The following is a 50,729-nucleotide window of genomic DNA, read 5'->3' on the forward strand; positions in this document are numbered from 1 at the left end:
GTGCGGGCGCGTCGCCCACCGGCCAATACACGACAAAAAGTCCGATGCCGATGCCGACCGCGAGGCCGAGCACCAGCATGCGGATCGTCGCGCCCCGCGCGCCCGTTTCGCCGGTCATCGGATCAGGTGAGCCTGGAAAGCGCCGCCGCGATGCGGGCGAGACCCTTTTCGATCTGCGCTTCGCTCGTCGCGTAGGACAGGCGGATGTTGTCGTCCGATCCGAACGCGCCGCCGGGCACCACCGCGACCTCGGCCTCCTCGAGCAGGTATTCCGAGAGATGGAACGAGTTGGCGATCTCGCGGTCGCCGGCGCGCTTGCCGAAATACGCGGAAATGTTCGGGAACACGTAAAACGCGCCCTGCGGGCGGAAGCAGGTCAGCCCCGGGATGTCGTCGATGAGATTCAGGATCATCTCGCGACGCCGCGCGAACGCGTCGATCATCGGTTGGATCGTCTCGTCCGGCAGCGCCAGCGCGGTGACCGCCGCTTTCTGCGCGAAGGTCGGCATGTTCGACGTGGACTGGCTCTGCAGATTGCCCATCGCGCCGATGACGTTTCGCGGGCCGAGCGCCCAGCCGAGGCGCCAGCCGGTCATGGCGTAGGTTTTCGAGAAGCCGTTGACGAGGATCGTGCGTTCGCGGATGTCCGGATGCACGGTGGCGAAACAACGGAACGCAAAGCCGTCGTAGACGAGCTTGTCGTAGATCTCGTCGGCGATCACGATGAGGTCGTGCTTGATCGCAAGCTCGGCGATCGCCGTCAGGCTCGCCGCGTCGTAGGCCGCGCCGGTTGGGTTTGACGGCGAGCACAACACGATCGCGCGCGTGTTCGGCGTCAGATGCGCCTCGATGGCCGAAGGCGTCGCAAGAAATCCCGTCGCCTCGGTCGTGGGGATGGTGACGGGCCGCCCGCCGGCAAGCTCGACCATCGGCGGATAGCTCACCCAATACGGCGCGGGGATGATGACCTCGTCGCCCGGATCCAGAAGCGTCAGAAAAATCTCGTACAGCGCATGCTTGCCGCCGCACGTCACGATGACATCGGCCGCGTCGTAATCCAGGCCGTATTCGCGCTTGTATCGCGCGGCGATCGCGCGCCGCAGCTCCGGCAGGCCGGGCGTGGGGGAATATTTCGTCAGGCCGGCGTCGAGCGCGTCCTTCGCGGCCTGTTTGACGGGCGCGGGTGTGTCGAAATCCGGCTCGCCCGGGCCGAAGCTGACGATGTCGCGTCCCTCGGCGACAAGCGCCTTGGCGCGCGCGTCGATCGCCATCGTCTGGCTGGCGGGCAGGTTGGTGAGAAGTTTCGAGATCTTCATGGTCGGGGTCTTTCTCAACCGGTGAGGTGGATTTTTCTTAGATGGCCGGCCTTTTTCTTGAGCGCCTTCAAGACCGGCGCGGGCACCATCTCGCGCACGTTGCCGCCGAGCATCGCCACTTCCTTCACCATGCTCGAGGAGAGGAAGATGTATTTCTCGCTCGCCATGAGAAAGAACGTGTCGACGCCCGCGAGCAACATGCGGTTGGTGAGCGCCATCTGGAATTCGTATTCGAAATCGCCCACCGCGCGCAGGCCGCGGATGACGACGGACGCTTTGCGCTCGCGCAGGAAATCGACGAGCAGGCCCTCGAACGCCTCCACGCGCACGGGCAGATCGGCGAGCGTTTCGCGGATCATCTCCACGCGCTCGTCGGGCGTGAACAGCGTGCTTTTGCGCGGATTGACCGCGACGCCGACGATCAGGTTGTCGAAGCTCTCGGCCGCGCGGCGGATGAGGTCCTCGTGCCCCTTGGTGAACGGATCGAAACTTCCCGGATAGACGGCGACCTTCGTCACGCGGACTCCCAACCGTAGAAGGAAAAACGGGTGTCGCCGTAACGGCGCGAATCGCGACGCACAAGCGGCCCGGCGGCGACCGGCGCATCGAAGCGCCGATCGTGCTCAAATACAAGGAGTCCGTCCGGCGACAGGCGCCCCTCGGCCGCGGATCGCGTCACGAGAACGAACGCGAGCGCCGCGTCTTTCCAGGGCGGGTCGGCGAAGATGATGCGGAACACGGCTTTCTCGTCGTCCAGAATTTCGAGGGCGCGCGCGGCCTCCATCGGCATGACGCGCGCCGCGGCCCCTGTGATATCGAGGTTTTTTCGAAGTGTGGCAAGGGCCGCGCGGCTGCTTTCGATCAAGGTCAGCGCCCCGGCGCCGCGGCTGGCCGCCTCGATGCCCACGGCGCCGCTGCCCGCGTACACGTCCAGAAAACTTGCGCCCCCGATCTCGCCCGCGAGAATCGAAAACAGGGCCTCGCGCGCGCGATCCGCCGTCGGCCGTGTGGTCTCGCCGCGCGGCGAGAAAAGCCGCCGCCCGCGCCATTTTCCACCGATCACACGCATAGCCGTAAGACCCCGGGACCGGCAAGGCATTCGCGGCACGCCGGGATGTCGATTTAGCACGCGGCTTCGCGCGGTTACAAGGGAGGCTTTTTTATGCGGTACACGATGAACACGGAGAAGACACGGAGGACACGGGGGAATTGTGAACGGGGATCGTGGAGGGCAATTTCAAAAATGCTCTTGCGTCTTGTCATCCGGCTTTTGTGTCTTGTGGCTTTTGTGTCTTGTCATCCTGAGCAAAGCGAAGGATCTACGTTCGTCCTGGTGCGGGGCGAGACCCTTCGCTTCGCTCAGGGTGACAGTTGCGCGAACATGTTTTGAGATCGGCTCCGCGGCGGTCATTTCGCGAGTCGCGATTGCGGTGACCTTCCAGCCTTCCAGCCTTCCAGCCTTCCAGCCTTTCAGCCTTTCAGCCTTCTCAGGGAACCGCCCATTCCATCTTCGCCTCGCCCTGCATCCCCGCGGCGAAAAGCGTGAACGTGCCGCCTTTCAGGTCGAGCGTCTCGCCTGAGATCGCGTCCTCGCGCGGGAAGACGACCTCGTAAGCCTTCGACCAGGTCGAGACGTAGGGATACTGCATCAGTTCGGCGCGAAGCCGGATCTTGCGTTCGCGGATGCTCGTCGGCGCAATTTTGCGGCCGTTGACGTCGACGAGCCAGAGGCGAAACGACGGGTTCGCCTTGTCCAGGTTGTTCCACTTCGCCACCGGCGTGTAGGTGGAAACGAGAAAGCGCGCGGATCGTTCGAGTTCTTCCCTGTCGCTGCCCGCCAGGCGCGCCAATTCGTCGGGGATGATCTTTTCCGCGCGCGCGCGCTCCAGGCGCAACGCCTCTCGGAATTCCGCCGAATAATACGTGGCATGCACGATCAGTTCGGTCTCGAAGTTCCGGTAGATCGTGTCCATGCGCGTCCAGTTTTCGAGCACGTCGAGATAGCTCTTGTACGAGCCCTCGTAGTCGATCTCGGGACGCACGTCCTTGCCCGCGCAGGCGGCCGCAAAAAGCGCGAGCGCGCACGCGACCGCCACGCCGCGAATGACGCGGGCGAATGTTCGGTTCGAAAAACGGGAATTCAACATGCGCGCGATCCTAGCGAAAAAACGCGCGGCGGAAAATCGGCCCGCTCAGCACCCACACCCGTCGCAGCTGCCGCCGTCATCGTCGTCATCGCCGCGGTCGGTTTCAGCGTCCGATTGAGCGTCGTCGTCGCTGGGGGCGGTGTCGTCGTCCGCCGCGTCATCGTCGGAAACATCGTCATCCGCCGCATCGTCATCCGACACGTCGTCGTCCGCTGTGTCGTCATCCGCGTCGTCGTCGCCCGCCGCCTTCGCGATCGTCACCCAAAGGGCGATGTCGCGCTCAAAATCCGGCAGCGCGATCGCGGCGCCGCCGTCGCCGGGCGTCAGGGCGATCTCGCCGAGCCATGCGCCCGCCCAGGTGTCGAACAGCTCCGCGCTTGCCGTGTCGCCGGGCTCGATCGCGACGCCGGGAAGCTCGGCGACGCCGCCTTTCACGGGCGCGATTTCCTCCATCGGGCCAAGCCAGCCGCTTGCGCGATCGTGAATCCATGCGATCCACTCCGTCGTTTCGCCATCGGGCGCGACAAGCGCCCAGGCCTCGAGCGCGCGCGAGCCCGCGACCGCGCGGATGTCGGCGGATTGCGTGAACGCGGCGATATCCACGCCGGACAGAAACGTCTTCATCGGCGCGTTGACCGCCCAAAGATCGTTCGGATCGACGTAGCTGTCCCACCACCAGTACATCCCGCCGCCCGCGTAGCCGTTCATCACCGCGGACCAGACGCCGTTGTGCATGTTCACGCCGAGCGTGTCGCGAAGGTGCGCGGTTCCCTGCCAATCCACGCCAAGCTCCGACAGAAGAAGCGGAGAGCCGGCGTCGAAATACGGCTCGGTGAATAACGGAATCAGCCAGGAGCCGTATGCATACATGTGCCGGTTGTTGAAGTCCCAGGTATCGAGGTCGAAACCCGGAAACGCGATGGGTGAGCCGAAGCTCGTTGTCACCAGGTGCGCGGCGGGATCCATCGAGCGGATATCCGCCGCCGCATCCTGCGCCCACGGGGTCATGACGGACGGAGGAACGCCCACGATGAGATCCGCCTCATTCCACAACTCCCACGCGAACAGCGAGGGATAAGCGTGCCAGCGCGCGACGGCGTAGCGGTGCAGGTTGGCCGCCAGACGCTGCGCCTCAGGATCGGTAAAGTAATCGGCGCTCGTCGCGCACGGCCCGCCGTTCGCCGCGTTGTAGGGATTGTCGGCCCAGCTCGTCCACGCGAGCGTTTCGAACTGGCTGTGATGGTGCAGCACGAGCTGAACGAAGATTCCACGTTCGCGGGCGTAATCGAGCAGGTGATCCAGGCGCGCCGCGGCGGCCTGGTTGTATGACTCCAGCCCCGCGTATTCGCCGGACGGATGATTCCCGTTCCATTCGAGCGACCAGCCGACGCCGTAGTGCGTCATCCAGAGACGCGTCCAGTTGCCGCCGCCCGCCGCGAGATCGTCAAGGTAGGCGTCGTAGGCCCACGTGCCCGATGGTTCTGTCGCCCAGTCGATATTGACGCCAAGCGCAACGAGCGTCCCTTGCCCGTCGACGGCGATATAACGCGGATTGTCCGGATGGCGCCGCGCGAAACCGGCCCGCGCGGGGGGAAGCGCGTCGACGACGACATCGTTAAAAACGTCCTCGCCGTCGATATCCCGCGCCGTTACGCGGAAAATATGCTCGCCCGGCTCCATCGGTGCGTAGCGCGCTCGCCAGCCGGGATCGCCGGCAGGAGTCCAGACTTCCGAGCCTTCGTCGAGCGAACGAACAAGCGGGGCGTGCCAGAACGCCGGAAAATCGGCGGCGTCGCCGGACGGCGTTTCCACACGCACCGTTACATCGATTTCGTCGGGGTCGTAGGGATTATTGAAATCGGCCTCGATGTCGATGCCGAAGTCAACGATCTCGTATGCCGGGATCTCGGCGGCGCTCGAATCGACGGAGAGCACTTCCGCGCCCCAGGCGGTCGACGCCGCGCCGGACGCCAAAAGGATCAGCGCGGCAAACGATTGTCGGTGGCGCCGGTCAGCACCCACACCCACCGCCGCAGCCGCCGCCGTCATCGTCATCGTCGCCGCGGTCGCTTTCAGCATCCGATTGCGCGTCGTCGTCGCCGCCGGGGGCGGGGGCGGTGTCGTCATCGGAGGCGTCGTCATTCGTCGCGTCGTCGTCGGATGCATCGTCATCCGCCGCGTCGTCATCGGTCGCGTCATCATCCGCCGCGTCATCGTCACCGGGGATCGTCGTGGTGGTCGTGGTCGGTGCGGTTGTTGTAGTGGTAGGGATCGTCACCGTCGTCGTGGTCGTGGTCGGGGGTGCGGTCGTGGTCGTTGTCGGCGTCGTGGTCGTCGTCGTCGAGAAGCCCCAGCCGATCTGTGCGCGGCTGTGCGGGCAGGTCGTGAGCGTCAGGTCGTCCATGAGGCACGGATCCGACGTGTCGCAGCCTTTTTCGCAGTTGCCGTTCGAGATGTGCCACGGATTCGACACGCACGTGCACCCGCAGGTGAAGTAGCCCGGTGCGTAGTACTCATCGCACGCCCAGAACGAATGCCCCATCTCATGGCTCGCGACGCCGCTGAAGTTGTCGATGCCCCAGCCGCCGTTGTCGTAGGTCATCACCCAATACGGGCCACCGTAATACGAATACGCCGAGTAGTCGTTCGAGAACGCGCCGTCATCGTCGTTGACGCTGTTCACGACGAAAACCGACAACGCGTTCGTCAGCCCGAACTGATTCGTGACGAACTCGTTGAACGCGTGCACCGTCGTCGCGCATGCGGGGTTTGAATAACCCAGATTGCGCATGACATCGTTGATCCACAGGCACTCGGAGAACGACGAGCGGCTGATGGGCTCGTACTTGGTCTCGTAATACGGGCTGCCGAGGCCGTAGTGGTACACGGTGAACGTGACGGACTGGCCGTGCGCGGCGGCGTGCGTCGCCCACCAGGCCATCCCCTCGACGAGCTCGTTGTACACGTTGTCGTAGGTCTGCTGCGTCCAGTCTTCCTTGTTCGGATCGAGCGTGCCGTCGCTTTCCACGGCGAGCATCACGATGCCGATCGAACCGGTCATCGGCCCCATGTCCGCAAGCGCCGCGACGGGATTCGGAAAGGCGTCGCCGGCCAGCGGCGGGCCCTCGGTCGTCGGGTCGATGCTGCTGAAATCCAGATCGTCGAGGAGCTGCCAGGAAAGCTCGTTCCAGCGTTTGTACGCCGCGGTGCGTCTTTCGCGGCACGCGTCGGGCGCGGATGAAGCCGCATCGACGGCGTTCACCGGGCCGCGATACACGCCAAACCCGCGCGACGCGATCTCAACGAGCGCCTTTTCCCGCGCACGCACGACCATCGCGGGCGCATCCGGCAGGATCAAAAGCGGAAACTCGCCCGCGTCCGAAAGCTCGTCGCGAAGCGTGTGGATCGCGCCTTCGTCGCAGTCGCGCGCGACGACAAGAAAGTCGATCCACGCGTCGTCGGCGCGCAAAAGCGCGGGCGCAAGCGCCGTCAACAGAATCGCCGCAAAGGCGAGGGCGGCGGCGAATCGGGTCGGAATCATGGCTGGCTCCCGGCCGCGCGGGCGCGCGGTTTATCGGAACGTGACGTCGAGGATTTCGAAGCTGCGAACACGGCCGGGCGTTTCGATATCGACGATCTCGCCGGCGGTTTTGCCGATGAGCCCCCGCGCGATGGGCGACTTGATCGAGATGCGGCCGTTATCGACCTCGGCCTCGACCTCGCCGACGATCTGATATTCGAGTTCCTCGTCGGATTCCAGATCCTGCACACGCACCGTCGCGCCGAACAGCACGCGCTCGCTGCGGATCGAAGAAGGGTCAACGACGTGTGCGCTGGCGATCGCCGCTTGCAGGCGGCCGATGCGCGCCTCGATCATTCCCTGCTGTTCCTTGGCCGCGTGGTACTCGGCGTTTTCGGAGAGATCGCCTTCCTCGCGCGCGGTGCCGATGGCCTTGGAGATGCGCGGGCGCTCCACCTTCACGAGGTGATCGAGCGCGGCCTTGATCTTCCGCAAACCGCCGACCGTGATCGGTGTCGTTTCACTCATGCGTTTATCCGTCCCTAACGAAAATCGCGGCGCATGGGTGGCGCCGCAATGTTGCAATATACCTGAAAACGGGCCGGTAACGCTACATGCGCCTTGCCCGCGCCGGGTGCCTGATGTCAGGGCCGCAAACGAAGTCGCCCCGATCCAATCGGGGCGGCTTCGTTTGCGGTCGATACCGCCCCGGCATCAATGCCTTCGCCATCGATTGTGCTGGTGCGCGGCCGACCGCGCACTGTGTCGCTCCGCCATAGCGGAGCGACTTTGTTTGCGGCCCTGACACAGCCGGCGCCGAAGATGCGCGCGACGGCGCGCCATTGCGGAGCGACTTTGTTTGCGGCCCTGACATAGCGAAGCTCCGCGCGAAACAAAACGGCCGGCCCCGCGAGGGACCGGCCGCCACTCAATCCTCAATCCTCGATCCTCAATCCTTTCTCAGATCAACTCGCTCGGGAACGGGCAAAGCTCTTCGTCGCCCTCGGGGAATCCGGCGCCGGGATAGAACTCGCCGTCGGATACCAGCACGACGCCTTCGCTGTAATAAGTCCGCAGGAACGTCTCGCCCCAGCACTCGGTCGCCAGAAACGCGGAGACGTCAAAGCCGCCGGCCTGCATGTCATCTACGTCGCCGCCGGTCACCGAAAAGTCGGAGCGGCCGACGCCGTTTCCCTGCCATTTGGTCGCAAACCACACGTCCTCGGCTTTGGCGAACTCGTCGCCGTGGTACTCTTCCCAATGCGCGTCGCCGTGCCAGCTCGCCGTAAACTCGCCCGTATTGTCCGCGTGGTTGTGATAGGCGTAGTCCGCGGTGATCGGTCCGGGCAGGTCTTCGTATTCGCTGTCGTAGTCCTGCCAGTGGACGTTGATCTCGCGCCCGTCGGAGACGGTGTCGTAGTCGCAGGAGATCGAGCCTTCCTGATCCACTGTCGGGTCGAGCGACGCCGCAACGTCGAGGTCCAGATAGAACTCGCCCACGCCGCGGCGCGACGTGTCGGTGGAAACGGTCGTCGAGCCGGACCAGACCGTCGTGAACTCGTCCTCGGTGTTCTTGGCGCGCCAGCCGAGCGTGTATTCGTAGTCCTCGCCGCCGGTGTTCACCATCGTGAAGAGCATCTCCACGGGCGAAAGGCCGTCGTCGATCCACGGCCCCCACACGGCGGTGTCCTCGGACTCGCTCGTCGGCGGGTAGCTCGTGATCTCGTCGATGATCGAGATGAACGAGAGGATCGCGTAGTTCACCTCGCGCGTCGAATCGACCGTTTCCTCGTAGAGCGTCGCCAGCTCGCCGACGGATTTGTAGTAGTCGTCCTCGTCCTGCCCGGGGATCGTCATGGCGAGGCTCGCCGCATCGGGCAGGGCGTCGCGCCAGTCGCTGTCGTCGTCATCGTCGCCCCCGCCGCCGCCGCCGCCGTCATCGTCGTCATCGTCGTCGTCATCGCCGCCGCCGCACGCGACAAGCGCGCCGGACAGGGCAAAGATCAAAACGGTGAGCAGCCAGGTTTTCTTGTCCCAAATGATACGCATGTTTTTTCCCTCCATGGTCCTTCGCGCATTGCGCGATCGGGACGCAAGGATTGCCAGATTCGCGCGTTAGACTACGCCAACGCGGGCGAAGGTTCAAAGATTTCTTCACGAAATCACGCGTCAAATCTTTGATGGTGTTTCAGAAATCCGATATACCCCGCGCCCGTGCCCGTGCCCGAATCGCATCCGGCGGAACACAGAGAGCACCGAGGCGACACAGAGGACACGGAGATTTCCTGGGAACGCCGAGCTCTAGCTCGGCTTGGGACCGCGGGCGGCCCGCCCGCTTAGGAAAGGCGATTCGCCGGGAGCGCAGGCGTCCCGCCTGCTTTGAAAAACGCGATTCCCCGGGACCGCGGGCGTCCCGCCTGCTTATAAGAATCGCGCTCGCCTTTCCCGCCTTGTGCTATCATTCCACCGTCTTCGAGGGTAGCGACGCATGAAGGCGTCAACGTATCGCATCATCATCGTGTTCCTTGCGGCGTTCCTTCTCGCCGCTTGCGCGCCGAGCAGCGATGACGACACCGCCGACGCGGACGACGACACCGATAACGGTGTGCTCCCGGGCAACAACGATCGTACTTCGTCGGAAGACGATGATCCCAATGTCGATGACCCTGCCGATGACGGGGACGACGACGCATCTGTGGCGGACGACGACGCGTCGCTAGACGACGATGCCTTGGACGACGATGTGACCGATGACGACATAGCGGACGATGATGTCTTCGACGACGACACGGACAATCCCGCGCCGGACTGGCCGGCTGTCTGCGAACTTCCCCGCCCGCCCGTCGACGCCTGCTCCGACGCGATGCTGAAGCTCTATTGCGTCAACGGCTACCCGGTTGTCAAAGACGACATCCTCTACACGCAGATGCAGGCCATCGCCGCGTGCCGCGATGGAAGCGACCCGGTTTGGAGCGATATCGTTGATTGCTCTCGTAGCCTGCTGCCGGTGCCATGTTCGCTGTTTACCTTCGACTTCTTGGGGTATGCCATGAGCGGTTTTGTCGGGTGCCTTTCCGAAAAGGGCTGGCCGGCCGAGAGAACGGAGCTTTTCGACCCCAACGAGTGGCAGCTCGAAAACGATTTTCAGGTTCATCAGATCCTTCAGGCTCTGAATTACTGGGTTTATCTCCCGTTGCTCTATCCCGGCTGGCTGATCGAATTTGGCGGCGCGACCATCGGCCCCGGCGCTCAGGACATCCGTGCGCAATATGCCGGTGGGGGCGCTGACCCGCATTACGGAAACGGCGAGATGATCTTTTACATTGGCGACGCCGTGTCGGCGCAACCGGACGCGATCGAATTTTCGATGGATGGGTGCTGGCTTCAGATACCGGGCATGTTCGGCGGAGAATATTCGGAGACCTACGGTTCGATCGACGTCAAGCTCGTGGCGGTGACGCCATGATCGCGGCCATCTTGCGCCTTCTGCCCGTCATATTCGCGGCGGTCCTGTTTCTTGCCGCCGTAATCGGATGCGTGCCGCCGGGTGGCGGCGATGTTTCGTCGGCGGCGGACGACGACACCGCGGATGACGACGACGCATCGCTCGACGACGATTCGGCGGACGACGACAGCGTATTGGACAACGACGCGACGGATGATGACTCCATGCCGGACGACGATGCGTTGCCTGACGACGACTTCGGCGACGACGATACCGTCGCGGATGACGATACAACGATGGACGACGACACCCTCGACGACGACACGCTCGACGACGACACATTCGACGACGACACGGCCGATGACGACACCGGCGACGACGACACGACCTGGCCCGAGGTCTGCGATGACCCGTCTCCGCCGGCGGACGAATGCGCGGACGCGCTGTTCAAGCTGTACTGCGATGTTGGATTTCCGGTCATCAAGGACGACATCCATTACACGCAGTCCGGCGCGATCGCCGCATGCCGGCTCGGGACCGATCCGGTGTGGGCGGATATCGTCGATTGCTCCGCGGCGATTTTCCAGGTGGGTCTTTTCATTCACATGGGCTACCCCATCATGCCTTTTGTCGCCTGCATGCAGGAATCGTGGCCCGCGCAGCAGACGGGCGTTTTCGACGCCACGCTATGGAGGGCCGAAGAGCCCGCGTACCCTCCGCTTCATTTCTTTCAAAGTCTGAATTTCTGGGCATTCGACCTGTCGGTAATCAGTGAACCGCTTTACATCGAGTTTGCTGGTGCAGTTACTGATCCGGGTATACCCATGTTGCGCGGCCAATTCGTCGCCGCCGGCGGGGACGAACACACGGGCACATTCGTGGTAATGAGCGAATCGGGAAACCTGACGTCGATGACGGACGATACCGTGACGTTCTGGCTCGCCGGCTGGTACGAGTGGGCGACGAGGTTTGGTTACGAAATCGGCGAGACCGGACACGAATTTCGGCTCGTACCTTTGGCCACGCCCTGACGCCGCCGCGTGCACACCCCCCAGACAAAACCCCCGTTTGGTGCTATATTTCCGGTAGATCTCGCGGTCGCATTCCGGCCGTTTTGAGCAACCTCGCGTGGCCGCGCTGCCGGCCCGCGCCATCGACCAAGGGAATGGGAAAATGATCAACGCGGCGACCCTCGCCGAGACCAGAGAGCAGATGAAGCGCAAGCTTTCGCGAGTCGTGCCGGAGGCCGAAATCGCGCTGAAGGCCGAGCTCGTTTTCGAGATCAATCGCTTAAAGGCTGAGCGCAACGCGGTCATCCTCGGGCACAACTACATGGAGCCGGCGCTGTTCCACACCGTGCCGGACTTTGTGGGCGATTCGCTCGAGCTTTCGCGCATCGCCGCGACGACGGACAAGGATCCCATCGTTTTTTGCGGCGTGCGTTTCATGGCCGAGACGGCGAAGATCCTCTCGCCCGAAAAGCTCGTGCTGCTCCCCGCGAAGGAGGCCGGCTGCTCGCTCGCGGCCAGCATCACCGCCGACGACGTGCGCGCCCTCAAAAAGCGCTTCCCCGGCGTGCCGGTCGTGACATACGTGAACACTTACGCCGACGTGAAAGCGGAGACGGACGTTTGCTGCACGTCGAGCAACGCGGCGGCCGTCGTCGAGTCGCTCGGCGCGGAGCGCGTCATCTTTTTGCCCGACGAATATCTGGCACGAAACGTCGCGCACGAGATGGGCCTGTCGATCGCGTTCCCGCAAGACGGCGACGTCGGCGACGCGCAAATCCTTGGCTGGCGCGGGCGCTGCGAGGTGCACGAAAAATTCACCGTCGAGGACATCACGAACGTGCGCAAGCAGTTCCCGGACGTCATCGTGCTCTCGCACCCGGAGTGCAGCCCCGAGGTCGTCGCGGCCTCCGACTTTTCCGGCAGCACCAACGCGATGATCCGCAACGTCGAACAGTCGTCCGCGCCGCGCTACCTGCTCATGACCGAGTGCGCGATGGGCGACAACATCGCCGCCGCGAATCCGGACAAGGAGATGGTGCGCCTTTGCAGCGTGCGTTGCCCGCACATGAACGAGATCAAGCTCGAACACGTGCTGCACGCGTTGCGTCATGATGAGCAGGCGATCGAGGTGCCCGAAGAGATTCGCGTCCGCGCGAAAAAATCGCTCGACCGCATGCTTGAGATCGGCCCGCGAAAAGAGATGCGCGCGGCGAACTCGTAATCGCAGGTTTTACCGCGAAGACGCAAAGGAAACGCGAAGAGCGCGAAGAAAAACTTGTTTGCCTTTGCGTTCTTCGCGAATCTTTGCGTCTTTGCGGTGCTCTTCGCTACGCCGCTCTTATCGAAAGCCTCAAAGTTACGCGCCGCCACAGATGCCGCGCGCCGAACCACACGAACGCCAGCGCGTCGCGCACGTCCATCATCGGGCTCGGCAAGCGGAACATCAGCGGCAGCGTGAACAAAAGGCGCGCGGTGCCGATCGGGCAGCCGGGGATGTGACGCACCTTGCGCGCGCGGATCGTACCGGTCACGCGTGTACACGTGCCGACGAGCGCCACGACGCCGTCGCCCACATCCACGTCGCCGCGATAGACGCCCGTCACGATCGCGCCGGCTTTTGCCCGCGCCACCGAGCCGGGCCGGCGCTTTTCGATCGTGCCCAGGCAGCCCTTCACCGCGGCCTCGCATCCGCCGAAGCAATACCGGCCGCGCACCGGGTCCGTGCCGGCGAAAAAGCGGATCGGCGTCTTCGTCTTTTGCAGGTCCTGATATTCGCTGTCGATGCCGCGCGTTTTCGCCGCAAGCTCGTCGATTGAAACATCGCCCTCGATACGTACGTCGCCGGGCGCGGGTCCGTAGCCGCGCTCCATCGCCAGGTGCAGGTGCTGAACGTCGCTCGGTTCGTAGCCCATGATGCGCGCGGCGACGATGTCCATGGCGACGGGATCATCGGCGATAAGGATCGCACCGACATGCGCGGGCCGCGCGGCGGATTCGTAGCCGTGGCCGATCGTGATCGCGTCGGTGACGATCGCGTCCGGGTAGCCGATCTCGAGGAGGTCCACGATCTTCTCGTCCAGGCGGTCGTCGTGAAACAGCATGCGTTCGGCGTGCGTCAGGATGCCGACGTTCAGCTTGATCGCGCAGGTGATCTGGCAGGTGACGTGATATTTGAGCTTCGGCGCCCAAATCAGCGTGTCCGCGTCGGCGAGGCTCTCGGCCACGAGCATCGACGTGTGATGCATCCCGCGCGCGAGCGGCACGCGCACCGCGGGTTCGTGGTTGAAATCGCGCAGCGCGACGCCATCGCGCGCCAGGCGCGGATAGCCCGCCTCGCTCAAAAACAGACCCGGCGGAATGCCAAACCCACTGGATTCGCCGATGGTCACCGCATCCGCGCCGCCGGCTTTCGCCCAGCGCGCGATTTGGCCGATGACGCGCGGGTGCGTGTAGGAGTCGTGGATGTATTTTTTGTTGGCCGTGACGACGTTCGGTTTGATCAGTACGCGCCCCGCGGCGCGGACGCCGAGGTCGGCCAAGCTCCCGCGCACGATCGCGCCGATCGCGTCGGGGTCGTACGCATCGCACCGGCGCACGATGACGCGGTTTGACCGCGGGCGCGAAAGGCGCGCGACGATGATCTCCTGAAGCTCCTTTGCGGTCCTCACGCGGCGTCCTTCCAAGATATATCGATACCGATATCGATAATACGGATCTCGGGCGCGAAATGCCAGATCGGAACCCCATCCGGCCGAACACGGAGAACACAGAGGAGACACAGAGAACACGGAGCGTTAGCCTGTCGTTGCCGTCTCTTTGTGTTTCGCTTCGCGCCCGTGCGGCAATTTTTGCGATTCTCACTCGCAACTCGCCACTCGACACTTGCCGCACCGATTGCCTATCATCCGCGCGTGGGAGTCACGCCCGCGCGGCCGGGCCTTTTGCCGCGCGAGCCATGCCCGAAGACCGACCTTATGCCGCGTAAACCCGATACCCCGCCCGAGGAAACCGGCGAAAAGCCGCGCAAAAAGCGCCGAGCGCCGAAAAAGGCGGACGAGCGCGACAACGGCGCCGCAAAGGTGCGCAAGACGCGCGCCAGGGCGGCAAGGCCCGACGCGCGTGTTGCCGACGACGCGGAGCCGGTCGATGCCCAGATCGTGGAAGAGGACGAGATCGAGCGGCCGGTGCGCCTGCTCGACGGCGAGGACGAGGACGAGGACGCCGCCCTAGGCGCGGGCGATGTGGAGCCCGGCTCGCTGGTTTCCGTCGGGCCGCTTCAGGCGTACATGCGCGAAGTCGGGCGCTATCCGCTCCTGACGCGCGAGGAAGAACACGAGCTTGCGGTCTATTACTCCAAGACGCAGGACCCGGAGGCGGCGGCCAAACTGGTCACGAGCAATCTTCGTCTGGTCGTGAAGATCGCGATGGACTTTCAACGCGCGTTCATCAACCTGATGGACCTCATCCAGGAAGGCAACATCGGGTTGATGCAGGCGGTGTCGAAATTCGATCCGTTCCGCGGCGTGAAGTTGTCGAGCTACGCGGCGTGGTGGATCCGCGCGTACATCCTGCGCTATATCCTGAACAACTGGCGGATGGTGAAAATCGGCACGACGCAGGCCCAACGCAAGCTGTTTTTCAACCTGCAAAAGGAAAAAGAACGGCTGGAGGCGCAGGGGTTCACGCCGACGCCGAAACTTTTGGCCGCGCGTCTGGATGTCCGCGAAAAGGACATCATCGAGATGGACCAGCGCCTGTCGCGCCCGGATCTGTCGATGGACATGCCGCTTTCCGCGGAGGAAGGCGGAACGACGATCGGCGATCTCCAGCCCTCGCCGCGCGCGCTGCCGGACGAGGCGCTCGTCGCCGCCGAGGCTGAGGACATTTATCGCGCCGCGCTCAACGACTTCGAACAGACGCTCGATGGCAAGGAGCTGGAAATCTTTCAGGAGCGCATGCTCGGCGATCCGCCCGCGACGCTGCAGGAACTCGGCGACCGCTACGGCATCACGCGCGAGCGCGTCCGGCAGATCGAGGCTCGCATCATGAAGCGTCTGCGCGCGTTTTTCGACGAGCGCGGCATCGAGGCGCCGACGAGCGAGAATTGAGGATCGAGGATTGAGGATTGAGGATTGAGGATCGAGTAGAAACGGAATTACGAATGACGAATTTCGAGTTGGGAAAGCTGTGTAAAAGCTGGTCCGCGATTTGCGATGGACATTCCCAATTCCGAATTTCCCATTCCCAATTTTTCCGTGTCCTCCATGGATTCTCCGAGCCCTCTTTGTACCGCCGATAGGAGCGTTCAAGCGTGAAAATTCTCGTCATCGGGCAAGGAGGGCGCGAGCACGCGCTGTGCTGGAAAATCGCGGCGTCGCCGCTTGTGACGCAGGTGTTCTGCGCGCCGGGGAACGCCGGCACGGCGCGAGTCGCGAAAAATCTGCCCGTGCGCGCGGACGACGTGCGCGGACTTGTCGACGCGGCGATGACGCACGAGATCGACCTTGTCGTCGTCGGGCCGGAGGCGCCGCTTGTCGCGGGGATCGCCGACAGCTTTCGCGCGGCGGATATCCGCGTCGTCGGCCCCACGGGCGATGCGGCAAGAATCGAAGGCAGCAAGGCGTTCGCAAAGGAGCTGATGCAAAAGGCCGGCATCCCGACCGCGCGCGCCGGGTCGTTTCTGGACTACGACGCGGCGGTTGCCTACGTGGACGAAATCGGCGCCCCGCTCGTGGTGAAGGCCGACGGTCTCGCGGCGGGCAAGGGCGTTTTGATATGCACCACGCGCGAGGAGGCGCTTGACGCGCTTGTCCTCGTGCTGCGCGATCGCGCGTTCGGCGCGGCGGGCGACCGCGTGCTCATCGAGGAATTTCTCGAGGGCGAGGAGGCGAGCTTCATCGCGCTCACCGACGGCGAGACGGTGCTGCCGTTCGCGTCGAGCCAGGATCACAAGCGCATCGGCGACGGCGACACGGGACCGAACACGGGCGGCATGGGCGCGTATTCCCCCGCTCCGGTCGTCACGCCCCCGGTGCACGAGGCGATCATGGAGCGCGTCATGCGCCCGGCGGTCGCCGCGATGCGCGCCGAGGGCTCGCCGTTTTCCGGTTTCCTGTACGCGGGTCTCATGATCAAGGATGGTGCGCCGAAGGTGCTCGAATTCAACGCGCGGCTTGGCGATCCGGAGGCGCAGGCGCTGCTCGCGCGCATCGACGGCGACATCGTACCCGCGCTTGTCGCGTGCGCCGAAGGCCGGTTGTCCGAAGCCTCCGTGGCCTGGAAGCCCGGCGCGGCGGTATGCGTCGTGATGGCGTCGCGCGGGTATCCGGCGTCATCCGAAAAGGGCGTAACCATCGACGGGCTCGACGCGGATTTCGGCGAGGACGTCACGGTCTTTCATGCGGGCACGCGCGCGGAAAACGGCCGCGTCGTCACGGACGGCGGGCGCGTCCTCGGCGTCACGGCCAGCGGGCCGGACATTCGCGCGGCGATCGATCGTGCTTACGCGGCGGTTGAACGGATTTCGTTCGACGGAGCACGGTTCCGCCGCGACATCGGCGCGAAGGCGGTGGAGCGAGCATGACGTCGATTCCGTTCATCTTGTCCATTTTGTCCATGTCCACCTGGCCGGTTCGGAGGAACACGTGAAAAAAGTCGCGGTCATCATGGGATCGGATTCGGACTGGCCCATCATGAGCCAGTGCGTCAACGAGCTGAAAAAATACGGGATTCCCGTCGATGTGCGGGTGCTCTCCGCGCATCGCACGCCGGAAGACGCGGCCGCGTTCGTTTCGGGCGCGCAGGCCAACGGATTCGGCGTCATCATCGCGGCGGCCGGCGGCGCGGCGCATCTGGCGGGCGTCGCCGCGGCGCACACGTCGCTGCCGGTCATCGGCGTGCCGATGGCCGCGACGCCGCTCGCGGGTTTCGACGCGTTGCTGTCCACGGTGCAGATGCCGCCGGGCGTTCCGGTCGGGACCGTGGGCGTCGGCGAGTTCGGTGCGGTGAACGCGGCGGTGCTGGCCGCGCGCATCCTCGCGCTGTCCGACGACGCGCTCGCAAGGATGGTTACCGACGCGCGGACCAACATGGCGGAAAAGGTCAGGCAGAAGGATCGCGCCTTGCAAGAGAAGATCGCCAAATCCTAGGCGCCGCCGTCGGCGCGTCATGGCCGGTGCGATGTGAGAGTCATTCGAATCGACCCCCGCGTTTCCGATCCCGGCGTATGGACCGAGGCGATCGGCATCCTGCGCAGCGGCGGCGTCATTCTCTACCCGACGGAAACGCTCTACGGCCTGCTCGCGGTCGCGCGGAATCCCGACGCCGTGCGTCGCGTGGTCGCGCTCAAGGGCCGCGGCGCGGACAAACCGATGCCATGCCTTGCCGCCGACGCGGATGCCGCCCGCGCCGCGTTCGATCCGCCCCCGGCCGATCTCGAAACGCTCGCCGCGCGGTTTTGGCCGGGGCCGCTTTCGATCGTCGGGCATGCGGCGCGGGAGCTTGTCGGCCCCGTCACCGCCGGCGGCGCCACGATCGGCGTGCGCGTGCCGGGATCGAAGGCGTGTAGAGAGCTGGCGCGGGCGTGCGGCCTGTTGGTCGCCACGAGCGCGAATCCCGCGGGCGACGCGCCGGCCCGTGACGCGCTTGCCGCCGCAAAGGCGCTCGGCGAGCCGGACGATCTCACCGTGTTCGACGCGGGCGAAATCGCGCCGTCTCGTGGCAGCACGATCGTCGATTTGACGAGCCCACCCGGGCGCCTCGTGCGCGAAGGCGATGTGCCGCTTGCCGAAATCGAAGCCGCGCTGTCGAGGCTCGTGCCGCGCGTTTTCGTGGAGGCCGACGAGGAATTGCAGGAGATTTCGCCCGGCGGCATGCGCATTCTGCAAAAAGTGGGCGGCTTTCGATTTTCCATCGACGCCTTGCTGCTGGCCGCGTTCGCGCGCGTCGCGGCGGGCGAGCGCGTGGTGGAGATCGGCGCGGGCACGGCGATCATCTCGCTTCTGCTCGCGCGGCGCGTGGCGTGCGAGGTGACGGGCATCGAATTTCTGCCCGCCCTCGCCGACATGGCCGCGCGCTCCGTCGAGGAAAACCGCCTGACAGACCGCGTGCGAATTTTGCAAGGCGACGCGCGCAAGATCGGCGAGCTCCTACCCGCGGGGTGCGCGGACCTCGTGGTGTGCAACCCCCCGTATTTTGCGGTCGGAACGGGCCACCTTCCGCCAGACGATGTGCGCGCGGTGAGCCGTCACGAGGTGACGCTGAACGTCCGCGATCTCGCGGTGGCCGCGCGCCATCTGCTGAAGGAAGGCGGGCGCCTGGATGTGATCCATCGCGCCACGCGCGAAGGCGAATTGATCGCGGCGCTATCCGGCGCGGGGCTATCGCCGCGCGCGCGAAGGTCGGTCATTCCGCACGAGGGCGAGGAGCCGAAGTTCGTGCTGCTGCACGCGGTCCGCGGCGATGCCTCGTTCACGGACCTGCCGCCGCTTGTCGTCCACGACGCGGCCGGGCGTTATACCGCGGACGTGCAGGCGATACTCGAAGGTCGCGTTCTGTCCGATTGAGTCCGGTCCAAATCCCTTCGCGCTTACGAATTCGGCAGCATCCTCGCCGGGACGCGTCCTGACGTTGTAGGATGCAAACAAGCGAGACCGGAAAAGTGAATCGGGGAATTTGCGGAGCAGCGCATGTTGGTCGTGGAAACCTTCGATGGCGTGAAACCCGAGGTGACGCATCTTGTCTCGCGCTACGTCCGGCTCAACGGTTATCGACTGCACTATCTCGACGAAGGGCAGGGCGCGCCGATCCTGTTTCTGCACGGCGTCCCGACCTCGTCCTACCTCTATCGTCATCTCGTCCTCGATCTCGCGCGCAACTACCGGTGCATCGCTCCGGATCTGCCGGGATTCGGGCTATCCGAGGCTCCGGACGGATGCCGTTTCACGTTCGCGGATTTTGAGCGCTCCATCACGGACTTCGTGAAGGCACTCGACCTGCGCGGGATCACGCTTGTAGTGCACGACTTCGGCGGACCGATCGGCCTGTCGGTCGCGACGCGAATGCCGGAGCGCTTTTCGCGCATCGTCATCATGAACACGTTCGCCTGGCCGCTGAACGGCGATCCGCATTTCGAGACGCTCTCGCGCCTTGTCGGCGGCGCGTTCGCCACGCGGCTTTTGCCGCGTTCGAAATATCTCGTCGGCTGGTTCGTGCAATCCGGCGTGAAGACGCGGCGGCTTTCCAGGGAAACGCTCGCGGCGTATGGCGGCGTATTCCGGAACGGGCACTACCGCCCCATCCGGCGGCTCGTCACGAGCGAAATCCTCGCGAGCCGTGGCTGGCTGTCCGGGCTGCGTGACCGGCTCGAAACGATCGCCGGCCGGCCGGCGCTCATCTGTTGGGGCGATCGCGACCCGGCGTTCCGTCGCAAGGAGTGCGAACGCTTCGAGCGGATCTTCCCCGATCACCGCACGGTGCATCTGAAAAACGCCGGCCACTTCGTTCCGGAGGACGCGCACGCCCGCGTGAGCGAGGAAATCCACGACTGGCTTTCCGCCACGCCGCATACGCGGCGGCGCCGCGCGGCGTCGGTCGCCTGATCCGCGCCGATTTCGTGGCAGGTTACCGGCTGAATTTCACAGGAAATTCGCGAGGAGCCCGCAGGACGCGGACATAAGAAAACAGGGCCTACTTTGGCTTTTTCAAGCTTTTTCGGTCCTGTGGTTTCAACGTACTCCCGCTCGCCGGGACGGCCAAGCCGAATCGACCAGGACGTTTCAGCTATTACAATATGTGCCGCGCACCAATCGCGTTGTACGAGCGATTCCAATGCAAAAACGGTGACTTGAAGGTGTTTTCGTTCGCGATACGGGAAGGGGCGGCCCGAAACGAAGACAAAAGAAATGCAGGGCCTACTGCCGTTGTTTCCGGGGTCGGTCCTGCAGCTTCAGAGTACGCCTCGCCGTGCCGGTTTGCAAGAAAAAAATACGGCCCTCAAGCCTGCCACTTGACCTGGCTCAACTTCCCGCCGGCGCCCCTGTGGGGTTAGGGTGATCGTGGACTCACATCCGCGGAAGGAACGCCCGATGCTCGATCCCGCGCCGACGGTTGCCGAGCGTGTCGTCATCGAACGCCCGGAACACATGAGCCTCCTTGGCCTTCTGATGCGCGACCTGCTCGCCGCCAATATGGCCAACGCCCGAAAATTCAAGCGCGCCCGCAAACTTGCCGGCGACGTCCTGGTGAAGGCCGGGGAGATGGTCGTCACCCTGCGTTTCGCGGATGGGCGCATCACCATTTTCGACGGCGACCGCGGCGAATCCGTCGCGCGCGTCGCCGGCAACATGCCGGGGCTGCTCGCGGTGGTGACCGGAAACGGCCTTGTGCGCCGCGCGCTGCCGGGTGTACGGCCCGGCGGCAATCTTTTGTTCCTGCTCCGGATGCTTCCGCTCATCCGCGCGCCGCGCACGGCATAACCCGTCACGATTCCGCCGGAGGACGCATGAAGGATTTTCTTGTCGATCTCGTGGGGAGCGCCAACGTCCTTGATCGCCCCGAGGATCTTGCCCCTTATCGCGAGGACATGACCGAGATCGCGCCGGTCGATCCCGCCTTCGTCGCGATCGTGACGATGCCGGAACAGATCGTGGAGATCGTCAAGCGCTGCGCCGCCGAACGCATGCCGATCACCGCGCGCGTCGCCGGCACGAACATCGGCGGCCTGACGATCCCCGCGCCCGGCGGGCTCGTGCTCGACATGTCGCGCATGAACCGCGTGCTTGACGTGAACGTCTCGGACATGGTCGCGGTGATCGAACCCGGCGTGACGCAGCAAAACCTGAAAGATTACCTCATCGAGCGCGACATCCCGCTGACGCTCGGCTATTCGCTCGCGCCGCCGTACACGTCGATCCTCGCGAACGCGCTTCTCGGCGGGCTGACGAACCGCTCGCTCAAGTACGGCGACATGTCCGACTGGATCGCGGGCCTGGAGGTCGTGCTCGCGGACGGCTCCCTTGTGAAGACCGGCGCGTGGGCGCTCTCCGACATCCCGTTCGGGCTCGTGCCGTTTCCCGACGTAACGGGGCTATTCGTTGCGTGGCAGGGGACGACGGGCATCGCCACGCGCATGGCGTTTCAGCTCTGGCCGCTGCACAAACTCAACAAGCGCCTTTTCATCATGAGCTACGGTGTGCCCGGCACCTACGACGCCATGCGCCGCCTGTGCCGCGCGGAGATCTGCGACGACATCGGCGGGCTGTCCTGGCCATCGGGCAAGATGCTGCTTGGCGTGCGTAAGCCCGCGCCCGCGCCCGCGCCGGGCGATCCGTTGTTTTTTCTCTACGTCGATCTCACCGCGGAGACAAACGACGAGATGCGCGCGAAGGAGGCGATCCTTGGCGGCGTGCTGAAGGACGTGGCGAAAACGGGCGCGAAGTTCGACGCGCCGCTCGCGATCGAGGACCTGGTGCAGGTCAACCCGAACCTCGTCGCCTTCGCGAATTTCCCCACGGAGTTGACGTTCCTGACGCAGCACCCCGGCGGCGGGCTGTCGTGGATCGGCACGTACGGCCCGCTCTCGCGCATGGAAGACGGCGTCGAGACGGGCATGGCGATCATGGCGCGGCACGGCTTCGCGCCGCTTGTCGTCTCGCGCCCGATGCGCGGCGGGCATTTCGTCGTGCTGCGTTTCATCACCACGTTCGACAAGAAAGACCCGGAGGATGTCGCCCGCGTGCGCGCGGTGAACGAGGAACTGCTCGACATGACGGTGAGCAAGGGATTCATTATGTACAAAACGCCCGCCTGGGCGTGGGAGCGCCTGCGCCCGAAGATGGACCCCGGCATGCTCACGCTCATCGCGCGCGTCAAGAAGATGATGGACCCCGAGGGCCTGCTGAACCCGGGCAAGTTGGGGTTGTAACCGTTTCGGCACCCGAAAAATTGCAACGCAAAACAAAAGTGTTGACAGAGCAACGAAAATTGCGATAAAAGGCAGGCAAGACATTCGGAAATTGCAACTGCGGGCGCATTCGTCTCCGATCAGTACGAGATTCGAACGCCAGAAAAAGAGGAAGGATGAATATTATGCATTTGGCGGTAGATATAGCGATGAATTTCGCGCTGCCAATTCTTATCCTCATCCTTGCTGTCCGTGTCGAAGAGTCGGCATGCGATACTAGCTACTGCGAAAAGGCTCGCAGTTATCTTGATAATAAACGCCAAAAATTGCCCGAACGCCGCAACCTGCGTCGACGACGGCAACGAATTCGACGTGAATCCGACGCGGTAGATTTTCCGGCTTATTCGCGAAGGTCGAGTAGTTTTTATCTTGGGAGTATCGCGCTTACCCTATCCTTTTTTCTTACCAATTCGGTTTGGTCGTTTTACGGGCGGCAATATTATTATAATATTCCTCTGTCGTTTGTTAAATTTGACGCATTTTTTGGAAAAACTTGGTTTTCTGATTCTGATGATGATCCGGTCTTACTAGATTTTCGTTCATTTTTATTGTTTACGCTTTTATTTTTAGCTCTGTTATTGGCGTGTATCTATATACGCGCTAGAAAAACGCGGGCTCGATATAACATTCAAGATATATCCGTTTACAGCGAGCGAATGTGGGATTACATTATAGACGGAAATTTCGTAAAATATTGCAAGGAGTCGCTGATCCTAAAAACGCCATTCGAGGCTACGTTTGCATGGTTTGGACTCATTTTGCAGCTGTTCCTTATATCTAATGTTAGCTCAAATCCTGGACAAGGTTTATCATAATGCTTGTGTTGCTACGTTATCTACTCGTACAACTTTTTGTGGCCGGATCGGTCTTATTGGCGATTTGGATAATTCGCTTAATGTTGAACCAAATATCGAATTACTTGACGAAATATCGTTCGATGAGCGGCAGCGGGGTTTATCTCGTCTGGCAATATATCAAGTCAGAGCGAATGATTTTTTTGGGCGTGGTTCTTTTTTATACGATATTTAACTCAATTTTGCTAACTTATCCTCCTGCGTCTTTTGACACTCTCAACAGCGCGAAACATTTTCATGTTTCGCGCCTTAAGCTAGGAGTTTTGAACGTATTTGGGCTTACATACTTCTATTTAATCGGGTGCGTAATATTTTATGTATCTCGAATAATTACCGGCGTTATCGTATTTCTGCGCGGCGTCGACTTGACAAAACTAATAAAATGGGCGCCACGCGACAAATTAGTTGTTGAAATATCGCTTTATTTGCTTGCGATTGTATTAGCGTTAGTTTCTCCTTTTTTAAACGTAGTTGCACTTTATTTAATGATGGTTCCTTCCGAATTCGCTGTTTTAATGATGGCGATCGGCTTCGTTCGTACAATTACCGCGTTGAGAGGTCGCCAAACTGACCTATTTTTCCAAGAGATCTCGACCAATGTTTTCCCGATTATCGACGTTGAGGAACTTTCGGCGCAGTACAATCAAATCAAACACAATGATGAGAGTACGATATTAAAAGAAAAACCATCGAATGCACTTTCCTTTCTTGAAAGATATCTATCGCGCTTGTTAAATCAAAAGAAATGGTTTTTAGCCTCTTTGGTCAATATCGCTTGTCTACTATTATGTATCGCTGTCGAAAAGCGTCCGTACAAAGCGGCCGCGTTGCGGAGAATTATTGTCCGTTGGGCGATATATACAAAGGATTACGAGACGGCGCGTTCAATAGCACTGCGTTCACGTAATCCGCAAGGCCGACTTCTTTCGATGAAATGCGAGGCGTTATGGAGGACGGGTAAGAAAACACAAGCGTTAAAAACAGTTTCCGAGAGGATAGAAGTAATACGGAGTAAGGGTGAGCATAAGTCGCCGACTAGCGGTGAATTTCGCGAACTCGGTTTCTTGTTGCTTCAACAGGCGACCTATTATATGAATATAAGTGATGAGGAACTACAGCGGCATGAGGTGATTGGAATCGACAAATATGAGTTGGCGAAAAATATCGCATTTAAAGTGATTTCTGATTTTGATTTTGATTGCGCCAAGGCGAGAAATATTATTGCTGAGTGCCAGTTGCGAAGCGCACTAAGGAATTTGACATCGAATGTAGCTGACCACAAAAAGCTTCCGGAGGATTATCAACTAAGGTTTGTGGAACCTTGTCAATTGGCGGCGTCGGCATGTGTTAATATGGAGAAAGAATATAGGTATATTCATCCGGACTTCATGTATACATTTGGCCGGGCCGCAATCCTTTCCGGAGTCAACATTCAACTGGGAGTTCGTTGTTTGTTGAACAATGTATACTTTCACGGCCACGGTCCATCGAGGTATTTTGCCGCTATTTTATTTTCCGTTGGTTCGGAAAGCTTGAAAGTATCGGAATTTTTTCTCAGTCCTATTTTTAGCAATGCCTCCCAAATATTCTCCAATTTATTGACAAGAGCACTAACTCATAGAATGCGTATTAACGCATGGGCGTTGTATTCTAGTGATGGAAATATGTCAGAGCGTTGTTTGTCGGATCCGTCTTGTTACGAGCGTATTGATATCGAGCGCTGGCGGGCTGGCGGCGTCGTTTTTAATGCGACGAATCCGATAGATGTATCTATGAGTATCCATAATCATGTGCGTCGGGCGTTGATATGGTATCATTTCTGGGATTTTTCCGTTGGCCGTGTATGGATCAAAATAGCCAACGGTTGTGAAAAAATTATGCGTAAATATGGCGCGGCTCGCGCGCGAGTACCTGCCAGTCCGAACGATCAATTCGTTTCTGTGGAGCGGGGTATAAGGCAGATATGGGCACTCGCGTGTGCATCGGGTACAAATCCGGGTTTAACGTCGACCATCATTTAATTTACTGGACTATGCGCCCGATGCGCAGTGGGCATTTTGTCGTGCTGCGCTTCATCACCACGTTCGACAAGAAAGACCCCCAGGATGTCGCCCGCGTGCGCGCGGTCAACGAGGAACTGCTCGACATGACGGTGAGCAAGGGATTCATCATGTACAAAACGCCGCTCTGGGCGTGGGAGCGCCTGCGCCCGAAGATGGACCCCGGCATGCTCGCGCTCATCGCGCGCGTCAAGAAGATGATGGACCCCGAGCGCCTTCTGAACCCGGGCAAGCTGGGCTTGTAACCCTTGGGACCGCGGGCGGCTCGCCCGCTTATGTTGCGGTTACGCCGGGAGCGCAGGCGTCCCGCCTGCATCGATCTTGGGACCGCCGAGCGCCTGGGAGCGCAGGCGTCCCGCCCGCTTCGACCCAGGGACCGCCGACCTCATGCTCAGCAAGTCCGGGGAACGCCGAGTTCCAGCTCTGCCATTACGTTCGCCCCCGGGACCGCGGGCGGCTCGCCCGCTTCGAACGTAACAGACCGCTCGCCGGCGCTTGCGGCGCCGATGATTGCGGGCGGCGATTTCGCGCTCCTACAACAGATTCGCCGCCAATTCCGCGAGGTCGGAGCGTTCGCCCTTCACGAGCGTCATGTGGCCGGCGAGCGGCTGGTCCTTCATGCGTTCCACGACGTAGGTCAGGCCGTTGGATGAGGCGTCGAGGTACGGGTTGTCGATCTGGTAAGGATCGCCGGTGATGACGATCTTCGTGCCCTCGCCGCTACGCGTGACGATCGTCTTGATCTCGTGCGGCGTGAGGTTTTGCGCCTCGTCCACGATCAGGAACTGGTGCGGGATCGATCGGCCGCGGATGTACGTGAGCGCCTCCATTTCGAGAAGGCCCTGGTCCTGCAACTCGGTCAGGCGCGAATACTGCGCGGCCTTGTCCTCGCGCGAGGCGAGCAGGAACTCCAGGTTGTCGAAGATCGGCTGCATCCACGGGCGCAGCTTCGCCTCGATGTCGCCCGGCAGAAAGCCAAGCTCGCGGCCCATCGGATAAATCGGGCGCGAGACGAGAAGGCGCTGATAGGTCTCCTCCACCGTCACCTTTTGCAGCGCGGCGGCAAGGGCCAGCAGCGTCTTGCCGGTCCCCGCCTTGCCGACGAGCGTCACCAGACGCACGCGGTCGTCGAGTAGGATGTCGAGCGCGAAACGCTGCTCGCGGTTTCGCGGCATGATGCCGAAGATCGCCCCGTGCAGCTTCTTGATCGGCTCGACGCGGCCCGCGTCGACCACGCGGGCCAGGGCGGTGTGGCTCGGGTTGCCCTCGTCCACGAGCGTGACGAACTCGTTGAGATGCAGCGGCGGATCGGCCGCCGGCGGGGCCAGGAAGCCTTTGGCGTAAAGATCGTCGATCGCCTCGCGCGGCGCGGTGACCTCGCGCGAGCCGGTGTAAAGCTCCTCGATGTTGACCTTCGCGTTTTCGAAGTCCTGCGCCTCGATATCCATCGCGTCGGCCTTGATGCGAAGGTTGGTGTCCTTCGTGACCAGGACGGTGAGCGCCTCGGGGTGCTCGGCCCGGATGCGCGCGGCGACGGCGAGGATGCGGTTGTCCTTGGTCGGCTCGAAGAGCTTGCGGTCCAGGTGGTCGTCGAGCTGGTTACGCACCTCGATGCGCAAGGTGCCGCCGTTTGGCAGCGTCACGCCCTGGTTCAGCTTGCCCTGCGCGCGAAGTTCGTCGAGCTCGCGCGATGCGGCGCGCGCGTTGCGCCCGATCTCGTTCAGCTCTTTTTTGAACCGGTCGATTTCCTCGATGACGGTGATCGGGACGATGACGTGGTTGTCATCAAAAAGGAAAATCGCATTGGGGTTGTGGAGCAGGACATTGGTATCGAGGATGAAATATTTGGGTTGTCCCATCGAACGGCGAGGTTCCTCCGCATCGGCAAGCCCGGACCGCGCCCCGGCGGGAGGGCGGCGCGACCCGGAACGAATAGGGGCCGTTTATAAACGGCTGATCCTTGATGGCGAACGCTATCACGCCGCGCGCTTGCGCGGCAAGGAAAAAGGCATGCCGCGACACCGTTTTCGACGCCGGCGCGCCGCACCGAATTTTATTTCGCGCGCGCCCTCCCACGGACTGATTTATGCGCGGAATTTTCGAATTCCGTGGCGGCCGTTGCGCCCCTGGCGGCACACCGCGAAAGTCGCCTTCTCTTTTTTCACTTCGCTTTCCCGCAATTTTTTACAATCCGTCGTATTTGACGCAGCGCAATCCGTTTTTCGTTGACCGCCGCGTGGAAGGGGTCTATGAATTTCGAGGATCAGGTCCATTTATAGCTTCGGCAACAGGCTATTTGGGCCGAGGCGGACCGAACTAACGGAGGTATTTTTCATGTTGAGACGCATGGGAATCTTGATCTTTATTGGCGTGTTCGCGGTCGTGCTCGGCGCGGCCTGTACCAAGGATGACGCCGAGGACGCCGCCGAGGCGCTCGGATTCGAGATCACGTTCGACGAAGACGACGTCGGCGCGGCGACGCCCGATGGCTGGCACTTCATGTTCGCGATCAAGCTCGACGAGGATCAGGCGGGGCTGATCGACGAGGACTTCGCGATCGACCTGTCGCTGCTCTCGCCGTACATCGATTTCTCGGAGATCGACCAGATGATCGCGATGGCCAAGGTCGCGGATATCCCCGGCTACGGCACGCGGCTGCGTTTTGCGAACCGCCTTATCGTCAAGGACGAAAAGCTGCGGCTCGACTCGGACAACAATGACCTGCTAGGCGATTCCGTCGGCTCGGACGGCGCGGGCACCTACGCCGCGTATTACGCCGACGAACAGAACGGATTCATTCGCGGCGACGTGGTCGATTGCGACGGCGACGCGCTCGAAGGCCTGCTCGCCATCATCACCGGCAGCCCCTTCTTCACGCACACCGCCTCGAACGGCTCCTGGGCCCTGCCGACGCTCGAGGGTAAGCCGCAGGCGTACACCGTCTTCGGCGATGATTGCGCGTGCAGCGGCGGCGCGCCGTGCGGCGACACGAACGCCACGCCCAATCCAAAGGACCCCGACGGCACGCCCGATAGCGAGACGTTCGACGACGAGACCGTCGTGGTGGATAGCGGCGAATGCGTCTGCTGCCCGCCGGAACCGGTCGACGACGATGACGACGACATGGACGACGACGACATGGATGACGACACGTCCGACGATGACACCGGCGACGACGACACCGGCGACGACGACACCGGCGACGATGACACGGGCGATGACGACACCGGCGACGACGACACGAGTGACGACGACACGGGCGATGATGACACGTCCGACGACGATACCGCGGACGACGATACCGCGGATGACGATGACGACGATGATGACGACGACGCCGATGACGATGACGACGACGGCACATGCGTAAACTTCGAGGATGGCAGCCTTTCCGGCTGGTCCTTCACGTCGGGCTGCAACCTTTATGGCGTGTCATCGGACGGATACGGCACGCTGTTCGAGGACGGCAGCGAAGGCGCGTATCTCTACGTCTCCTCCGGCGGCAGCGATGTCGCGAGTTGCACGCTTTCGGCCACGTTCGACGTGCCGGACGGCGCGACGGAGATCGAGATCAGCTACAACTTCGTCAGCCAGGAGTACGAGGAGTGGGTCGGCAGCATCTACAACGACATCTTCACGGCGATCGTGCAGGGCGCGCCGGACTACCTCGTCAACCGCACGGTCAACAATATCGCGACGGATGACGACTGGCTGGCGATCGGAGACGACTCGCCGGCGGCCACCATCGCGGGCATCGCGGGCTCCGCGGACGCGGCCTTCAATCCGACAAGCGACGATCCGCACTCCAACGGCCCGCAACTGTTCGACGGCATCCTGAAGTGGGACGCGAATGCCGGCGAAAATCCACGCGGCGAGCCCGAGGACGACAACGTCGGAAAGACCGCGACTGTGATGCTGCCCGAGGATCAGACGACCGTGACCGTGCTCGTGACGGTTTCGGATGTCGGCGACCGCATCTACGACTCCGCGGGCGCCATTGACTGGATGTGTTTCCGGTAAAAGTCGGGAAGGCTGAAAGGCCGGAAGTCTGAAGGATCGCAAGAATCGCGAAGGGCGCGGGGCATTCCCCGCGCCCTTCATAATCGTTCGCGCCGTGGCGTGCCAAAAAAATCCCTCCGTGTCCTCCGTGTCTCCTCCCTGCGCTCCGTGTACCGCCGAAAATAAACGCTATTCCGCCGCCGTGATCTTTGCCTCTTCGCCGCCCGCGAACGCCAGGATCGCCGTGCCCGCGACGACGATCGCGATGCCGGCGACCTGCGCGATCGCCATGCTCTCGCCGAGGATCGCCATCGCGCCGAGCACCGGCGTGACGATGCTGACGATCGTCACCACGGGCGAGATGACGCTGGCGCGGCCATTGGCGAACGCGGTCTGGAAAAACACCGTCCCCAGCGCGTTGAAGATCGCCCACAGCAGTAACGGATAATCGGTCATCGCCGATTCCCAGATTTCCGGGCGGTTGATCGCGAAAGGCAGCCCGACCTCCGCCACCGCGCGCTGCGTCATGAATTTGCCCATCAGGTTCGAGCTGCCGTACGAAAGCCCCGCGGCGATCGACAGCGAAAGCTCCCGGGAGATCGCCACGCGCCCGGCGCGCAGCGCCGCGAAGATCACGACGCCGGCGACCGCGATGAATCCGCCGAGCGCGACAAGCGTGGGCATGGCGGAGGTCGGGGGGCGATTCGCCGACGCAACCAACACAACACCGGCGATGATGAGGCCGATCCCCGCCAGTTCCATCGGGCGCACGCGCTCGCCAAGCAGCGTCATGCCGATCGACGCGGCAAAGACGCCCGTCAGCGCGACGCACGGCTGCACCAGCGTGAGGTCGCCCTGGCCGATCGCGGTCGTGAACGTGATCGACCCGCTCATCATGAGGAAAAAGCCGAACAGCCAGATGCGATTGGTAAACAGCACGCGCACGATGGCCGGGAGCCGCGCGAACATCTCGCGCAGGGTCACGCGCGGAAATTGCGCGGCCATGCCCTTTTTCTGAAGCACGGTGCCGACGCCCCAGAACACGCTGGCAAGGACGGCAAGGGCGACGGGCGTCATACGGCGCGCGTCGCTTCCTGAGTGTCATCGCGCAAGTCCGCGCGCGGAAACAGGCGGCGCTTGGCGATCGCCACGACGATGACGACGACCGCCGCCACGACGAGAAACGCGATCATCCTCGGCTGGAAGATGTCGCTGACGCTCTTGACGTCCTTGAGCGCGCGAACGGTCACCTGGACCGCCGCCACCACCGGCACAAGACCAAGCGCGTTGCCGATGAAGTGGTCGCGGTCGCCGATGCGCGTTACGCCGAGGGCCCAGGATAATGGCGGCGACATGAAAAACACGATGCGCAGAACAATGACGCTCGTGATCGCGTCGCCGTGCACGGCGTCCAGCACGCGCGAAACGCGCCCGCTCGACAGGCGCTCCCGCAGCGCGTCGCGCAGGAAGTAGCGCGAAACGTAAAACGGCGCGAGGCAACCCAGGAGCGCGCCGAGATACCCCCAGGCGAACGCCGCGACCGGATCGAAGACGATCGCCGCGAGGATCACCATGACGAGGCCGGGTATCTGAAACAGCGGCAATATCGTCGAGATGACGACAAACAGCGGCACTCCGTAGGGCCGGTGAAAGAGGGCGTTAAGTTCACCGATGCGCGCCGCGATCCACGACCAGGACAGCATCTCGCGCACGGCCGGAATGCGCGTTGCCGCGACGCACGCCGCCACGAGGACAAAACCCGCGACGAGGCGGACGCGGCGTGAAGGCCACCCGCGCGGTAAGGCGGATTCGCCCGCGCCGGCGGGGGCGTCGCCGGTGTTTTTTCGGGCGCTCATGAAGCTCCCTGTTTGCCGCGCGCGATCACGAACGGGAAAGGATGAACGGAAGCGCGTCGCGTGCGCCGTTGATGATGAATTGCACGGCCAGCACCGCGAGGACAAGTCCCATGAGCCTGGCGAGCACCTTCATGCCGTTTCGGCCGAGCCTCGCGAGCATGCGGTCGCCAAGGACAAGCAGGGCATGCGACGCGCCGACGGCGATCGGAATGGCCGCGAGCACAAGCGCGATCTCGCCGAGGCCGCGCGCCTCGTCCATCAGGCTCATAACGGAGACGATCGTCGCGGGGCCGGCCAACAGCGGCGTGCCGATCGGCGTGACGGAAACGTCCTCGCTTTCGGGCGCCTGGGGCGCATGGAAACGTTTGGTCGGCGAGCTTTCGCCGTAGAGCATGGAGAGGCTGACAAGAAACAGCAGCACGCCGCCCGCGATGCGGAACGCGCCGATCGTCACGCCGAATCCGGCAAGGATGAGCTGGCCCGCGATCGCGAATCCGAAAAGGATGGCGAATGCGGTAAGCGAGGCCCGCCGCAGGACGGCGCGTCGTTCGGCCGGCGACATGTGCGGCGTGAGGCCAAGGACGATCGGAACGTTTCCGAACGGATCCATGATGACGAATATCGGCACGACGCACTTGGCAAGAAAGACGAGCGAGGCAACCATGCGCGCAAGATTAGGCCGAAACACCGGATAGCGGGAAGCGCGAAAACGGCCGCGGGAGGAACCCCGCGGCCGTTGCGTTTCCTCAATCGATCCGGCGCGTCAGAACGACGTGCAGGCGTCGGGCTCGAAGTTCGTGTCGTGAACGACGTCGATGTCCTGATCGGCGTTGACGCCGTTCAGCGACTGGCTCCAGACGTGATCGGTCGGCGGCGCGTCGCACGCGTCGTTGTCGTTTACGTCCACGTACCAGTCGAGATAGTAGTCCTCGCCGTCGACGAACACGTTTTCGAAGAAGAAACTGAATACGCCGCCCGTAACGACGGCAAAGTCGTCCGCGATCACGGTCAGCGATCCTTGTTCCACGATCGCCACGTACACGGTCTGCCCGTCATGCGGGTCGTAAGCGCCCGCGTCGAACTGCAGATCCCAGTCGTTGCCGAAGTCATCGTCGTCCGCGTCGTCATCATCGGCGTCGTCATCGTCGTCCATGTCGTCGTCGTCGTCCATGTCGTCGTCGTCCATGTCGTCGTCGTCCGCGTCGTCGTCATCCATATCGTCGTCGTCATCCGCGTCGTCATCGTCCGCGTCGTCATCGTCCGCGTCGTCATCCATGTCGTCATCGCCGCCGTCGTCGTCGTCATCGTCGTCGTCGTCGTCGCCGCAGGCGACCGCCATAAACGACGCGCTCGCCAAAATCAAAACGAGGGCAAAAATGAGCCAGGGGGCCGTTGTCTTCATCGTCATCTCCTTTCAAGTTTTTCTTTCGAACGCGTCCGCTTCAAGGGCAAAAAAAATTCGCCTGGCCAAACGTAAAAGGCGCACGATCGAAGTCAAGGCGAAAACCCCGTTCTGTTAACTGGAATGCAGTGAAATATTCCGGATTTTTAGTGGCGATCGCGCGAAGGCTCGAAAAACAACGGCCGCGGGAGATGACCCGCGGCCGGCGTTTGATCCGATACGAGCGCTTCAAGACGCGAACGAGTCGCAAGCGTCGTCGTCGAAGTTCGTATTGTGCACGGCGTCGACGTACCAGTCGGCAACGATGCCAACGATATCGATCCGCCACACGTGGTCCGTTGGCGAATCGTCGCACTGATCGTTGTCGTTCTGGTCGGCGTAGTAATCCACGTAATAATCGCCTTGGTCCTTCAATGCGTTTTCAAAGAGGAAACTGAAGGTACCTCCGGTCACGACCGCCGAGTCCGTGGCCGCCACGTTCAGCGTGTCAGTTTCGACAATCGCGACGTAAAGCATCTGGCCGTCATGCGGGTCGAACGCGGTACCGGTGAATTCCAGGTCCCAGACGCCGCCGTCATCGGTATCGTCGTCCGAATCGTCGTCGTCCGTATCATCGTCGCCCGTGTCATCATCGCTGGTGTCGTCGTCCGCGTCGTCGTCGTCCGCGTCGTCGTCGTCCGAATCGTCGTCGTCAGAATCGTCGTCATCATCATCGTCGTCGTCATCGTCATCGTCGCCGCAACTGCAGCCTGCGATGACGGACGCGCTCGCGAATATCATGACCAAAGCCAGAATGATCCAGTGCGTCAGAATCCTCATGCGTCTGTCCTCCTTCAGTCCCGAAAAGCGGTGAATGCCTCCGTCAATGAAAAATCGAAATCAACTTTCGCGCGAAACAGGCTGATCCGCGCGGGGCGGAAGTCAAGAAAAAAACGGAAATCGCGTAACCGCGCGCGCACCCGGACAAACGCCCCGTGAAATCTCTCGTGTATGATAGATGCGCGCATGTCTCGATTGGTCCCAATAATTTCGCGCTTTCGCGCGGTGGCACTGGCCGCGGCGCTTTTTGCCGCCGTGCCCGCGTTCGCGCTCGCGTGGTTCATCTTTGTCGGTCCGCTCGACGCGTCCGATGACCGATCGCTTGGCCCGGGCGATCATCGCATCCGCCTGACGCACGACGGCCTCGCGCGGCAATATTTCGTTCACGTTCCGAAAATCCTCGCATCGCGCCCGCCGGTCGTGCTGATGTTCCACGGCGCGGCGGCCAATGCGCGCATGGCCAAAAGCCTGCACGGCATTGACCGCGTGGCGGACCGCGAGGGCTTTGTCGCCGTGTACCCCGACGGCACGGGCAAAAACGCGCTCCTGCACACCTGGAACGCGGGCGGCTGCTGCGGTTATGCGGTGGAACATCATGTCGATGACGTTGGTTACGTGCGCGATCTCCTTGCCGATCTGGCTTCGCGCGTGGAATACGATCCGGCGCGCGTGTTCGTTACCGGGCTTTCGAACGGCGGCATGATGTCGTATCGGCTGGCGTGCGCGGCGCCGGAACTTTTCGCCGGCGCGGCGTCGGTCTCAGGGCCGCTCGCCGTCGCGGAATGCACGCCGGATCGCGCGACGCCAATCCTTCACATCCACGGCACGGACGACGCGTTCGCGCGCTATGAAGGCGGCGTTTCCGCGCGGGCGCCCAAGGCCGGCGCGCTTTCGTCGGTCGCCGAAACGCTCGAGACCTGGCGCGCCATCAACGATTGCGCGCCCGAACCGGCCGTCTCGCCGATGCCGAACGCCGACCCGCAAGACGGCCTCCGCGCGACGCGTTTCGCGTGGACCTGCGAGCGCGCGCCCGTCACGCACATCCGCGTGGAGGGCGGCGGCCACACATGGCCCGGCGGCGTGCGCGTGCCGTTTCTCGATCTTGGCCCGCACACGAATGATTTCGATGCGAGCGCGGTCATTGGGGAGTTTTTTCACCGCCAGGACGCAAAGAACGCAAAGGAGTGAGGAGCGAAGACCGAGGATCGAGGATAGAGGATCGAGGATCGAGGATTGAGTGGAACCGTACCGCGGGTTTATTCCCCGTCCCCATCCCTCGTCAGGTTGGAACCGCGACCTTCAGGAAGCGGGTATGCCGGTTCGAAGTCTTCACGCCCTTTGCGCCCGCGTTTACCCTGAGCGAAAGCGAAGGGCGGTGAAATTTTCGTTGTCGTATCGTAGAATCGCGCGATGTTTACCAACACGTTTTTCCGATCGATTTTTCTTTTCGCCGTTCTTTTCGCCTTCGCCGTCCATTCGGGATGCGGGTGCGGCGACGATGACGACAACGACGACGATTCCTCCTCCGACGACGACGGCGACGGCGGGGACGACGACGACGGCGATGACGACGCGGGCGAGTGCGTCTCGTGCGTTGACGATGACGATGATCCCGACGGCGGCGGGGGCGGGTGCCTTGAGGACCGCTATCTTTGCTACATCCGCTCCGACACCTTCACGCGCCTTGTGATCGAGGTCGATTACGTTCCCGGCCTCGCGCCGCGCGACGGCGTCGCGGCCGATCTGGCCGCGCGATTCGCATCGATCCTCGACAAGCCGGACGGCATCGAGGTTGTGCTCGACGAGGAATTGCCGCCGATGGGCGCGGACCACGTCTGGACGAGCGACGCGCTTCACGACTTCGCGGACGAGCATTTCAACCTGGACGTTCCGGACGGCACGGTCGCGATGCACGCGATGTTCGTCGACGGCGAGCTTGAGACGGACGGGTCCGCGCGCATCCTGGGTCTCGCGTGGAGCCACGCGCACATCGCGATCTTCCGCGACACGATCGACGACGTGTGCGGCGGCGGGGTGGTGATTCCGTCGCTCGAAGAAGAACTGTGCCGGCGCGCGGAGCTCACCATCTGGACGCACGAGGTCGGCCATGTCATCGGCCTTGTGAACAACGGCGTGCCGATGGTGAACGCGCACGAAGACACGGAGCATGCGCACCACGACGTCGACGACGAATGCGTCATGTATTGGGCGCACGAGAACGACACGGTCATCGACGTCATCGCCGGCAACCTTATCGGCGACGGCGACGCGCTGGCCTTCGACGACGCGTGTCTGGCGGATGTGGCGGCGGTGAAGACGAAGTAGCGGTCAAGCGCGATCGGCAAGCCGCGGGCTTTGCCGGCAGACGCTCCACGCGAACGCACTAAGGAAAAACGCGGACCAGGTTTTCGCCAGGTCTTCGGTAGCCAGTCGCCAGGCGGCCTCGGAGTCGATGAGCTGATCGACGCCGATCATCAGCGCGTAAAACGCGCCGCCGAGCGTAAGAGGAATCAGAACAGGCCGGCGCATGATCTGTTCGCGTCCCGGTCCGGCCAGCAGAGCGAGTTCGGCAAGGGCGGGCACGCCGAGTGTGACGATTTCGTGGATGCCCCAGACCTCCTCGATCGTTTCGTGAAACTGGAATCGGTCATCCGTGCCGAGAAATGCGAACAGCAAAATCTGCGAGAGGAAAAACCACCTCCGCGCGGGCGGCTCGTCCGGCGTGCCGAGCATGAACAGACGCACCGCGAAAAGAAGCGCGGTCGCCCAAAGAAAAAAAACCGCGAGGCTCGTGTTGATGCCGTAAAACGTCAGGTGCGACAGCTCCACCGGCCCCGCGAGATCGGTGAAGAAATAGCGGATTTTTTCGACGGGCCATACGAACGAGAGTGCGAAAAGGCCGAGCGTGTAAACGCCAAGCAGCGCGAGCGCGACCACGAGAAGCGTGCGCGAGCGGTCAGCCGTCATCGGGACCTCCAAAACGGATGAGCGGGCGCGGATACGCGCGCGCGAGCGCCAGCAGCGAAAGCAGCACGACGACCGCGCCGAACATCTCCAGGCTCTCCTCCACGGCGGCGATGAGCGCATAGCTGAGCGTGTCGCGCGTGCCGTGCGTGGATTCGTAATAGCCCCCGATCATCTCCACGCCGATCGCGCCGCCAAAGTACATCCCCGCACCGAGCAGAAAGCGGCGGCGTATCGTGGCGGGCATCTCGCGCACGAGCCCGGAAAGCATGAACGCGAGGACGGCGACGAAGATCGCGCCCGGCACGATCCACGCATAGAAGAGCACGCCGCCCGTCGAGACGACCGCGTGAATGCCCTCGTCGAGCGATTCGTGGATGCTCGCGATCTCGTCCAGCGAAAAAAACGCGAGCACGCCGGCCAGCAGCACCCACGCGCCGCGCCGGGGTTCGTGCGCGCGGAACCGATCCGCGGCGACAAGGCCGGCGAGCGTCGCGGACGCGGCCAGAAGCAGGCAGGAGAACCACGTCGGCAGGTTCGCCTCGGCGTTGAGATCGAATAGCGGTACGAGCCCGAAGACGTAATCGTGGTGGAAGACGTGCTCGACGACCGCGCTTGCGAGGCCGGCCAGAATCACCACGGCGGTGGCGCCAAAAAGGGCGGCGGCGGGAAATCGCTCGTGTTTCGCCACGTTTGTTCCGATAGCGATTGTTTAATTGATACTTCGCAAGACGCTATAAAGATTCGAAGCCATGGTCAAACCGCCTTTCCGCTCCGGCGCCGCCGATCGAACGACGTTCCGAATTGCGTTCGCGCTCGTCCTAGCCGCGCATCTGTGGCTTATCGGCTCGCGCGGCCTTCTGCCTTACACCGATCTGCCAAATCACATGGCGATCGCCTCGATCGTGCGCCACCACGGCGACGCGAACGGCGTGCTCGGCGACGCCTTCACCGTCGATCTGGCGGGCAAGCCGAACGTCGCGTACTGGTACTTCGCATCGCGGCGGATATTCGAATCGCCCGCGCGGGCGACGACCTATTACTATCTTCTTTACGTTGCATTGTTTGCTTTTTCACTCTTGTTTGCGATTCGGCGCGTGGGCGGCGATCCGTGGTTTTCGTTGCTTGGGTTTCTGCTGCTGTACAACTTCAACGTGACGTGGGGCTTCGTCGGGTACACGCTCGCGCTGCCGTTGACGTTGCTGCTTTTCACTACGCTTGCCGGCAAGGATCGCCCCGGTGCGCTTCGCTGGCTCGGCGCGTCGGCGCTTGCCGTTCCCATTTTCTTCACGCACGCGATCGCTTTTTTGTTCGCCGCCGGCCTGATCGCCGCGATCACGTTCGCGCGCGATCCGAAACGTCCGCGCGCCTGGGTTCCCGCCGCGCTCGCCCTTGTTCCCGCGCTCGTGTTTTTCGCGCCGTGGATGTTGCGACAACCGCCTCCGGATGGCGAAATGGGCTTGCGGGAATTCGCCGCGTTTTACTACACCGGGCCGTATTGGGCTTCGATCCCGAAGCGCGCCGGCTTTCTTGTTTTCGACAACTACCGCCTGTTCGCGCGGCCGTGGGGATACGCCATCGCCGCCGTGTTCGCGCTCGCGTGTTTTTTGCCCGCTGTGTGGACGCGCGTCACGAAACCCGAGGCGGATGACGGCCGGTCCTCGCATGCGCTCCTCGCCTTCGCCGCGTGTTGTTTCTTTTTGCTGCCCGCCTGGATGCCCGGGCACTGGGCGATCTTTCAGCGATTTTCGGTCTGGTTTTTGATTGGCGCGCTCATTTTTGCCGCCGCGCGTTTCGGTGGTGAAATGCCGCGCCCGGCGAGAATCGGCGCCGTCATTCTCACCGCCGTTCATCTCGCGTTGTGGGCGCAGTACCACATCGCGTTCGATCGCGAAAACGCGGGATTTGACGCCGCGTTTTTCCCGGCGCCGGCAAAAGGCGAAATGCTGACGGGCGTCATCGCGGACGACCGCTTTCGCGGCCGCCCGGTCTACAACCATTTCCCGAGCTACTTCATCGCGTGGCGAAACGGCGTCGCGGCGACGCGCATCGTGGACTACCGCTTCGGCGCGATCGCGCGCCGCGCGCCCGGTACGCCGCCCGCGTATGTCGATTTTCTGGAGGACGAAAACCTGGACGACCGGTACGAGCGCGACGGCATCGCCTGGCTTTTGACGCGCGGCGCGCCGCCGCCCTCGTTCGACGTCGAGCGTTGCTATACACCCGTGCGCGAGACCGGGGCGTGGCGGCTCTGGCAACGCAAGACCGAAGGCGGCGCGCCGTGAGCATGACGATCGAAGAGCATCGCGAGCGCGCCGCGGACTTCGACCCCGCGAGCGTCGTCGCGTTCGCGGCGGCGATGGCGTTTTATCTCTATTCGCTGGCGCCCGGGACGTTCTGGCAGGACAGCGCGGCGCTCCAGGTGCAGGCGCTCACCGGCACGTTCTGGACGCTCGACGCGCGCATCTACCCCATGTACGTCAGCCTGGCGGGCGTCGTCGCGCGCGCGGTCGATCCGGGGCACGTGGCGGTCGCGATCAATGCGATGACCGCGTTTTTCGGGGCGTTCGCGGTGTTCGTCCTTTACCGCATGCTGCGTTTTTTGGGCGCCTCGCGCGCGGCCTCCTTCGCGACGTGCTTCGCGTTCATGTCCGCGCACACGGTCTGGTATCTCGCGGTCATCACCGAAGTATACACGCTCTACCTCGCGCTGCTTTTCGCCGCGCTCGCGAGCGTGATGCGGTGGAATCGCGATCGCCCGCGGGAACTGACGCTCACCGCGTTCCTCGTCAGCCTCGGCATATTCCATCACCGGCTGATGCTGCTGACGGTGCCGGCACTCGTGGTTTACCTGTGGATGCGTCGCCGCGAACTGAACGCGAACGCGGCGCTCGCCGGCGCGATCGGATTTGCATGCGGATTCCTGCCGACCGTCGTCTCCGCGTTCGTGCTTCTGGGGCTGGGTACGGCGCCGGGCGAACTTGCGCAGTCGTTCTTCTTCTCGAGTCCCGTGTGGCGCGGCGTGATCCTGAAATTGCCCTACGAATCACTTGTCCGAAGCGCCATCTATTTTCTGACGTTCCTCCCCTACAACTTCGCCGGGATCGCCTTGCCGCTCGGTGTGCTCGGCATCGCGCACGAGTGGCGAAACCGGACGCCGGAGACGTGGCTGTTCGCCACCTTTCTGGCGACCTCGCTGGCCTTCGGGTTGAATTACACCGTCGAGGATCAATGGGTATTTTTCCTGCCCGCGTATGTCGCGTTCACGGTCTTTCTGGCGCGCGGGGTGGATGTGGCCGTGCTGCGCATCGAAGCGGCGGGGCATATCTCGCGCAAGACGGCCGGCGTGCTGCTGGCCGCCATCATGATGACGATCCCTCCGGTGACGTACGAGGCGGTGCCGGTGATTCTCGGCGCCGCGGACCTCGCGCCGTGGAAGCGGATCGCCGAACACGATTATCACCGCCTGCTGCTGAATCCCAACCGGCGCGGCGACACGACGGCTGAAGATTACGCGCGCCGCGCGTTCGACCATCTTCCCGACGGCGCCGTCATTTACTGCGAGGCCGACAGCTATTTCGTGATGCGTTTCCTGCGCGAGACGCGGGGCTTCGGCCAAAACGTCGAGGTGCGTTTCCTGGATCAGGTGGACGCCGGGTTCGTCGCCGATCTCGTCGCCGGCTTTGATGAACCGCGTCCATTGTATCTCCTGACGTTCCCGTATCCGCGCCATCGCGAGCGCGAGGCGTTCGAGGCGGCCGGCACGCAGCTCGCGCCGGATCTCTACCTGTACCGCGCGCGCACAAACACGGACGCCTCAACGGACTGAATAAAAAACAAGGCGCGGTTGCCCGCGCCCCGTTGGGTGGACTCAGCGAAAATCGGCGGCGTCACTTCGTCTTGGCGCGTTTGGCCAGATCCGGATCCGGGCGCGTCATGCGCCTGGGATCGAGGATGCGCGTCAGCTCCTTTTCGGATAGCAGCTTCTCCTCGCGCACGACATCGACGATCGTCTTCTTCGCGGCGAATGCCGTCTTGGCCGTCTTGGCCGCGGCCAGGTAGCCGATGTACGGATTGAGCGCGGTCGCCAGGCCCATCGAGCGGTAGGCGTAATCGCGGCAGCGCTCCTCATCGGCCGTGATGCCCTCGACGCACTTCACGCGCAACTGCCGGCACGCGGCGGTGAGGATTTCGATGGATTCGAGCAGGTTCTCGGCCATGATCGGCATCATGACGTTGAGTTCGATTTGCCCCGCCGCGACGGCCTGCGTCACGGTGAGATCGTTGCCGATCGCGTGGAAGCACACCTGGTTCACCATCTCCGGGATCGACGGGTTGATCTTGCCGGGCATGATGGAGCTTCCGGCCTGCACGCTCGGCAGGCGGATTTCCGCGAAGCCCGTCGTCGGGCCGGACGAAAGAAGGCGCAGATCGTTCGCGATGCGGCCGAGCTCGACCGCGAAGTCGCGCAGCGAGCCCGACGCGCGGCCGATGGCGGCCTGCGACTGCATCATGTGCTGCAAGTCGCGCCCCTTGCGGAGCTTAAATCCCGTCTCTTTGGCGAGTTCCTTCACCATGCCGCTCGCGTAAGCGGGGTGCGTGTTCATGCCGGTGCCTGCCGCGGATCCGCCGATCGGCAATTCCAGCAGATCGTCCGCGGTGCGCTTCACGTGCTTCGCGCTGGCGACGATCGCTTCGCCGTAGGCCGTGAACTCGCCGCCGAGGGTCACCGGCACGGCGTCCTGCAAATGCGTGCGCCCGCTTTTGATGACGTTCGCGAATTTCTTGCCGAGCGCGAACAGAGCGTTCGCAAGAGCGTCGGCCTCGGGATAAAACGCCGCGAGCGCGTCCAGCGCCGCAAGGCGCATCGCGGTCGGGTAGGTGTCGTTGGTCGATTGACCCATGTTGACGTGATCGTTCGGCGTCATCACGTCGTAGCTCCCTTTCGGCTTGCCGAGGATCTCGAGCGCGCGATTGCAGAGCACCTCGTTCGCGTTCATGTTCGTGCTCGTTCCCGCGCCCGCCTGAAACATATCGACCACGAACTGGTCGCGCAGCTTGCCCGCGAGCACCTCGTCGCACGCCTTGCGGATCGCGTTGGCGTGCGTTTTGGAAAGACGGCCGGCATCCGCGTTCACCTTCGCCGCCGCCTTCTTGATGCGGCCATAGGCCTCGACGATGCGCGGATGGATCGTCCGCCGGCTGATGGGGAAATTTTCGAGCGCGCGCGCGACGTTGATGCCGTAATACGCCGTCGCGGGCAGCTTCAACTCGCCGAGCGAGTCCTTTTCGATCCGAAAATCGTTTGCCATGACCGACCCCGGTGTGGATGGAGATTGTGAAAGGATCGCGCGGCGCCCCGCCGCGTACGAAAAATCGCGGCGCGTCAGTCGGACGCGCCGGCGACAAATTCGCGAAGCACCAGATTCAGAATGCCGCCGTGGCGGTAGTACTCGACATCGATCGGCGAATTCAGGCGCGAGACGGTTTTGAACGTACGTTTTGAACCGTTCTTCGACGTCGCCGCCACTTCGATTTCCTGCCTGGGTGAAAGCCTGTCCGGCAGGTCGATCGTGAACGTTTCCTCGCCGGTCAGGCCAAGCGTATCCGCGTCCTCGCCGTCGCCAAACTGCAACGGCAGGACGCCCATGCCGACCAGGTTCGCCCGGTGGATCGTCTCGTAGGACTTCGCGATCACCGCGCGCACGCCCAGCAGGTTCGTGCCCTTGGCGGCCCAGTCGCGCGAGGAGCCCATGCCGTAGTCCTGCCCGCCGATGACCACCAGCGGTACGCCATCTTCCTTGTAGCGCATCGCCGCGTCGTAGACGCTCATCAATTCGCCCGAGGGGAAGTGCGTCGTGTATCCGCCCTCCTTGCCCTGGCCGATGCGGTTACGGATGCGGATATTGGCGAATGTGCCGCGCGCCATCACGCGGTCGTTGCCGCGCCGGCTGCCGTAGGAGTTGAAGTCGCTCTCGTCGACGCCATGCTCAAGGAGATAGCGCCCGGCGGGGCTGTCTTTCTTGATCGCGCCGGCGGGGCTGATGTGGTCGGTCGTCACCGTGTCGCCCAGAAGCAGCAGCACGCGCGCGTTTTCAATCGGGGAGGCGGGCGGCGGCGTCTCGGGCAGATCGACGAAAAACGGCGGCTCCTGAATGTAGGTGCTTTCGTCCTTCCAGTCGTAGACCTCGCCGCCCCCGATCGCCACCCGGTTCCAGTCCTCGTTGCCGGCCTCGACGTTGCCGTATTCGCGCTTGTAGGTGTTCGGGTCGCGCGCCGCGGCGAGCGCCTCGCGGATCGCGTCGCCCGTCGGCCAGATGTCGGCCAGGAACACGTCGTTGCCATCCTGGTCCTTGCCGAGCGGATCGTTTTGCAGATCGATATCGAGCCTGCCCGCGATCGCGTACGCGACGACGAGCATCGGGCTCATGAGGTAGTTCGCGCGCGTCAGTTGATGCACGCGGCCCTCGAAGTTGCGGTTGCCCGAAAGCACGCTGCCGACGACAAGGCGGCCCTCCTCGATGGCCTTCGCGATCGGCGCGTCGAGCGGCCCGGAATTGCCGATGCACGTCGTGCAGCCGTAGCCCACGGTGTAGAAGCCGAGCTTGTCGAGGTATTCGGTCAGGTGCGTGTCATTCAGGTAGTCGGTGACGACCTTCGATCCCGGCGCGAGGCTCGTCTTGACGTACGGCGGAACCGACAGGCCGCGTTCGACGGCGTTTTTCGCCACGAGGCCCGCGCCGATCATGACGTACGGGTTGCTCGTATTGGTGCAGCTCGTGATCGCGGCGATGACCACGTCGCCCGTGCGCAGCTTGGTTTTTGTTCCGTCGAGATCGAGTTCCACCGCCGCTTTCTCCTCGCCTTGATCGAGACCGAAGCCGCGCTTTTCGACCGGCGCGTGCAGCACCTCGCGCCAGTGCGTCTTCATGTCGGAAAGCGCCACGCGATCCTGCGGGCGCTTGGGGCCCGCGACGCTCGGCGTCACGGTCGAAAGGTCGAGTTCGACGACGTCGTTGTACTCCGGATCGGGCGTGTCCTTCGTGTGGAAGAGGCCCTGCGCCTTGAGGTAGTCGCGCGCCAGGTCGATGACCTCGCCGCGATTCGTGTAACGCAGATATTCGAGCGTCACCTCGTCAACCGGGAAAAACGCGCAGCGCGCGCCGAACTCCGGCGACATGTTCGCGATCGTCGCGCGATCGGGCAGGGTGAGATGGGCAAGGCCCTCGCCGAAGAACTCCACGAACTGGTCGACGACCCCGCGCTTGCGCAGCATCTCGGTGACGGTGAGAACGAGGTCGGTCGCGGTCGCGCCCGCGGGCAATTCGCCCGAAAGGCGGAAGCCCACGACCGGCGGCGGGAGCATGAACAGCGGCTGGCCGAGCATGACGGCCTCGGCCTCGATGCCGCCGACGCCCCAGCCGAGCACGCCCAGGCCGTTGATCATCGTCGTGTGCGAGTCGGTGCCGACCAGCGAATCGGGAAATGCGACGGTCGCGCCGTTCGCCGTTTTCGTCTGCACGACGCGCGCGAGATATTCGAGATTCACCTGATGGCAGATGCCGTTGGCCGGCGGCACGACGCGGAAGTTCTCGAACGCCTCCTGCCCCCACTTCAGGAACTCGTAGCGCTCGCGGTTGCGCGAAAACTCGAGCGACGCGTTGACCTGAAGAGCCTTGGGCGAATCGGCCACGTCCACCTGCACGCTGTGATCGACCACCAGATCGACCGGGAGGATCGGGTTGATGCGGGAGGGCTTCTTGCCGAATCGCTTCATCGCCGATCGCAGCGCCGCCAGATCGACGATGGCCGGCACGCCGGTGAAGTCCTGCATCAGCACGCGGGCGGGCATGTAGGGAACGTCGTAGCTGCCGGGGTTTTTGGGGTCGTATCCCGCAAGCGACGCGACGTTGTCTTTCGTGACAAGGCGTCCGTCCTCGCCGCGCACGATCGTTTCAAGGAGAACCTTGATCGAAAACGGCAGGCGCGAAATCTTGCCGAGACCTTCGTCTTCAAGGCGCGAAAGGCGGAAGTATTCGATGTCGCCGGCGCCGGTCGCAAGCCGGTCGCGTGCGCCGAAGGAATCGAGGGCGCGTTTTTCGGTCATGATATCTCCGGATCGATTGGACATGCGGGGCGGCGGGTTGGTCGCGAGAAGGCCAAGGCCCAAGGTTCGCCGCGCGTCTTTTACTTCCGATCCGAATGGGGATCAAGTTGGGTGGAATTGGCCCCGGTCAAGTCCCGGATCGGGTTTCGTTCCGCGAAAAAATGCGCGTTCGATGAAAAAATGTCAGGAATTTCGCTTACGCCGCGGCTTGTTCGCTTTCCTTGTGTCGCGCGTAAAATGCGCTAAAATCCGAAAGAATCGCGAGAAGGCTACCATGCGGGCACGCATATTGCCTTTCTCAAACCCGGAGGTTTGGGATGACTGCGGAGAAACAGCAGGAATTGGAAATCACCGCCGAAGGCGGCGGCGATGGCGATGGGGGAGATTCCGGAGACAAGGGGTTCTTCCGCGGCTTCAGCCTCATCGAACTGATGCTCGTGATCGCGATCATCTCGATCCTGACCGCGATCGCGTTCATTTCGATGCTGCACTACGGATTGATCATTCGCGTCAACGCCTCGGCGCGCGACCTCGCCGGTCATATGCGTCTGGCGCGCGCGGCGGCGATTCGCGACGGGCGGCCGAATCTGTTCACGTTCGCGGGGCGCAGCTACAGCTACGGCACGGATTCGGACACCAACGGCGTTTTCGACGGCGGCTCGCGCACCAACTCGCTGCAGGACGGCGTGGTGTTCGGCTACGAGTCCGGCACGCCGCAGGTTCCGGGGCATCCGGCGATCGCGAGCGCGATCATGCTGCAAGGCCCGTGCGCGTCGACGGGCAACATTCACTTTCAGCGTGACGGAACCGTCAATTGCGGAGGCGTCGTCTACATGATTCCCTCGCGAGACGACAGCGGCACCGGACAGCGCGGCGACCGGCAGCGCGCCGTGGACTGGTCGGCGCAATCCGGACGCATCCGGATGTGGAAATACTTCCCGTCCGAGGGCGGTTGGCGATGACGCCGATCGGCGCCGGTCCGATCCTGATGCGCCGCGCCCCGCGCCGCGCCGAGCCCATGGGATACCGCGCGACGCGCGGTTTCTCGCTTGTCGAAATCGTGGTGGCGATGTTCATCCTCACGTTCACGCTCACCGCGATCCTTCCCATGCTGAAGTTCAACATGCGTTCGAACACGCAGGCGCGCTCGTACGGCACCGCCAACTACCTCGCCCAGCAGCAACTGGAACGCGTGTTCGCCTGGCCTGTTTACGAGACGACGACCGTGGAATCGGTGTCGCGCCCGGGAATCAACACGGGAAACACCGAGCTGTTTACCACCAAGGTCGTACGCGTTCCGCCGGACAAGATCCCCTACACCGTGACCTCCGAGCTGTATCACAACGGCTACACGCAAACCTGCCAGCCGACGCTGTTCGGGGTGTCCGGCGGCAGTCGCAACGTGGATGACGGCGATCTGAATACGGGGAACTACTCGCCGCTTCTTCAGGGCGATTGTTCCTCGGGTCAGTACCGGGGCGAGGATTTCAAGGTCGTGCGCGTCAAGGTTTCGTGGTCGGACATCTTCGGAACGCACGAGATTCAACGGCACGGCTACGTCGCCCGATTCTGAAGCCCGCGCCGCCGCGCCGCTCCGAGCGGTGCGCCGGCCGACAAGGAGGCCCCGATGACGGGGACGATACGAAAACGAACGCCCGCACGCCCGCGCCACGGTTATGCGCTCGTCGCCGCGTTGATGGTCATGCTGATGCTGACGCTTCTTGGCATCATGGCGATGATCACGAGCACGAGCGAGCAGCGCATCGTCAACAACCTCGGCGAGGAACAACTCATCGAGGGGTTCGGCAAGCAAGGCGTCGACCGCGTGCTTTCGCATCTGCATTACCTGCCGATGGGGCTGTTCGGGCAGTTCAACGGTGGCGCGCAATTCGTCGGCACCAATGCCGCGCAGGTGCTCGACAATGTCCGCAATATCTACATGTTCAACCCAGCCGGCCCGTTGAATCTCCATCCGGACACGCTGGTTCTTAGCGCCTGGCTCGATCCGAAGGACTACGAAGGCGCCTACGACCGGAGCCCGTCCCGCGAGGTCCATGTCAACGTGCTGATATCCAACGCCGCGACCGGATTCCGCAAGGCCTTCCGCGCGCAGGCGCGCCCTTACAGCATTTGGGATCTCGCGTACTTTTCGCAGGAGCACAATCCGGCGCAACGCGCGTCCGCCGCGGGCTGCGGAGGCGCCTCGAACTCCTGGTACGGCTGCCAGACCGTCTTCCACAACGAGGACCGCGTCATCGGCGACACTTACGTGCGAACCGCGGCGGGCGCGGACGACAACACGATCCTCTATATGCGCGGCGGTCCGACCTTCGCCGGGCAGGTTATGTGGCGAAACCTGCGCCGCTACGACTACGGCAGTTCGTCGCTTCAGAACTCAGACTTTCAGACCAAGGGCGGCTCGAACCCGGCCGCGAACGCGCTGCCGCGCTCGCAGTTCGGTTTCCGGAACTACTCGAAGGAAGTCGGGCTGTTCCCGATTGATTATCTCGAAAGTGGCGACACGCCCTGGTTCCGCGCCAATTCCGACATCATCCTGAACAAGCGCAGCAACCGCATCTGGAAGATCGTCTTCCGCAACGATTTCGACACGGACGACAACGGGCAGTACGAGGCGGAAAGCCGCGTGACCTCGCGAATCAACAACGAGGTCAACAACGGCAACAGCGACTCGACCGATCCGGGCACGTTCCACCTGTACAGCCTGCCGTGGACGACTCCGACGCAGGCGCAGATGATCGCCGCGTTTTACGGCGACAACATGCGCGAGCGCCACGCCGCGATCACGAGCGCCGGGGGCGAGATCTGGACGCCCGCCGTGTCCTGGGACAGCGAAGTCGTGGACGGCGGCGGCAAGTGCTATTCGCTGCGGCGCAACGAGCCGGGCGGCGGCGGCGTCGTGACGAAAAAGCCCGCCTACGACCAATACGACATCCAGAATTCCTCGTATTACTTTTTCACGCCGAGTATCGGCGTTTCGCGGGGCACCTGGCCCGACGGGAACGGCACGTGCTCCGGCACGTCGAGCGGAATCATCTACGTGCACGGCGACGTGCTCGTGGAGGGCATTCATGACGGCAAGACGACGATCGTCGCGACCGGCAACATCTGGCTTTCGCACGAAGTCCAATACGAAGAGCACCCGTCGCGCGACATCAAAAACGCGACGAGCCCGAACGCCATCGACATGCTCGGGCTCTTCGCCACGGGCAACGTCATCATCCCGAACAGCTATCCGAGCGAGTCGGCCTACGCCACGCCGAACCGGTCGATGAGCTTCCGCGACGACTGGTCGGATTCGACCGACGGATTCGGCGGTTTCGTGCCGACCGGAAATCTCGATCATCCGAAGATGCTGTACGACGACGGAAACGAGGAAGTTCACGCGGTGATGGTGAGCTTCGGCCACGGCACGTGCACGACCAGCGGCTCGAACTCCGATTGCCCCGCGCCGACGACCTCCGCATTGCAGAATTTCCAGACCGGCCTTTACGCCACGCCACGCACCACCACGGGCTTGCCCGGCGGAGCCCCGTACCTGGACCCGTCGTCGGGCACGTATTCGGCCGCGGGCAACGATTCGGGAATTCTCGCGATCTGGGGCGCGGTCATTCAGCAGTACCCCGGTCGCGTTTCGTTCGATCATGCGACCTCGTCCGGCACCAACGGCACGCGGGCGACGGTCCGCAACCTCGGGCACCCGCTCGTGATCAACTACGATCCGCACCTGAAATACACGATCCCGCCGGCGCCGTATTACGTGAACGCGTCCCGTGGCCTGCCGTACGGCCACGCCGCGTGGGAGACGGTTTCCTGGGCGGAAATCGAGCCTTCGGACGTCACCTTGGAGGCCTGGTGATGACGCTCTCTTCGGGCTTTGCCCCCCACGCGCCAAAAGCGCGGGCTCGCCGCGCGGGTTTCTCGCTCATTGAGCTGCTCGTCGGCGTTGTTCTCGCGTTCGTGCTGCTGGCCGCGATTCTTTCGCTGTTCAACGCCTACAACACGTCCGTTCTCCGCGAGGAACAACGCGTCGAGGTGCAGCAGGCCGGCCGAAACTCGATCCGGCTCATCCGCGACGATCTCGAACTTGTCGGCGCCGACGTCGTGCGCGAGCGCGGGCAGGCCGCCATGGTCTTTGCCGCGCCGTGGGAAGTCGTGTTCAACGCGAACATCGACGACACTTACGGAGAACTGGCCGACGGCGTGACGATGCCGCACGGCGGCGCGGACTCTCCCTACACCGGTTCCGCGTACGAATCCGACGCCGAGACGATCCGCTACTGGACAGGCCAGCCGGACGCGACCACGCGCGATTTTTCGGTGCATTCCAGCGACCGCGTCATTTACAAGAAGGTCAACGATCACGATAAGGCGGTGCTCGGCTACGGCGTCCGCTACGACGACGGCACGATCCCCTACCGCGACGGCTCGCACGTCGCGCCGCTGTTCAGCTTCTGGGGCGATTTCGACTTCGACGAGTCCACGCCGCCGACCCTCTGGGGCGATACCAGCGGCGACGGCGCCCTGAGCAATGCCGAGCGCGAAGCGCTTTTCAAGGGCGAATTCAGTTGGAGTTATCAGGGGCCGACCGGCACGATCAATGTCGGCAATACCCCCGGCGGCGCCGTTTATCTCAATCGCGTCGGCGGGCAGCCGAGCAATCGCGAAAACGACGACAACGGCAACGGCCAGCTCGACGCCTCGGAAGACCTGAACCGCAACGGGCGTTTCGACACGAATCTGCTCGATTCCGCGATCACGCGCGTCGATCTCAACGTCACCGTCATCTCGCAGTTCGGCGAGCCGCTCGTCACGCTCGACCGCGGCGAGCAATTCCGCGAATACGCGGTCTCCACCACGGTCGCGCCGCGTAACCTCGGCGCGCCGCCTTCCAAGGACTGCGGCGGTGCGCCGGGCCCGCCGACCAACGCGGCAGCCGCCATTCAGGATTGCGGCTACGGCATCTCCGTTTCGTGGAACCGTTCCGCCGACGACGGCCTGAACGACAACGACGTCATGTGGTACGAGGTCTTCCGGAAGATCGAAAGCAGCACCAGCCCGCACGAGTGGGTTTTTCACGCGTTCGTGCCGGCCACGAATTCCGCGTCCTACACCTATCTGGACGCCAACGTTTACAAGGAGCCGATCTACGGCGACGTGGATCCCGACCCGCTCGTGGAGCGGATCGAACTCATCGGATACGATTTTCCCGATCACCAGTATCGAATCCAGGCCGTCGACTGCGGCGATTCGCACTCTGGCCCGTCCGATTCGAACACGGTCTCTCCGACGACCACGTTCCCGACCAATCCGCCCGAAATCGCGCTGTGGGACACGCCCTGCTTTATCCCTTCCTCGCCGGCGAGCATGACCGAAGGCTCGATCACCGTCATGTGGACGGCCTCCACCGACGCCCAGGTGGACGAATACTGGATCTATCGCTCCGATCCCAATATCACGACCGAGGTTAATGGATACGAAATCGCGCGCGTCGATATCGCCGACGTGAACTCGGCCTGCGCCACCGCGGCCGGATCGCTCATCCAGGCGGAAAAGCAGTGCGTCAACGAGGACTTCTATCGCTGGGGCACGACCTACGTCTGGCGCGACCAGCCCGGCTCGCCCGGCCGCAACGCCGTCGCGCCGCCGATCAACGGGCGCTCGTTCGGCCTGTCCGACGGCGGCTACGGCGCCGGCGGAAGCCCGAGCGGCAGCGGCTTCGACGAAGAAGACATGGCCAAATACACCTACGAGGTGAAGTCCTATCGCTCGAACGACGAGTGCCTCTCCACCGGCCTGCGCTACGTCTCCGCCTGCGACAACTACAACGAGGCGCAGTCGTACAACTGCTACGACGATACGGCCCTGCCGCCGGGGCGCTTCTCCCCGCCGTGGAACGTGCTTGTCTACGACACCTCCGTTTACGATTCGGACGGCACCGTCGATCCGGCGATGACCGTTTATTGGGACGCGTCGCCAAGCCAGTTCTGCGAATCGAGCGGCTCGCCGAACAACGACATCCCCGACCTGTCGCGGTATTACGTCTATCGGTCCAAGCAGCCGATGACCTACGACGGCTTCACCGGCCGCCTGCAGCGCGTCATCCTTCGCGAGGACTCGACCGCCCCGTTCGATCCGACCGGCGAGGTCAATGTCTTTGACGCGACGCAGAAGATCATCGTCTTCAAGGGCGTGCCGCGCGCGGACGCCACCTTTGTGTATTCGTACGAAGACACGCCGGACATCATC

At 63.0% G+C, this 50,729-nt stretch carries 42 protein-coding genes; 23 read left to right on the plus strand and 19 right to left on the minus strand.

From position 1 onward, the window contains the following. Nucleotides 1-122: 122 nt before the first annotated feature. The 8 genes from K8I61_07145 to K8I61_07180 all read right to left on the minus strand — a co-directional run bounded on the left by K8I61_07145 (nt 123) and on the right by K8I61_07180 (nt 9,032). Nucleotides 123-1,316, minus strand: coding sequence for a pyridoxal phosphate-dependent aminotransferase (locus K8I61_07145; protein MBZ0271796.1), 1,194 nt, complete (start codon nt 1,314-1,316; stop codon nt 123-125). A 14-nt stretch (nt 1,317-1,330) separates the two neighbouring features. Beyond that, the gene (gene coaD / locus K8I61_07150; protein ID MBZ0271797.1) at nt 1,331-1,834 is read right to left on the minus strand and encodes a pantetheine-phosphate adenylyltransferase; all 504 of its coding nucleotides are present in this window, start codon (nt 1,832-1,834) and stop codon (nt 1,331-1,333) included. After that, nucleotides 1,831-2,385, minus strand: a complete 555-nt coding sequence (gene rsmD, locus K8I61_07155; GenBank protein MBZ0271798.1) for a 16S rRNA (guanine(966)-N(2))-methyltransferase RsmD — start codon at nt 2,383-2,385, stop codon at nt 1,831-1,833. The genes coaD and rsmD overlap by 4 nt, the downstream gene beginning before the upstream one ends. Before the next feature lie 418 nt (nt 2,386-2,803). Continuing rightward, nucleotides 2,804-3,463 carry a hypothetical protein gene (locus tag K8I61_07160; GenBank protein ID MBZ0271799.1) on the minus strand — a complete coding sequence of 220 codons (660 nt, stop codon included), beginning with the start codon at nt 3,461-3,463 and terminating at the stop codon, nt 2,804-2,806. Nucleotides 3,464-3,508: 45 nt separating this feature from the next. Further along, nucleotides 3,509-5,542 carry a cellulase family glycosylhydrolase gene (locus K8I61_07165; GenBank protein ID MBZ0271800.1) on the minus strand — a complete coding sequence of 678 codons (2,034 nt, stop codon included), beginning with the start codon at nt 5,540-5,542 and terminating at the stop codon, nt 3,509-3,511. Continuing rightward, the gene (locus K8I61_07170) at nt 5,475-7,004 is read right to left on the minus strand and encodes a hypothetical protein (GenBank protein ID MBZ0271801.1); all 1,530 of its coding nucleotides are present in this window, start codon (nt 7,002-7,004) and stop codon (nt 5,475-5,477) included. The genes K8I61_07165 and K8I61_07170 overlap by 68 nt, the downstream gene beginning before the upstream one ends. A gap of 30 nt (nt 7,005-7,034) precedes the next feature. Further along, the gene (gene greA, locus K8I61_07175; protein ID MBZ0271802.1) at nt 7,035-7,511 is read right to left on the minus strand and encodes a transcription elongation factor GreA; all 477 of its coding nucleotides are present in this window, start codon (nt 7,509-7,511) and stop codon (nt 7,035-7,037) included. Between the two features lie 432 nt (nt 7,512-7,943). Further along, nucleotides 7,944-9,032 (minus strand): hypothetical protein, encoded by a 1,089-nt coding sequence (locus tag K8I61_07180; GenBank protein ID MBZ0271803.1) that lies wholly within the window; start codon nt 9,030-9,032, stop codon nt 7,944-7,946. Between the two features lie 439 nt (nt 9,033-9,471). On the opposite strand from K8I61_07180, the gene K8I61_07185 reads away from it, so the two are divergent. From K8I61_07185 to nadA, 3 genes are all read left to right on the plus strand, one after another. Continuing rightward, nucleotides 9,472-10,449 carry a hypothetical protein gene (locus K8I61_07185; protein ID MBZ0271804.1) on the plus strand — a complete coding sequence of 326 codons (978 nt, stop codon included), beginning with the start codon at nt 9,472-9,474 and terminating at the stop codon, nt 10,447-10,449. Beyond that, nucleotides 10,446-11,459, plus strand: coding sequence for a hypothetical protein (locus tag K8I61_07190; GenBank protein MBZ0271805.1), 1,014 nt, complete (start codon nt 10,446-10,448; stop codon nt 11,457-11,459). Before K8I61_07185 ends, K8I61_07190 begins: the two co-directional genes overlap by 4 nt. A gap of 142 nt (nt 11,460-11,601) precedes the next feature. Beyond that, nucleotides 11,602-12,660, plus strand: coding sequence for a quinolinate synthase NadA (nadA, locus tag K8I61_07195; protein ID MBZ0271806.1), 1,059 nt, complete (start codon nt 11,602-11,604; stop codon nt 12,658-12,660). A gap of 106 nt (nt 12,661-12,766) precedes the next feature. Here nadA and K8I61_07200 read toward each other — a convergent pair whose 3' ends face one another. Further along, the gene (locus K8I61_07200; GenBank protein ID MBZ0271807.1) at nt 12,767-14,107 is read right to left on the minus strand and encodes a DUF362 domain-containing protein; all 1,341 of its coding nucleotides are present in this window, start codon (nt 14,105-14,107) and stop codon (nt 12,767-12,769) included. A 306-nt stretch (nt 14,108-14,413) separates the two neighbouring features. Here K8I61_07200 and K8I61_07205 point away from each other — a divergent pair, with 306 nt between their 5' ends. The 10 genes from K8I61_07205 to K8I61_07250 all read left to right on the plus strand — a co-directional run bounded on the left by K8I61_07205 (nt 14,414) and on the right by K8I61_07250 (nt 25,560). Further along, nucleotides 14,414-15,547 carry an RNA polymerase factor sigma-32 gene (locus K8I61_07205; GenBank protein ID MBZ0271808.1) on the plus strand — a complete coding sequence of 378 codons (1,134 nt, stop codon included), beginning with the start codon at nt 14,414-14,416 and terminating at the stop codon, nt 15,545-15,547. A 203-nt stretch (nt 15,548-15,750) separates the two neighbouring features. Next, entirely contained in the window at nt 15,751-17,022 is a 1,272-nt protein-coding gene (purD, locus tag K8I61_07210; protein ID MBZ0271809.1) for a phosphoribosylamine--glycine ligase, read from the plus strand. An 82-nt stretch (nt 17,023-17,104) separates the two neighbouring features. Beyond that, nucleotides 17,105-17,587 (plus strand): 5-(carboxyamino)imidazole ribonucleotide mutase, encoded by a 483-nt coding sequence (gene purE, locus K8I61_07215; GenBank protein ID MBZ0271810.1) that lies wholly within the window; start codon nt 17,105-17,107, stop codon nt 17,585-17,587. A 33-nt stretch (nt 17,588-17,620) separates the two neighbouring features. Further along, a complete protein-coding gene (locus tag K8I61_07220; protein ID MBZ0271811.1) occupies nt 17,621-19,003 on the plus strand; it encodes a Sua5/YciO/YrdC/YwlC family protein in 1,383 nt (460 codons plus the stop codon). 123 nt (nt 19,004-19,126) lie between these two features. Continuing rightward, nucleotides 19,127-20,038 carry an alpha/beta fold hydrolase gene (locus K8I61_07225; GenBank protein MBZ0271812.1) on the plus strand — a complete coding sequence of 304 codons (912 nt, stop codon included), beginning with the start codon at nt 19,127-19,129 and terminating at the stop codon, nt 20,036-20,038. Between the two features lie 486 nt (nt 20,039-20,524). Beyond that, nucleotides 20,525-20,914, plus strand: coding sequence for a hypothetical protein (locus K8I61_07230; GenBank protein MBZ0271813.1), 390 nt, complete (start codon nt 20,525-20,527; stop codon nt 20,912-20,914). A gap of 26 nt (nt 20,915-20,940) precedes the next feature. After that, nucleotides 20,941-22,362, plus strand: coding sequence for an FAD-binding oxidoreductase (locus tag K8I61_07235; GenBank protein MBZ0271814.1), 1,422 nt, complete (start codon nt 20,941-20,943; stop codon nt 22,360-22,362). A 164-nt stretch (nt 22,363-22,526) separates the two neighbouring features. Continuing rightward, entirely contained in the window at nt 22,527-23,216 is a 690-nt protein-coding gene (locus tag K8I61_07240; GenBank protein ID MBZ0271815.1) for a hypothetical protein, read from the plus strand. 122 nt (nt 23,217-23,338) lie between these two features. After that, nucleotides 23,339-25,276: a hypothetical protein gene (locus tag K8I61_07245; GenBank protein MBZ0271816.1), complete on the plus strand. Its 1,938-nt coding sequence runs from the start codon at nt 23,339-23,341 to the stop codon at nt 25,274-25,276. Between the two features lie 20 nt (nt 25,277-25,296). After that, nucleotides 25,297-25,560 carry a hypothetical protein gene (locus K8I61_07250; protein ID MBZ0271817.1) on the plus strand — a complete coding sequence of 88 codons (264 nt, stop codon included), beginning with the start codon at nt 25,297-25,299 and terminating at the stop codon, nt 25,558-25,560. Nucleotides 25,561-25,848: 288 nt separating this feature from the next. Here the strand turns inward: K8I61_07250 and K8I61_07255 are convergent, their stop codons facing one another. Beyond that, nucleotides 25,849-27,174, minus strand: coding sequence for a PhoH family protein (locus K8I61_07255; protein MBZ0271818.1), 1,326 nt, complete (start codon nt 27,172-27,174; stop codon nt 25,849-25,851). On the opposite strand from K8I61_07255, the gene K8I61_07260 reads away from it, so the two are divergent. Together K8I61_07260 and K8I61_07265 are read left to right on the plus strand one after the other, a co-directional pair. Further along, nucleotides 27,152-27,544, plus strand: a complete 393-nt coding sequence (locus tag K8I61_07260) for a hypothetical protein (protein MBZ0271819.1) — start codon at nt 27,152-27,154, stop codon at nt 27,542-27,544. The genes K8I61_07255 and K8I61_07260 overlap by 23 nt on opposite strands. A gap of 105 nt (nt 27,545-27,649) precedes the next feature. Beyond that, nucleotides 27,650-29,335, plus strand: a complete 1,686-nt coding sequence (locus K8I61_07265) for a choice-of-anchor L domain-containing protein (GenBank protein MBZ0271820.1) — start codon at nt 27,650-27,652, stop codon at nt 29,333-29,335. 168 nt (nt 29,336-29,503) lie between these two features. Here K8I61_07265 and K8I61_07270 read toward each other — a convergent pair whose 3' ends face one another. The 5 genes from K8I61_07270 to K8I61_07290 all read right to left on the minus strand — a co-directional run bounded on the left by K8I61_07270 (nt 29,504) and on the right by K8I61_07290 (nt 33,391). Beyond that, nucleotides 29,504-30,391 carry an EamA family transporter gene (locus K8I61_07270; GenBank protein MBZ0271821.1) on the minus strand — a complete coding sequence of 296 codons (888 nt, stop codon included), beginning with the start codon at nt 30,389-30,391 and terminating at the stop codon, nt 29,504-29,506. Beyond that, nucleotides 30,388-31,170, minus strand: coding sequence for a VTT domain-containing protein (locus tag K8I61_07275; protein ID MBZ0271822.1), 783 nt, complete (start codon nt 31,168-31,170; stop codon nt 30,388-30,390). Before K8I61_07275 ends, K8I61_07270 begins: the two co-directional genes overlap by 4 nt. 25 nt (nt 31,171-31,195) lie before the next feature. Beyond that, nucleotides 31,196-31,834, minus strand: coding sequence for a MarC family protein (locus K8I61_07280; GenBank protein MBZ0271823.1), 639 nt, complete (start codon nt 31,832-31,834; stop codon nt 31,196-31,198). A 99-nt stretch (nt 31,835-31,933) separates the two neighbouring features. Further along, nucleotides 31,934-32,572 carry a hypothetical protein gene (locus tag K8I61_07285; protein ID MBZ0271824.1) on the minus strand — a complete coding sequence of 213 codons (639 nt, stop codon included), beginning with the start codon at nt 32,570-32,572 and terminating at the stop codon, nt 31,934-31,936. 228 nt (nt 32,573-32,800) lie between these two features. Next, complete coding sequence (locus tag K8I61_07290) at nt 32,801-33,391, minus strand: hypothetical protein (GenBank protein ID MBZ0271825.1); 591 nt, start codon at nt 33,389-33,391, stop codon at nt 32,801-32,803. Between the two features lie 186 nt (nt 33,392-33,577). Here K8I61_07290 and K8I61_07295 point away from each other — a divergent pair, with 186 nt between their 5' ends. Continuing rightward, complete coding sequence (locus K8I61_07295; GenBank protein MBZ0271826.1) at nt 33,578-34,579, plus strand: prolyl oligopeptidase family serine peptidase; 1,002 nt, start codon at nt 33,578-33,580, stop codon at nt 34,577-34,579. 222 nt (nt 34,580-34,801) lie between these two features. Beyond that, nucleotides 34,802-35,716, plus strand: coding sequence for a hypothetical protein (locus tag K8I61_07300; protein ID MBZ0271827.1), 915 nt, complete (start codon nt 34,802-34,804; stop codon nt 35,714-35,716). Nucleotides 35,717-35,719: 3 nt separating this feature from the next. Here the strand turns inward: K8I61_07300 and K8I61_07305 are convergent, their stop codons facing one another. Continuing rightward, nucleotides 35,720-36,358 (minus strand): hypothetical protein, encoded by a 639-nt coding sequence (locus K8I61_07305; protein MBZ0271828.1) that lies wholly within the window; start codon nt 36,356-36,358, stop codon nt 35,720-35,722. Then, a complete protein-coding gene (locus K8I61_07310; GenBank protein MBZ0271829.1) occupies nt 36,348-37,046 on the minus strand; it encodes a hypothetical protein in 699 nt (232 codons plus the stop codon). Before K8I61_07310 ends, K8I61_07305 begins: the two co-directional genes overlap by 11 nt. Before the next feature lie 61 nt (nt 37,047-37,107). On the opposite strand from K8I61_07310, the gene K8I61_07315 reads away from it, so the two are divergent. After that, a complete protein-coding gene (locus K8I61_07315) occupies nt 37,108-38,640 on the plus strand; it encodes a hypothetical protein (protein ID MBZ0271830.1) in 1,533 nt (510 codons plus the stop codon). Next, nucleotides 38,637-40,184 (plus strand): DUF2723 domain-containing protein, encoded by a 1,548-nt coding sequence (locus K8I61_07320; protein ID MBZ0271831.1) that lies wholly within the window; start codon nt 38,637-38,639, stop codon nt 40,182-40,184. Before K8I61_07315 ends, K8I61_07320 begins: the two co-directional genes overlap by 4 nt. Nucleotides 40,185-40,245: 61 nt before the next feature. Here K8I61_07320 and K8I61_07325 read toward each other — a convergent pair whose 3' ends face one another. Together K8I61_07325 and acnA are read right to left on the minus strand one after the other, a co-directional pair. Continuing rightward, entirely contained in the window at nt 40,246-41,667 is a 1,422-nt protein-coding gene (locus K8I61_07325; protein MBZ0271832.1) for an aspartate ammonia-lyase, read from the minus strand. A 74-nt stretch (nt 41,668-41,741) separates the two neighbouring features. Continuing rightward, nucleotides 41,742-44,462: an aconitate hydratase AcnA gene (gene acnA / locus K8I61_07330; protein MBZ0271833.1), complete on the minus strand. Its 2,721-nt coding sequence runs from the start codon at nt 44,460-44,462 to the stop codon at nt 41,742-41,744. Between the two features lie 317 nt (nt 44,463-44,779). Between acnA and K8I61_07335 the strand changes: the two genes are divergently transcribed. From K8I61_07335 to K8I61_07350, 4 genes are all read left to right on the plus strand, one after another. Beyond that, nucleotides 44,780-45,424, plus strand: coding sequence for a GspH/FimT family pseudopilin (locus K8I61_07335; protein MBZ0271834.1), 645 nt, complete (start codon nt 44,780-44,782; stop codon nt 45,422-45,424). Beyond that, entirely contained in the window at nt 45,421-46,035 is a 615-nt protein-coding gene (locus K8I61_07340; GenBank protein ID MBZ0271835.1) for a prepilin-type N-terminal cleavage/methylation domain-containing protein, read from the plus strand. Before K8I61_07335 ends, K8I61_07340 begins: the two co-directional genes overlap by 4 nt. Before the next feature lie 54 nt (nt 46,036-46,089). Continuing rightward, nucleotides 46,090-48,339 carry a hypothetical protein gene (locus K8I61_07345; GenBank protein MBZ0271836.1) on the plus strand — a complete coding sequence of 750 codons (2,250 nt, stop codon included), beginning with the start codon at nt 46,090-46,092 and terminating at the stop codon, nt 48,337-48,339. Further along, nucleotides 48,339-50,729: prepilin-type N-terminal cleavage/methylation domain-containing protein (locus K8I61_07350; protein MBZ0271837.1), on the plus strand; the 2,391-nt coding region annotated here is incomplete at its 3' end. The genes K8I61_07345 and K8I61_07350, both read left to right, overlap by 1 nt.

This window comes from bacterium (assembly GCA_019912885.1).
Taxonomy (GTDB): domain Bacteria; phylum Lernaellota; class Lernaellaia; order JACKCT01; family JACKCT01; genus JAIOHV01.

Coding starts and splice junctions, on each gene's coding strand:
- K8I61_07145 (MBZ0271796.1), bottom strand. CDS start 1,316: ATGAAGATCTCGAAACTTCTCACCAACCTGCCCGCCAGCCAGACGATG.
- rsmD (MBZ0271798.1), bottom strand. CDS start 2,385: ATGCGTGTGATCGGTGGAAAATGGCGCGGGCGGCGGCTTTTCTCGCCG.
- K8I61_07160 (MBZ0271799.1), bottom strand. CDS start 3,463: ATGTTGAATTCCCGTTTTTCGAACCGAACATTCGCCCGCGTCATTCGC.
- K8I61_07165 (MBZ0271800.1), bottom strand. CDS start 5,542: ATGCTGAAAGCGACCGCGGCGACGATGACGATGACGGCGGCGGCTGCG.
- K8I61_07170 (MBZ0271801.1), bottom strand. CDS start 7,004: ATGATTCCGACCCGATTCGCCGCCGCCCTCGCCTTTGCGGCGATTCTG.
- greA (MBZ0271802.1), bottom strand. CDS start 7,511: ATGAGTGAAACGACACCGATCACGGTCGGCGGTTTGCGGAAGATCAAG.
- K8I61_07180 (MBZ0271803.1), bottom strand. CDS start 9,032: ATGCGTATCATTTGGGACAAGAAAACCTGGCTGCTCACCGTTTTGATC.
- K8I61_07185 (MBZ0271804.1), top strand. CDS start 9,472: ATGAAGGCGTCAACGTATCGCATCATCATCGTGTTCCTTGCGGCGTTC.
- K8I61_07190 (MBZ0271805.1), top strand. CDS start 10,446: ATGATCGCGGCCATCTTGCGCCTTCTGCCCGTCATATTCGCGGCGGTC.
- nadA (MBZ0271806.1), top strand. CDS start 11,602: ATGATCAACGCGGCGACCCTCGCCGAGACCAGAGAGCAGATGAAGCGC.
- K8I61_07205 (MBZ0271808.1), top strand. CDS start 14,414: ATGCCGCGTAAACCCGATACCCCGCCCGAGGAAACCGGCGAAAAGCCG.
- purE (MBZ0271810.1), top strand. CDS start 17,105: ATGGGATCGGATTCGGACTGGCCCATCATGAGCCAGTGCGTCAACGAG.
- K8I61_07225 (MBZ0271812.1), top strand. CDS start 19,127: ATGTTGGTCGTGGAAACCTTCGATGGCGTGAAACCCGAGGTGACGCAT.
- K8I61_07230 (MBZ0271813.1), top strand. CDS start 20,525: ATGCTCGATCCCGCGCCGACGGTTGCCGAGCGTGTCGTCATCGAACGC.
- K8I61_07235 (MBZ0271814.1), top strand. CDS start 20,941: ATGAAGGATTTTCTTGTCGATCTCGTGGGGAGCGCCAACGTCCTTGAT.
- K8I61_07240 (MBZ0271815.1), top strand. CDS start 22,527: ATGCATTTGGCGGTAGATATAGCGATGAATTTCGCGCTGCCAATTCTT.
- K8I61_07245 (MBZ0271816.1), top strand. CDS start 23,339: ATGAGCGGCAGCGGGGTTTATCTCGTCTGGCAATATATCAAGTCAGAG.
- K8I61_07250 (MBZ0271817.1), top strand. CDS start 25,297: ATGCGCAGTGGGCATTTTGTCGTGCTGCGCTTCATCACCACGTTCGAC.
- K8I61_07260 (MBZ0271819.1), top strand. CDS start 27,152: ATGAAATATTTGGGTTGTCCCATCGAACGGCGAGGTTCCTCCGCATCG.
- K8I61_07255 (MBZ0271818.1), bottom strand. CDS start 27,174: ATGGGACAACCCAAATATTTCATCCTCGATACCAATGTCCTGCTCCAC.
- K8I61_07265 (MBZ0271820.1), top strand. CDS start 27,650: ATGTTGAGACGCATGGGAATCTTGATCTTTATTGGCGTGTTCGCGGTC.
- K8I61_07270 (MBZ0271821.1), bottom strand. CDS start 30,391: ATGACGCCCGTCGCCCTTGCCGTCCTTGCCAGCGTGTTCTGGGGCGTC.
- K8I61_07275 (MBZ0271822.1), bottom strand. CDS start 31,170: ATGAGCGCCCGAAAAAACACCGGCGACGCCCCCGCCGGCGCGGGCGAA.
- K8I61_07280 (MBZ0271823.1), bottom strand. CDS start 31,834: ATGGTTGCCTCGCTCGTCTTTCTTGCCAAGTGCGTCGTGCCGATATTC.
- K8I61_07285 (MBZ0271824.1), bottom strand. CDS start 32,572: ATGAAGACAACGGCCCCCTGGCTCATTTTTGCCCTCGTTTTGATTTTG.
- K8I61_07290 (MBZ0271825.1), bottom strand. CDS start 33,391: ATGAGGATTCTGACGCACTGGATCATTCTGGCTTTGGTCATGATATTC.
- K8I61_07295 (MBZ0271826.1), top strand. CDS start 33,578: ATGTCTCGATTGGTCCCAATAATTTCGCGCTTTCGCGCGGTGGCACTG.
- K8I61_07300 (MBZ0271827.1), top strand. CDS start 34,802: ATGTTTACCAACACGTTTTTCCGATCGATTTTTCTTTTCGCCGTTCTT.
- K8I61_07305 (MBZ0271828.1), bottom strand. CDS start 36,358: ATGACGGCTGACCGCTCGCGCACGCTTCTCGTGGTCGCGCTCGCGCTG.
- K8I61_07315 (MBZ0271830.1), top strand. CDS start 37,108: ATGGTCAAACCGCCTTTCCGCTCCGGCGCCGCCGATCGAACGACGTTC.
- K8I61_07325 (MBZ0271832.1), bottom strand. CDS start 41,667: ATGGCAAACGATTTTCGGATCGAAAAGGACTCGCTCGGCGAGTTGAAG.
- acnA (MBZ0271833.1), bottom strand. CDS start 44,462: ATGACCGAAAAACGCGCCCTCGATTCCTTCGGCGCACGCGACCGGCTT.
- K8I61_07335 (MBZ0271834.1), top strand. CDS start 44,780: ATGACTGCGGAGAAACAGCAGGAATTGGAAATCACCGCCGAAGGCGGC.
- K8I61_07340 (MBZ0271835.1), top strand. CDS start 45,421: ATGACGCCGATCGGCGCCGGTCCGATCCTGATGCGCCGCGCCCCGCGC.
- K8I61_07345 (MBZ0271836.1), top strand. CDS start 46,090: ATGACGGGGACGATACGAAAACGAACGCCCGCACGCCCGCGCCACGGT.